The organism is Nocardia sp. NPDC047038, assembly GCF_040644075.1.
GTDB classification, from domain to species: domain Bacteria; phylum Actinomycetota; class Actinomycetes; order Mycobacteriales; family Mycobacteriaceae; genus Nocardia; species Nocardia sichangensis.
Window position 1 is genome coordinate 1438470 of the sequence record NZ_JBEYVQ010000001.1, and the last position, 57531, is coordinate 1496000.

Here is a 57531-nt window from a genome sequence, read left to right on the forward strand (position 1 = left end):
CCAGTTCTTCACTGCGGGACGTGCGGAATCTGTCGCGCAAGATGGTCGGCCATTTCATCGAGACCGTCGCGCACTGCCGGACGCTCCCCGGTGAGGCGCTCAACGGCGACATCACCAACATCACCCGCCTGTGCCTGGAACTGGCCGTCAGCATGCTCGACGGCAGTGACATCCCGGAGAAGACCCTCCTGCTGCGCAACGCCGCGGCGGGCTGGGCGCGAGAAGGCATTCCGATCGACACCATCCACCACGCCGTGCACGAGGGATTCAAGCTCGGCTTCGACCTGATCGTGGCGAACGCGACCGCCGCGGACTTCGACAGTCTCAAGGAGATCAGCCGCCGCCTGCTGGAGATCCTGGACACCATCACCTCGACCGTCTCGCGGGCCTACGTGACCGAGTTGCGCGCCGTGGTCGGCGAGCACCACACGGCCGCGCACACCCTCGCTTCGGCCTTGCTCGGCGGGCACCCCACCTTCACCATGGCCCGCGAATGCGGAATCCAGATCGCCGACTCGTATTCCGTTGTCGCCCTGGCGATTCCGCCGCACCCGGAGGAGCGCAACCCGCATCTCGACGGTGCGGTGGTCGCGCGGCGGAAGCTGCGCCGAGTGCAATCCGAACTCGCCACCCGCTGCGGTGAATCGGTGTTGTCGCTGCTCAGCGTCGACGGCGGCACCATCCTGCTACCCTCCGCGTCGCCGGAGGACAAGTCGCTGGACGAACTGGTGGACAGTCTCGGCCGCGCCGCGCAGGTGCCGATCGTCGCGACGGTGATCGCCGCGACCCCGGTCGAAGTGCCGACGGCCGCCGACCGCGCGCACGAGCTGCTGGACATGGTGCAACGGCTGCGCTGGACCCGCGGACTGTTCCGCTTCGACGATCTCGCGCTCGAATATCAGCTCACTCGGCCCGGACCCGGACTGGAAACCCTGCGCACACTGCTCGACCCACTCGACGAGCACCCCGAACTACTCGAGACGCTCAAACGTCATATCGGTACGAATCTCAATCGCCAGCGCACGGCGCGATCGCTGCACATCCACACCAACACCGTGGACTACCGGCTCAAGCGCATCGGTCAGCTCACCGGTTTCGACCCCGCCCAGGCATCCGGGGTGTGGTACCTGCGTGCGGCGTTGGTCGCCCGCAGCTACCGGGACTCCGAGGACGAATCGCCGGTCGGTGCGTGGGCGGGGGCGGTCTCCTCATAGGTTCGGCGCACCACTTCATCGTCGCCGAGCAGGGCATGGACCGTCTCGGGGGTCCAGCGCCGGTCGGCGCCGGGCCGAGTGGCGAGGTAACCCGCGGTCGCGCGGGCGGACCAGCCGTGTGCCGCGCGCAGGCCCGCGGCCAGATACCGCAGGTAGGCGGCGGCGGGCGGATTGCCCCGAACGTCGCGACAACGCCACGGGGCGGTGAAGGTGAGCACCGGGTACCCGGCGTGCGTTCCCGCGCAGACCAACGTTTCGTAGCGTCCCGGGCCGAGGGTCATTGTTCCCTGCGCGATCGCCTTGCTGAGATCCATGTCCGCCCCCGGGGCGCGATACATCTCTTGCGCCACGATGTCGGAGAACTGGGCGGTGGTGAGCAAGTGGGCGTGCACGGCCATCTCGCCCGGGCAGTCGGGGTCGTAGAAAGCGCGGCCGCCGGTCCAGGTCAACGATTCGGTGGCGAAATACAGCACGCCCCGGAGCAGGAGGGGCGTCGAGCGGATCGGGTCGGCGTTGTCGCGGCAGCCGGGCAGGGTGAGTGTTCCGCCTGCGGGCCTGCCACCGCGAAGATAGGTCCGCAGCCTGGCCAGACTCATATTCGAGCCGTACGCGGCGTACCAGACCGGATCCGTTCGCACGGGCGGCTCGGACCGACTCACGTCCGGTCGCGCGCTGGGCGCTGTCGCGCCGTCGGTATGCCAGGCCGTCATGGCACCCATTCTCGACTGTTCGCGACGTGGCGCCCACCTGACATTTCCGGCCGAAGGACGCGGTCGGCCGCCGGCGCATCGTCATTCCTTGCCCGTCGGCCGGGTGGGTGCCCGTGTGCGCGGACCGAGTGCTTCACCGGTTGCGCGCCACGCCGCCGTCCGTGGCGCACCGGACCAGCGCTTCCGCGGGCCCGGACGGAGGAGCTTGCCGACGCCAGATGACACGGAATTCCCGGGTGAGCACGACGGAGTCGGCCGTGGGCACCTCCACGAGGGTCGCGCTGTCCAGATCGGGCGCCGCGATCAACCGGCTCAGCACCGCGGGTGCGACTCCGGCCCGCGCAGACGCGACGATCGCCGCCGCCGAGCCCAGTTCGGCGGCCGGTCGGGCAGGCTGGCACTCCGCGCCCAGGATTTCCCACACCGTGTCGCGGGTGCCGGATCCAGGCTCGCGCCACAGCAGGGGAGTGGTCGCGAGTTCGCGCAATGTCACCGGCCGTCGGCGGTGTGCCCACCGGTGGCCGGGCGCGACCACGACAACCAGATCGTCGGCGCCGAGCACTCGGCTGCCGAGTCCGGGCGGCGGGTGCGGTCCCTCCACGAAACCGATGTCCGCCCTGGCGTTGCGGACCAGTTCCTCGACATGCCGGGTGTTGTCGACTTCGAGGGATACCGCCACCTCCGGATAGGACTCGCGGAAAGCGTCGAGCCACTGCGGAATGCGATGGTCGGCGATGGTCTTCGACGCGGCGATCCGCAGGTGTGGCACCTGAGCGGCGTGCAGCGCGGCCACACCCGCGCCGAAGGCCCGCGCCGCGTCGAGCACGGCTTGCGCGTGCTCCACGACCGAGCGCCCCGCGTCGGTGAGCGCCGACCCGGTGGGCCCGCGATCCAGCAACCGCAGCCGTAACCGTCGTTCCAGGGCGCTGATCCGCATACTCGCGGCGGGCTGACTGATGCCGTGCCTGCGCGCGGCCGCGCCGAGGCTGCCCGACTCCGCGACGGAGACCAGCAGGTCGAGCACCTCCAGATCAGGTGTTCCTGGCGGCAGCGTCATGGGCAGATTATGAGCCTGCTGCGATGGCGCGGCATTCCCCACCCCATCAGCGCGGCTTATGAGGTGCTGTCGTCCCGACGGCTACCCGGACAGATCGTTTGCCGCGATCGTTGTCGAAATGACGCATCTTCGCCGGGACGGGCCCGGCCTTCTGGTGGCAGCGGTGCTCGCCACCGCCGCGACTTTCCTGGGCGCGGTGTGGCCCGTCCTCGGCGTGCCCGTGCTCGCCCTGGCCGGTGGCGCGATGTTCGGTGTTTTCGCACGCCGCACCGGGGACGAGCGATTCACTCCCGGGCTGGCCTCGGCGCAGCAACGATTGCTCGGCGCCGCCATCGTCCTGCTCGGTCTCGGGTTGCCCGTCGGCGCGGTGGTCGGCGTGGGCCGCGGCACGATAGTCGTACTGATCGGCACATTGCTCGTCGGCGCCCTTGCCGCTCTGTTCGTCGGCAGGCTGCTGGCCCTGGACCGGGAGTCGGCCATCCTGGTGGCGGTGGGCACCACCATCTGCGGAGCCTCCGCCATCGCCGCCGCCACGGCGGTCATCAAGCCCGACCGCGAGCGGACCGCCTACGCACTCGGCACCATCTTCGTCTTCAATGTCGTCGCGGTGCTGGTATATCCGCCGCTGGGCCACCTGCTCGGCCTGTCCGAGCAGGCATTCGGATTGTGGGCGGGCACCGCCATCAACGACACGTCCTCGGTGCTCGCCGCCGGTGTGGCGTTCGGATCCGCCGCCGCGCACTTCGCCGTCATCGTCAAGCTGGTGCGCAGCCTGGCGATCATCCCGCTGTGCGTCGGATTGCACTTCGGAGGCCGGCGCGATTCCGGCGTCACGCCACTGTGGCGCACCATTCCGCTGTTCGTGGTGCTGTTCCTCGCCGCGTCGGCCCTCGCCGCCACCGGCGTGATCCGGCCCTCGTGGACGACCGCCCTGAGCCATGTGAGCGCCTGGCTGATCGCCGCCGTCCTGGCCGCCGTCGGCACCACCCTCACGCCGCAGCGCCTACGCACCGCAGGCCATCGCCCCCTGCTCTTCGGCGGCATCCTCTCCGTCATCCTCGGAATCTCCAGCCTCGCGCTGCAATTCGCCACCGGCTGGTGGTGAGCAACATACGAATTGCGGTGGTGGCTCGGCGGACACGGTTGCCGCCACCTACGCCCATACACGTAATCGCGAACCGTCCTGCGGTCGGATGTCGCCGCCGTCGCGCGGGCCTACCGTTGCCCTATGACGTGGAACGAGATGAGCCAGAGCAAATACGTGCGGCTGACCACCTTCAAGAAGGACGGGACGCCGGTCGGCACACCCGTGTGGGTGGCTCCGGATGGTGACCGGATCGTCGTGTGGACCAATCCCGAGACCTGGAAGGTCAAGCGGATCCGCCGCAATCCGGACGTCACGCTGCAGGTCTGCGACGGGCGCGGCCGACCGACGGCGGCGGAGGTCCTGCCGGGCAGCGCGCGCATTCTCGACGCGGACGGCACCCAGCGCGTGCGCGATGTGGTCGCGGACAAGTACGGGATCATCGGCAAGCTCGCCATTCGCGGGCACAAGCTGCTGCGCGGCGCGAACGCGTCCGTCGGGATCGCGATCGCTCCGAAGGCGACAGTCGATCCGGCCTAAGCGGATTCGGCGAGACCGGCCGAGCGCCAGATGTCCGCGAGATCGTCGAGCGGGATCGAGAGCGCCTGTGCCAATGCCACCACGGTGCCGAAAGCCGGCGAGGGCAACCGTCCGGTCTCGATCTTGCGCAGCGTCTCCGGTGAGATCCCGGCGGCGTGGGCGACGTCGGTGAGTTCGCGGTTCGCGCGGGCCGCGCGCAGGGCGGCGCCCAAGCGGCGACCCGACTCGATCTGCGCGGGGGTCAACGGGAGGCGGACCATGCGCTCAGGCTACGGACGGCAGTGCGAGGTCGCAAGACGGATTGGTATTAAAATACCGGCGCGGCTAGGGTGGTATTAAAATACCGGCGCACTGGAGGAATGATGGTCGAGTTGAAGAGCCCCGCGGAGATCGCGCGGATGCGAGTGGCGGGGCGCTTCGTCGCAGACGTGCTCGCCGAGTTGCGCGACCGGGCGCGGGTAGGGGTGAACCTGCTCGACCTGGAAGCCCACGTCCGAGAACGCATCCGCGCGCGCGGAGCCCAGTCCTGCTACTGGGACTACGCGCCCTCGTTCGGGCGAGGACCGTTTCGCAATACCGTCTGCCTGTCGGTGAACGACGCTGTGCTGCACGGACTTCCGTTCGACTATGCCTTGCGCGACGGCGACGTGCTGACCATGGACCTCGCGGTCGGCATCGAAGGCTGGGTCGCGGACGCGGCGACCACGGTCGTGGTCGGCTCGGCCGCGGAGGAGGACGTGCGGCTGGTGCGGGCGACCGAGGAGGCGCTGGCCGCGGCGATCACGGTCGCGGTGCCGGGCAACCGGATCGGCGACATCTCTGCCGCCATCGCCGAGGTGGCGCGTGCGTACGGCTATCCGGTGAACACCGAATTCGGCGGTCACGGCCTCGGCCGCACCATGCACGAGGACCCGCACGTGCCCAACGACGGCCGCCCGGGGCGCGGCTATCGATTGCGCCCCGGACTCACCATCGCGATCGAACCGTGGTTTGCGCGCACCACCGACCGCATCGTCACCGATCCGGATGGCTGGACCATCCGTTCGGCGGACGGCTCCCGCACCGCGCACTCCGAGCACACCATCGCGATCACGCCGGACGGGCCGCAGGTGCTGACCGCGGCGTGAGGGTCTAAGTCTCCGACAGCCAGGAAGACAGGTCGTCGGAGGCGCGTAACTCGTCGGCGATGAACGCGCGTTCCTCGGCGGACAGTTCCATCGCGCGCAACTCCGCCCGGAATCCATCGGCTCCGCCGGGGTCGCCGGTCGCGACGGCGAGTTCGGCGAGCGCCGCCAGTGCCCGCGCCACGTCGAGCCGGGGCGCTTCGCTGCGGAACCGGCCGAGACCGACCTCGAGCACGCGGAACGCGGCCTTGTCGTCGGTCTTGAAATCGCGCAGGATGCGGGCGTTGTCCAGCACTCTGGACAGCCCGTCCAGCTCCTTCGATCCGCCGTACTCCACCTTCGGGGGTTCGTCGCGCTGGATGTAGATCACCTGGTTGCCCGCTGGATCGATGACGGTGAACCGGGACTGCCCCGGCCGGAAGCGGGTGATCCGGGGCAGGCCCTTGGCCGGGATCTTGCCGTAGCGGCTGCGCAGCGCCGCGGAGAAGGCTCGATGCCTGCTCGCGACGTCGTCGACCATCACGAGGCAGCCTGCGCGTTCGGCGGGGATGTCGGCGTCCTTCGGCGCGGGCACGAAGTGCAGGGCGCAACCGTGGTCCTCCACCGCTCCGTAGACGTAGGGACGGGTCTGCTCATGGGTCACCGTGTAGCCCAGCGTCCGGTAGAAGTCGAGCGTGTCGGTCAGGTCGCCGGTCCAGAGTTGCGGTACCGCCGTGTCGGCCATGAAAACTCCCATTTACCTGCGGTAGTCAATTTTGACTAGGTGAGCGTAGCGTTGGTTTTCGCCGGAAGTCAAACTTGACTACCATGCGATCTCGGACCGGAAGGAGTTCGCGATGTCGGTGGTGCGCCTGCTCGTGCTGGGGGTGATGCGCCTGCGTCAGCCCGTGCACGGCTACGCGGTGCGTCAGGAGCTGCTGTCCTGGCGGGCCGAAACCTGGACAAACGTCAAGCCCGGCTCGATCTATCACGCTCTCAAGCAGCTCACCCGCGAGGGCAAGCTGAGCGCGTTCGGCACCCAGACCAGCGACCAGGGCCCTGGGCGCACGCTGTTCGAGCTGACCGAGGCGGGAGAGGCCGAGTTCCGCGGGCTCATGGACGAGGCGCTGGTCAGCATCGATATGGAGGAACTGGGCGCTGCCATCGCCTTCATGGACGCGCTGCCCAGGGCGCACGTCATCGCGAAATTGCGGGAACAGCGCCGCCGCAGCGAGGAAGTGCGCGCCGACCTGCTCGCCATGATCCCGGACTTCCCCGGGCGGTACGAAGCGCCGCACGCGACCGATCTGCTGGAGCTGTGGAGTGGCGTGTTCGAGAACCTGTCGAAGTGGACCGACGGAGTACTGGCGCGTCTGGAAGCGGGGGAGTACCGACTGCCGGAGTGAATGTCCGGCACGAACCCGGGCACCTTTCCCGCGTCGCTCACCGCACCGGGATGCGGGATACGCTGCCCGCATGACGAATTCGCTGGACGCCGTCGCCAAGGCCGACTACGTGCTGCTGACCACCTTCCGCAAGGACGGATCGCCCGTCGGCACCGCGGTGTGGGCGGTGTCCGAGAACGGCAAACTGTACGTCTGGACCGTGACCGACAGCTGGAAGGTCAAGCGCTTGCGCCGCAATCCGGCGGTCAGCGTGCAACCGTGCAGCGCGACCGGCAAGCCGCACGGCGCGGTGGTCGAAGGAACCGGACGGATCCTCGATGCCGAGGGCACGGAGCGGGTCCGCAAGCTGCTGCGGCGCAAGTACCGGCTCACCGGTCCCCTCGTCATCCTCGGCAGCAACCTGCGGCGCGGCAAGTCCGGAACCATCGGCATCGAGATCGACCTCGCGGCCTGACCCGCCGCGCTCAGGTCGCCTGGCTGACCGACGACATGTGGAAGTCCGGAATCCGCAGGGGCGGCATCGCGGTCCGGGTGAACCAGTCCTTCCATTCCCGCGGCAGCGTGAGCTCGGTGGCGCCCGCCTCGCTCACCCGCCGGAGCACATCCAGCGGGCTCTCGTTGAACCGGAAGTTGTTCACCGCGGCGGTGACCTCGCCGTTCTCGACGAGATACACCCCGTCCCTGGTAAGACCGGTGAGCAGCAGCGTCGCCGGATCGACCTCACGGATGTACCACAGGGTGGTCAGCAGCAAGCCGCGCTCGGTGCGCGCGATCATGTCGTCGATCGTGGCGTCGGAACCGCCGGTGAGCAGCAGGTTGTCGCCGGGAACCGTGGCGGGTGCGTCGAACTCGGCGGCGGTGGCGCGCGGATAGATCAGCGCGGAGATCACGCCGTCGCGCAGCCAGTCGACGCGCTCCGCGGTCAGACCGTTGTCGAACACCGACATCGATTCCGACGACGCGGTCGCCGCCACGAACGGCTGGTATTCCAGTCCGGGCGCGTGCGGATCGGAGTAGAGCGTGAGCGGGATATCGCTCAGTCGCTCGCCGACCCGGGTCCCGCCCGCTCGCGCGAACGCCGTGTGGCCTTCCTGCGCGCCCCTGCCCTCCATCGACCAGGCCAGGTAGATCATCAGGTCGGCCACGGTGGAGGGCGGCAGCAGCGTCTCGTAGCGGCCCGCGGGCAGCTCGACCTTGCGCTTGGCCCAGTCCAGGCGGCGGGAAAGGTCCGCGAGCAAGCCGGATACGTCGACGTCGGTGAAGTCCGCGGTACCCACCCCGACCCACGCGCTGGCCAGATCCGCGCCCTCGCCGCGTTTGCCGTTGATCTCCACCGAACCGGTGGGTTGCACGAAGCGGCGCCGGATGCCGGTCGAGGTGCCCAGCCAGGTGGTGTGCATCTGGTGATGTGCGAAGCCGTAGAGGCGGTCGGCGCTGTCGAATCCGGCGGACAGGCCCTCGGCCAGATCGGTGAACACCTCGATGCCGGTGCCGGTCGCCGGGGCGGCCCAGTCGTGGTCGACGGTGTCGGGCTCCAGCAGCGGCATCGCGTCGCGCGCGGGTTCGGCGCCGCGCGCGGCCTCCTCGCTGGCGCGCACGACGGCCTCGATGTCGTCGGGGTCGACGCTGGACGAGGCGATGGTGCCGACGCGTGCCAGCGTGGGCCCCTCGCGGAACACCGAGATCACCGCCCATTTGCGCGACACCGACGACCCGTTGGTGGTCATGGAGTTGCCCGCCCAGCGCAGTGACGCCTCGTGCTCGTCACGGACGATCACCATGGCCTCGTCGGCGCGCGACAGCGCCAGCGCGCGCTCCACGGTCACGCCGGCGGGGAACAGATCGTCGCTCACTGGCCTGCCTCCGTCCGGGTGTTGAGAATGTTGACGCCGCGCACCAGGACCGACGGGCAGCCGTGGCTGACCGCGGCGACCTGGCCCGGCTGCGCTTTCCCGCAGTTGAACGCGCCACCGAGCTGCCAGGTCGACGGCCCGCCGACCGCTTCCATCGCGCCCCAGAAGTCGGTGGTGGTGGCCTGGTAGGCGACATCGCGCACCTGGCCGTCGAGCTTGCCGCCGCGGATGCGGAAGAACCGCTGGCCGGTGAACTGGAAGTTGTAGCGCTGCATGTCGATCGACCAGGACCGGTCGCCGACGATGTAGAGGCCGTCGTCCACCCGGGAGATGAGTTCCTCGGTGCTGGTGTCGCGGTCGGGATCCGGTTGCAGTGACACGTTGGCCATGCGCTGGATCGGCACGTGATGCGCCGAATCCGCGTACGAGCAGCCGTTGGACCGCTCCAGGCCGAGGCGCGGCGCGAACACCCGGTCCAGTTGATAGCCGACCAGGATGCCGTCGCGGACCAGATCCCAGCGCTGCCCGGCGACGCCCTCGTCGTCGTAGCCGACCGTGGCCAGCCCGTGCGACTCGGTGCGGTCGCCGGTCACGTGCATGATCGGCGTGCCGTAACGCAGTGACCCGAGCTGGTCCGGAGTGGCGAAAGAGGTTCCCGCGTAAGCGGACTCGTAGCCGATGGCGCGGTCGTACTCGGTGGCGTGGCCGATGGATTCGTGGATGGTCAGCCACAGGTTGGTCGGATCGATGACGAGGTCGGTCGGCCCGGCCTGCACGCTGGGCGCCTTCACCTTCTCGGCCAGCCACTCCGGAATCCGGGCCAGTTCGCCGTCCCAGTCCCACATGCCGTCGGCCCCGGTGACGTACTCCCATCCGCGGCCGACCGGTGCGGCCAGCGTGCGCATGGTCTCGAACACACCTGCCGACGCGTCCACGGTGATCGCTTCGAGGCTCGGGTGCAGCCGCACCCGTTGCTGGACGATCGAGGAGCCCGCGGTGTCGGCGTAGAAGGTCTGCTCCTTGACCTGCAACACGCTCGCGGTGACGTGATCCACTCCGTCGGCGTGCGACAGGCGCTCCGAATAGTCCTGCAGCAGCGCGACCTTCTCGCCGGTCGGGACGGCGAACGGGTCGACATCGTAGGCCGACACCCAGCGCGCGTCGGCGTAACGCGGCTCGTCGGCCAGCTCGACGCGTTCGCGGTTGAGTGCCCGCAGCGTGGTCGCGACCGTGACGGCGGTGCGCGCCACTTCGGCGGCGGTACCGGGCGTGAGCGCGGCGTGCGACGCGAAACCCCATGTGCCGTCGACGATCACCCGCACGGCGAAGCCGAGTTCGGTGCTGTCGGTGACGGCCTCCACGCGCCCGTCACGCAACCGGATCGATTGGGTCACCAGGCGGTGCACCCGCAGGTCGGCGTGCTCGGCGCCGGCCGCCGTGGCCGCGGCCAGTGCGGCGTCGGCGAGCGCGGCCAGTGGCAGGCCGAGGAACTCGGCGTCCACGTCTCTGGAAGTCGCGATGCTCACCCGCACCAACCTAGTCGGTATCGCCGCGCGTGCGCGGTGATCACACGCCGTGCGGCAGCGCATCGTGTGCCGATTCGCGCGCGGTGCGTAGTGGCGCTGGGTGAACGGCGCGCGCGACACTCGGGCTTTACCGCGTGTTGCTCGCTGGATGCCGTACTGTGCCCGCGTGCCGCCATCCGCCCTCCGTGACCGTAAACGCGAACGTACCCGCCGAGCCATTCTGGAAGCCGCAGCCGAGCTGTTCGAGACGAGCGGCTACGAGGAGACCACGGTGGCCGACATCGCCGCGGCGGCGGACGTCGGCACACGCACGTTCTTCAACTATTTCGCGAGCAAGGAAGAGCTGCTCTTCCCGGAATCCGACGAGCGGGTGCGCGCCGCGGTGGCGGCCATCGCCAGCAGGCGTCCGGGCGAACGGCCGGTGGAGGTCGTGCTGCGCGGGCTGCGCGCGGCGGGTGACAACCCCGGCGAGCACCTCGTCGACGATCTCCATGCCCGGATCGGGGCGCTGCGCGCCCAGGTGTCGCGGACGGTGCCCGCGGTGAGCGGCCGCGCCGCGCACGCCCAGCTGGTCACCCAACGCGAGATCGCCAGGCAGTTGCACAAGGCGTTCCCCGCCGAGCTCGACGAGGTCGGCGCCGCCGCGTTGGTCGGCGCGGTCGTCGGTGCGGTGTCGGGTGCGTTGACGGTGCTGTTCCAGCGACCGGTGGCGGGAGTCGAGGACGGCGAGCGCCTGCAGCGCGAGATCCACGAGACCACCTCGCGGGTGCTGCAACCATGGCTGGCCACCCAGCACCCCCAACCGGTGGGCTGATCAGCCGAACTGCTGCCAGCCCAAGCGGATCACCATCCCGATCACCACCACCAGCAGCACGACGCGGACGAACTCGGCGCCCTTCCGCAGCGCCATGCGCGCGCCGACCACGGCACCGAGGACATTCGCGACGGCCATCCCCGCGCCGAGTGCCAAGAGGATGTGCCCGGTCGCCCCGAAGAAGAGCAGAGCGCCGAGGTTGGAGCCGCAGTTGATCACCTTCGCCATCGCGGCGGCCCGCACGAACTCGGTCCCGAGCAGGGTCGCGAAGGTGATGATCAAGAACGTTCCGGTGCCGGGCCCGAGCAAGCCGTCATAGAAGCCGATCAACCCGGCCGCCAACGCCACCGTGAGGACGACCTTCCGCCTGGTGGGTGGATGCGTGGCCAGGGTGACGCCGATCGACGGACGCAGCGTGACCACCACCGCGACACCGACCAGCACCACCATGACGATCGGAATGAACAGTTCCCGGTCGATCAGCGAGACCGCGGCCGCGCCCAGTGCCGCCGCCCCCGCGGCGATCACCGCCGCGGGCAGCAGCACCCGCCAGCGCATCGGCACCTTGCGAGCGAAGGTCAGCACCGAGGCGCTGGTCCCCGCGACCGCGGCGAGCTTGTTGGTGCCCAGCGCGGTCTGCGGCGCGATCCATGGGGCCACCACGAACAACGTCGGCAGCACGATCAGCCCGCCGCCACCCACCACCGCGTCCACCCAGCCCGCCGCCGTCGCCGCTGTCAACAAAACCGCCCAGTCTCCGATCTCCACCCGGTCAGACAACCAGACCTCGGAGCCGGACCCTGCCCGGTGCCGGGGACGGGCAGTCGTCGGCTGGGCCGGGTCGCCCGCGTGCCGAGGCCACCTACTCTGATCCGGTGCGTCGTTTCAGTCTGTGGCTCCGGGGCAAGCCCGTCGTGGCCGACTCGGTGCTGGCGGCGATCTTCGTGCTGCTCGAGATCATCGGGGTGGGAAACGCGCACAACAAGCTCGCCTACCTGGCCATCGGGGTGCTGCTTCCGCTGCCGCTCGCCCTGCGGCGGGTGTATCCCCGGGCCATGGCGGCGGCTACTTTGGCGTTGTCGCTGACCGAGACGCTGGTCGGCTTCCTGGTCCAGGACGACGCGGACCACATCGCGCAGCTGTCCCACGGCATCATGCTGTACACGCTGGTCGCTTACGTCGGCAGGCGGGACGGACTGTGGTACGGGCTCGGCCTGGTGGTGGATCTCGTGCTCTCGATCGTCGCGATCGGCAAGCCGTCCGGGTCCGACAGCGTGTTCACCGCCATGTTCTACGCCTTGTGCTGGACGCTCGCGGAGTTCATCGGCGCGCGGCACGCCTACGACGCCGAGGTGGCGGCCCGGCTCGCGGTCGCCGACTACGACAAGGAACGTCGCGCGCACGACGCCGTCGCGGCCGAACGCACCCGCATCGCGCGGGAACTGCACGACGTGGTCGCCCACGCGGTGAGTGTGATCATCGTGCAGGCCGACGGGGCGAAGTACGCGCTGCGCCGCGACCCGGACGCGGCCGAGCAAGCGCTCGCGACCATCGCGAGCACCGGCCGGGAGGCGCTGCGCGAACTGCGCAGAACCGTGGCCCTGCTGCGCACGGAGCACGCGCCCGACCAGTTGCCCCAGCACGGCACCGCGGGCATCGCCAAGGTCGTGGAGATGATGCGCGGCACCGGCCTGGCCGTCGAGCTGGAATTGACCGGCGAACTCGACGACATCGCGCCGGAGGTCAGTCTCGGCGTGCACCGCATCGTGCAGGAATCGCTGACCAACACGCTGCGGCATGCCGGTCCGCATCCGAAGGCGTGGGTGCGGGTGCGCCGCACCGATGCCGACGTGCTGATCGACGTCACGGACACCGGTGGGGCGTCGCCGACGGAACCGGACGTGCGCATCCAGGGCAGCGGTCTCGGCTTGGTGGGGATGCGTGAACGCGTCGCCGTGCTCGGCGGCAGCCTGGACGCGGGCCGCCACGCGGACGGAGCCTGGCGGGTGCACGCCAGCATCCCGTTGCGTTCCGACCCGGCGGACTGAACGAGCCGCCAGCCGCTTGTTGCGTGAAAAGTAATGAGCAGCAGTGCAATTCGGCCCATGTCGACCGGTAGGCGAGACCGGCGCCGCAGCTGCCGCCCGGCGCGGCGAAGCGGCCACGTTACATTGGGGAACGTGCCGATCACCGTGCTCGTCGTCGATGACCAGGAACTCATGCGGATGGGATTGAAGATGGTGCTCGGCGCGCACCCGGACATCGAAGTGATCGGCGAGGCCGCCAACGGCGCGGCCGCGGTCACCACAGCGGCGGAACTGCGTCCCGACGTGGTGCTGATGGACGTGCGGATGCCCGTGGTGGACGGGGTCGTCGCCACGACCCGCATCGTGGAGGCCGGGCACGGCAGCCGGGTGCTCGTCATGACGACCTTCGATCTCGACGAGCACGCGCTCGGCGCGCTGCGGGCGGGGGCGAGCGGATTCCTGTTGAAGGACACCCCGCCGGAGGATCTCGTCTCGGCCATCCGCAGCGTCGCCGCCGGTGACGCCGTGGTGTCGCCGAAGGTCACCAAACGTCTGCTTGACCGGCTCATCGCCGAGAACCCGGCGCGCACCCGCGACCCGGGCGTGCTCGATGTGCTCACCGCCCGCGAACGTGAAGTGCTCGAGCAGATCGCGGCGGGCCGCTCCAACGCGGAGATCGCCGAGCAGTTGTACCTCTCGGAGGCCACGGTCAAGACACACGTGGGCCGGGTGCTGACCAAACTCGGTCTGCGCGATCGGGTTCAGGCAGTCGTGCTCGCCTACGAGACGGGGCTGGTGCGGCCGGGCGGATGATGGCGCGGGCTCTCAGCGACCTATCAGGCGAATCAGGGAGAAAAAACCGGGCGCGATACGTTGACCGGGGTAGATCGTCCGAAAGGATCGCCATGCCCGCCTTGTTGTTCGTGCTGTACGTCGTCGTGGAAATCGCCGCGCTGGTCACGGTCGGTCAGCTGATCGGCGCGTTGCCGACCATTCTGCTGCTGATCGCCGGATCGGGAGCGGGCATGCTGCTGGTCGGTTCGCAGGGGCGGCGGGTGTTCGAGCAGTTCCGCCGGGCCGCGCGCGGGGAAGTGGCGCCAGGGACCGCCGTGGCGGACGGCGCCCTGGTCGCGGCGGGCGGTGTGCTGATGTTCGTACCCGGCCTGGTCACCTCGCTGTTCGGTCTGCTCCTGCTGCTGCCGCCCACGCGGTTGCTGGCGCGTCCAGTGCTGGCGGCCTTCGCCGCACGGCGCTTCGGCAAGCTGGTCGCGACCGGGCCTTACCGTGGGGTGGTCGTCGACGGTGGTGACGTGGTGGACGGCGTCGTCGTGGGGCAGTGGTACGACGACGGTCAGGGCAACGCGCGCCGCGCGATCCCCTCGTCCTGAGTGAACTCGCCGCACCCGGTTCCGTGTCGCCCCGCGAAGGGCTATCGTGACGCGATGACCACCGAGCAACTCACCGTGACGGTGAGCGAAGAGCTGGCCGCCGCGGTGAAACGAGCGGCCGCCGCTGCGGGACAGTCGATTTCCGGATTCACGGCCGCGGCGCTGCGGCTGGAGCTGATCGCCGTGGAGGCGGGCTGCCTGCCCGCGGCGGCCGGGAGAACCGGCGGCACGCCGCCGGAATACGCGGAGGTGATGGCGGTGCTCGCGCAACCGGAGGATCTGGACCGCCACTCCGTGCTGAACGCCTGACCGAAACCGCCGAATCGGGCATGGGGCAGACTGGTGCCTCGTGAGTACCCAGTTGCTGATCGGCGGCCGTTTCTACAGTGCCAGTTCACCCGACGCCACGGCGATGGCGGTGAGCGACGGAACCGTCGTCTGGCTGGGCGCCGAGCAACCCGGACGGGCGCTGCATCCGGATGCCGAGATCGTCGACCTCCACGGCGCCTTCGTCGCGCCCGCGTTCGTCGATCCGCATGTGCACGTCACCGCGCTGGGCCTGAAGCTGACCGGGCTCGACCTGTCGGCCGCCCGGTCGCTCGAACACTGCCTGCGGCTGCTGCGGGAGTTCGCCGAGGCGCACCCCGACGGCGCGATACTGGGTGACGGCTGGGACGAGACCACCTGGCCGGAGGGACGGCCGCCCACCGTCGAGGAGCTCGACGCGGCGGCGGGTGCGGGCAGGCAGGTCTATCTCTCGCGCGTGGACGCGCACTCCGCGGTGGCGTCCTCGGCGTTGCTGAACGCGCTGCCCGGGCTGGCGGCGACCGACGGATTCACCCGAGGCGAGCCCGTGCGTGCCGCCGCCCACCACTTGGTGCGCGCCGCCGCGCTCGCCGGATTGACTCGGGCACAACGGGATCGAGCGCGCGCCGCAGCACTGGACCATGCCGCCGCGCGCGGTGTCGTCGCGGTCCACGAATGCGCGGGGCCGGAGATCGCGGGCCGTGATGACGTCCGCGAACTGCTCGAATTCGAGCACGGCGTCCAGGTGCGGGCCTACTGGGGCGAGGCGGTGCGCAGCGCCGAGCAGGCTCGCGCCCTGATCGACGAACTCGGCGTGCACGCACTCGGCGGCGACCTGTTCGTCGACGGCTCCTTCGGATCGCGCACCGCGTGGCTGCGCGCGCCCTACTCCGACGAATCCGGCTGCGGCCGAAGCTATCTCGATGTCGAGGCGATCGCGAATCACGTCCGCGCCTGCACCGTCGCCGGCATCCAGGCCGGATTCCACGTGATCGGCGACGCCGCCATGGATGCCGTGGTCGCCGGTCTCGAACGGGTGGTCGCCGAACTCGGCGGTCCCGCCGTCGCGGCGCTGGGGCATCGCGTCGAACACGCCGAGCTCGTCGATGCCGAGCACATCTCCCGCCTGGCCCGCTGGGGCGTGATCGCCAGTGTGCAGCCGGGATTCGACGCCGCGTGGGGCGGAACCGACGGCATGTACGCGGCGCGGCTCGGCGCGGAGCGCGCCGCGGCGCTGAACCCGTTCGCCGCCATGGCCTCCGCGGGCGTGGCCCTGGCGATCGGTTCCGACGCCCCGGTCACCGCGCTCGATCCGTGGGCGGCGGTGCGTGCCGCCGCCGGGCACCGCACGCCCGGCCACGCCCTGTCCCCGCGGGCCGCCTTCGCCGCGGCAACGCGCGGCGCGTGGCGCGCGGGCGGAGTTCGCGACGGGGTGGCGGGCACACTGGTCCCCGGGGCGCCCGCCTCCTATGCGATCTGGGATGCCGGCGAACTGGTTGTCAGCGCGGCCGCCGACTCGGTGCAGCGCTGGTCCACCGACCCGCGGTCGCGCGTCCCTGGGTTGCCCGCGCTGGAGCCGGGCGCGCCGCTGCCCACGTGCCTGCGCACCGTGCACCGGGGAGTGACGATCTATGCGAAGTGAGCGCGCGATGGTGGAGTCCGCGACGGCTCCCGGCCGTCTCGTGCCCGGCGTTCGGGTGCGCGGGGCGGCTCGTGAGCGGCTCGGCTCGGGCCGGGCGAACAACACCCCTTGCCGAGTGCACTCTGTTCGTCCACGGTGGTCCGATGTGGCACTGCGTGCCAGTACTCCATCTTCTCCGTTTGCCGGACGCTCTCCGGTGAACCGCGGCGCCACCGCGGATCGGTGCGTGAACCAGCCGCATAACCGAGCGTGGCGGCTCGCGATTTCGCACGCACCGGCTGGAACGCTCCGGTCTGTTCGACGGAGCGTGAGCGGAGAACCGATATCGCGTGCGCGGCGGCTAACGATTCAGTGGGGCCCGGCGATGAAAAGATGGACGCCCGATGACTGGCATATCCACCGTTTTCCGGGCCTCGCCTCCGGTCGGTCGGCCGTGTGGTGTGAATACGCCCCCGGGCGAGTCGATCGGTTGGGCGAGTCGCGTGCGCGCACTCGAAGCATGGCGGACTTGATATTCCGTGTGATAAACATCACGTCCATTGCTGGGTCGAGGTTTGTCGAGCGGCGTGGGCAGGACTCGGACCGATGGACGGCTCGGTTGTCGACCGCCGACTGGCGAGGGCCCGCGCGATGGCGGACGGTGGCCGAGTGATGGTGCGAGAGCGAATTCTCGCGTCGGTGCGGCAGGCGTCCGCGGTGGCGCGCAATCATCCGGTGGCGACGCGGTCGGTGGCGGCGGTCGTCGCGGGCTTGTTGCTGTTCGGCAGCTTCCCGCCCAGGCCGTGGTGGTTTCTCGCCCCTTTGGGCGTGGCGGTGCTCACGCTCACCGTACGCGGCGAGGGCCGCCTGCGGGCGGGCTTCGGCTACGGATTTCTGGCCGGGCTGGCGTTTTTCGTCCCGCTGCTGCCGTGGACCGGCATCTACGTCGGACCGCTGCCGTGGCTGGCGCTGTCCACCGCCTGCGCGGTCTACCTCGGCGTCTTCGGCGTGCTCGGGCGGTTGGTCGGCGCGTTGCCCGGCTGGCCGCTGTGGGTGGCACTGGCCTGGGCCGCGGCGGAGTGGGGCAGGTCCAGCTTCCCGTTCGGTGGTTTTCCCTGGGGCCGTTTGGCCTTCGGTCAGGCCGACGGCTGGTTCCCGTCACTGGCGGCGATCGGCGGCGCCCCGCTGGTCGGGTTCGCCGTCGCGCTCACCGGAACCGGGCTGGCCGCGTTGGGCTCCGTGTTGTGGTCGGTGTGTACCACGGATGACGGGCGCGAAACCGTGGTCTCCGAGAACGGTGCGCCCGAGTCGACCGCCGTGAGCGGACCCGTCCCGGCGACCCGACTGGGATACGCCGCTGTGGCTTTCGCCGTCTTGATCATGCCGCTCAGTGGCCTGCTGCTCCGGTCGGCTCTGCCAGATCCGGAGGCGGGCGACCGAACGGTCACGGTCGCGGCGATCCAGGGCAGCGTGCCCCGCCTCGGACTGGACTTCAACGAACAGCGGCGGGCCGTGCTGGACAATCACGTCCGGCGCACCGAAGAACTGGCCGACGAGGTGGCGGCGGGCCGCGCGCCGCGCCCGGATGTGGTGATCTGGCCGGAGAACTCCTCCGACATCGATCCTTTGCGCAACGCCGACGCCGCCGCCCTGATCACCGCCGCGTCCGAGCGCATCGGCGCACCCATTCTGGTCGGCGCCGTGCTGATCAACCCGGACCGGACGACGACCAACTCGGTGATGGTGTGGAACGGCGCGGCGGGTCCGGGAGACCGGCACGACAAGAAGATCATCCAGCCTTTCGGCGAGTATCTGCCGATGCGGAGTTTCTTCCGGCATTTCTCCGAATACGCCGATCGGGCGGGGTATTTCGTACCGGGAAATGGTGACGGAGTTGTGCACGCGGCGGGTATCGACATCGGCGTGGCGACGTGCTACGAGGTCGCTTTCGATCGCTCGTTCGAGGACGCGATGCGCGCGGGCGCCCAACTGCTCACCGTGCCGACGAACAACGCGACCTTCGGCGACAGCGAGATGACCTATCAGCAGCTGGCCATGTCCCGCGTTCGCGCCGTCGAACACGGCAGAGCGCTGGTCGTCGCGGCCACGTCGGGTGTCAGCGCCATCATCGCCGCCGACGGCAGTGTGCGGCAGGAATCGGCGTTGTTCGTGCCCGCGGCTCTGGTCTCCGAGCTTCCGTTGCGCAACGACACCACTCTCGCAACACGAATCGGGCCCGCGCCGGAGCGAGTTTTCGTTATCCTGACGGCTGCCGCCGCGCTGGCCGCGGCCCTCCGGCGGCGATCTGCTACCCGCGTGGACGAGCGAAGCGGCCGTCGAGCCGTCGACGACCGATAGATCCTGTCGAACCAGCTTTTACCGAACACTCGGTTTGTTCTTGCCCCTACCGCCCCGAAAACGAAGGTGCGTAGTAAAGTTGCGCGCCGTTCGCCAGACAACTGAAGCGATCTGCGGAGTAGCATCGAACAGTCTGGTCAGGGCCCGTTTTGCTTCGGTTCGACCTAGTTGAGTCGCAATGTTTGCGGAAATGTAACCAACCAAAGTGGCCTTCTGCCAAGGACGTTGGATGTGAAACAAATCCAAAACGTCGGCAATCCGGCTGATGCGACGCTCCGAATCATAGGGCGTGGATTACGTCCTACGGCTGGCGCGCGTGCGCTTGCTGGGGCGGTGCTCGGGGAGTTGCGTCAACAGCGGCAGAACGGAGTGATTGATGAGTTCATTGGCCACGGATCGCGTCGACCAATGTTCATCCGGCGAATTCTCGGCCCAACCGTTTGCTCTGTCACCCGCGCAGACAGCTCTCTGGTACGCGCAGCGGATTCGCCCCGACGTACCGCTCACGATCTCTCAGTACGTCGAGATCCACGGTGACTTGGACGAGGGGCGGCTGCTGTACGCGATCGAGCGTTTCGGCGCCGAGACCCAGGTGGGTCAACTGCGCCTGATGGAAGTAGATGGCACTCCGTATCAGATCGTGGACCCGGTGCACCGGCCCGGCTGGGTCCGCATCGATCTGCGCGCGGAGGCCGACCCGTACGCCGCGGCGCTGCGCTGGATGCACGAGCACACGAGTTCGCCGATCGATCTGGAACGCGACCCGCTGACCTCCAACGCGGTTCTGCGGATCGGAGACTCCCACTACATCTGGTATTCGTTCGCTCACCACATCGTCATCGACGGCTACGGTGCGATGAACGCGCTCACCCGTACCGCGGAGATCTACACCGCGCTGGAGAACCGGACCGAGCCGGTCGCGTCGCGTGCGACGCCGCTGGCCGAGATCTACGCCGACGAGGCGCGCTACCACGATTCCAGCCGTTTCCAGAGCGACCGCGAATACTGGCTCGGGCAGCTGTCGGGCGTGGGGGAGCCGGTGAGCCTCGGCGGCGCCCGGCTCGGCGCCGCCACCCACGACGCGGGCCGCAGGCTGGCCACCGCAGTGCTCGACGACGAGCAGCATGCCGCGATCGACGCGGCGACCAGCGCGTGGAACACCACCGACTCGGCGGTGTTCGTCGCGGCGCTGGCCACCTACGTGCGTTCGGTGACGGGCAACGCCGACGTGGTGCTGAGCCTGCCGGTCTCGGCGCGCACCACGGTGTCGCTGCGCCGCTCGGCGGGCGTGATCTCCAACGTCGTGCCGATCCGGCTGCGTTTCGACGAGGCGACCACGATCGGCGACCTGGTCAAGGCGGCCGAGCTGCAGATCACCGGCGCCTTGCGGCATCAGCGCTACCGGCACGACGACATCCGGCGCGACAGCGGCTACTCCCGCGACGCGCGCGGATTCTTCGGCCCGATGGTCAATCTGATGCTGTTCCACGACGAGCTGCGTTTCGGCAGCCTGGTCGGCTCCATGCACGTGCTGGCCACCGGCCCGGTGGAAGACCTCTCGGTCAACGTCTACAACGGCGCGGGTGGCCGCCTGCACATCGACTTCGAAGCCAATCCCCGCCTCTACGGCGAGGCCGAAGTCGGCGTGCACCACGCACGCTATCTGGACTTTCTCGGCCGCTTCCTGGCCGCCGGTCCCACGGTGCCTGCCGAGTCGCTCGGCGCGATCACCCACGCCGAGCGCGAACAGGTCCTGCACGAGTGGAACGCCACCGCCGCGCCCCGGCAGGAGGGCACCCTCGCGAGCCTCTTCGCCGAACGCGTCGGGTCCGATCCGGACGCCACCGCACTCGAGTTCGGCGACGAGTCGCTGACCTACGCCGAACTCGACTGCCGCGCCAACCGCCTGGCCAGGCTCCTGATCGCGCGCGGCGCCGGGCCCGATACGACGGTCGCCCTGTGCCTGCGCCGCAGCCTCGACCTGGTGGTCGGCATGTACGCGATCGTGAAAGCGGGCGCGGCGTACCTGCCGCTGGACACCGAGCACCCGGCCGAGCGGATCGCGCAGATCGTGCGTCAGGCCGAGCCGTTGTGCGTGCTCACCGCCAGCCGGGACGACGTGGAGCTGCCCGCGACGGTCACCCGGCTGGACATCGACACCGCGCGGCTCTCCGGATTCGACGACGCGCCGGTCACCGACGCCGACCGCACGGGCGCGCTGCGCCCCGACCACCTCGCCTACGTCATCTTCACCTCCGGATCGACCGGAAAGCCCAAAGGCGTCGGCGTGACCCATGCCGCCATCGTCAACCGGCTGCGCTGGATGCAGCACGAGTATCCGCTCGGCCGCGACGACGCGGTGCTGCAGAAGACCCCGGCCACCTTCGACGTCTCGGTGTGGGAGTTCTTCTGGCCCTTGCAGGTCGGCGCGCGCTTGGTGATCGCCGCCCCCGACGGGCACCGCGACCCGACGTACCTCGCCCGGGTCATCGCCGAAAAAGGCATCACCACAGCGCATTTCGTGCCGTCCATGCTATCGGTTTTCGTCACCGAGGCGGATCTACGCGGCTGCGCCTGCCTGCACCGGGTGTTCTGCAGTGGTGAGGCGCTGCCCGCCGCCGCCGTGCGGGAGTTCTACGCGGCGCTGCCCGCCGCCGAACTGCACAACCTGTACGGTCCGACCGAGGCCGCCGTGGACGTCACCTACTGGGCGTGCCCACCCGATGCCGCCGCCGTGCCGATCGGCTCGCCGGTGTGGAACACCCAGACCTACGTGCTGGACGACCGCTTGCAGCCCGTTCCGCCCGGCGTGGTCGGCGAACTGTATCTCGCCGGAGTCCAGCTGGCCCGCGGCTACCTGAGACAGCCGCGGCTGACCGCCGATCGATTCGTTGCCGACCCCTTCACTCCCGGCGCGCGGATGTACCGCACCGGTGACCTGGCACGCTGGCAGATCGGCCGCTCCGGTGCCGAGCCGGGCGTGCTGGAATACCTGGGCCGCAGCGACTTCCAGGTCAAAATCCGTGGCCTGCGCATCGAGCTCGGCGAGGTCGAGGCCGCACTGCTCGAGGACACGAAGGTGGCTCGCTCGGTATGCGTGGCGCACACCGGACGCGCGGGCGACGAGTTGGTCGCCTACGTGGTCGCGGCGAAGCAGGACGACGACGATGCCCCGCTGGACACGGCCGCGCTGTTGACCGCACTGCGGCGCACGCTGCCCAGCTACATGGTGCCGTCCGCGCTGATGGAACTCGACGAGCTGCCGCTGAGCGCCAACGGCAAGATCGATCGGAAGGCGCTGCCCGTGCCCACGCCGGGCACGCGGTCGATCCGGCCGATCGCCGAACCCCGCACCGAGGTCGAGCGGGTGCTCGCGGGCATCTTCGCCGAGGTGCTCGACACCGAGGTCGGCATCGAGGACAACTTCTTCGATCTCGGCGGCAACTCGCTCATCGCCGCGCGGGCGGTATCCAGGATCAACGCCGCCCTCGGCACCGCGCTGACCATCCGTGACCTGTTCGAGTCGGCGACGATCGAGGCGCTCACCCGGCGATTCGCCACGCAGACCACCGACGTCGCCTCGCCGCGGCTGACGCCCGCCGAACGACCGGAGCGGATCCCGCTGTCGCAGGCGCAGCAGCGGCTGTGGATCCTGAACCGGTTCTCCGAACACGCCGCCGCGTACAACATGCCGCTCGCGGTGGAGGTGGAAGGCCCACTGGACGTGGCCGCGTTGCGCGCGGGCCTGGTGGACGTCATCGAACGGCACGAGAGCCTGCGCACCACCTTCCCGGAGTCGCCGGAGGGGCCCTACCAACTGATCCACTCGGCCGAGGCGATCCCGCTGACGCTCGACCCGATCGATGTCACAGCGGCCGACGTGGCAGACCTGGCGACCGAGTATGCCGGGTACGGCTTCGATCTGCGCAGCCAAGCCCCGATCCGGGTGGCGCTCTACCGCACCGGCCCGCAGCGCCACGTCTTCCTCGTCGTGCTGCATCACATCTGCGGTGACGGTTGGTCCATCGCACCGCTGGCCAAGGACCTGATGACGGCGGTGGCCGCGCGCGCGAACGGCGTGGAACCGGAGTGGACGCAGTTGCCGGTGCAGTACGCCGACTTCGCCCTCTGGCAGCGCGAGCTGCTCGGCGACGAGTCCGATCCGGCCAGCGCGCTCAGCCGTCAGCTCACGCACTGGCGCACGGCGCTGGCCGGGCTCCCCGAGCAACTCGATCTGCCGCTGGACCGCCCGCGCCCACTGCGCAGGTCGACCGTGGGCGGCCGGGTCGAGTTCACCATTCCGGCCGAGATCCGCCGCGCGGCGGTCGAACTCGCGGCCGGCCGGGGCGTGAGCATGTTCATGGTGCTGCACGCGGCGCTGGCGACCCTGCTGTCGCGGCTGTGCGCGAGCGGTGACATCGCGATCGGCACCCCGATCGCGGGTCGTTCCGATCCGGCGCTCGACGACCTGGTCGGCATGTTCGTCAACACCCTCGTCCTGCGCACCGCGGTCGACCCGGCGGCCGGGTTCGACCGGATGCTCGACGTGGTGCGCGAGACCGACCTCAACGCCTTCGCCAACGCCGACGTACCGTTCGAGCGGCTGGTCGAGGTGGTCAACCCGGAGCGTTCTCCGTCGCGGCATCCGCTGTTCCAGGTGATGCTGTCCTACGACCACGCGCCGGATCTGCGGATCGAGCTGCCCGGGGTCCGCGCCGCGGTGCTGCCGATCGCCTCGGACGTCGCCAAGTTCGACTTGCAGTTGGTCGTCCACGACGACTCCGGCGACGGACCGCTGTCGGCCGAATTCGGCTATACGACGGACGTTTTCGACCACTCCACTGTGCAGTCGTTCGCCCGCAGGTTCATCGCCGTGCTGGCGGGCGGCGTGGCCGCTCCCGAGCTGCCGGTCGGCGACCTGCCGATCCTCGACCGCAGGGAGTCCGAGAATCTGGTGCCCATCGGGGGCGCGCCCGCGGAGCCGTCGATCACGCTGGCCACCTTGCTGTCCGGCACCGCGCGCAGGCTGCCGGACGCGGTGGCGGTTCGTTATCTCGGCGCCGACACCACCTACCGCGAACTCGACGAGCGATCGAACACGCTGGCGCGCGTGCTCATCGAGCACGGGGCCGGTCCCGAGACGGTCGTCGCGATCGCGCTGCCGCGCGGGCTCGACGCGATCACCGCGGTGTGGTCCGTCGCCAAAACCGGTGCGGCCTATGTGCCGATCGACCCGAGTTACCCCGGCGAGCGGATCGCGCACATGATCGGTGACTCCGGGGCGACGCTCGGCATCACCGACCCCGAATGCCTCGACGCCATGCCCGCCCTGCCCGCGACGCGGGGCAGGCACCGCAAGACCCAGGTCGACTGGCTGGTCCTCGGCTCGGGTGAACTGACCGCCGAGCTGGCGGGCCACTCGGCGGATCCGATCACCGACGACGAGCGGCACCACCCGATGCGGGTGAGCCACCCGGCCTATCTCATCTACACCTCCGGGTCCACCGGCACGCCGAAGGCGGTCGTCGTGACCCACGCCGGTATCGCCTCCCTCGCCGGCGAGCAGAACTACCTGTTCGGCATCTCGGACGCGGCGCGCACGCTGCACTTCTCCTCGCCCAGTTTCGACGCCTCGGTGCTGGAGCTGCTGCTCGGCTTCGCCGCGGGCGCGACAATGGTGATCGCCCCGCCGGGCATGTACGGCGGCGCCGAGCTGGCCGCGCTGCTGCGCGAGGAGCGGGTCACCCACGCCTTCGTCACACCGGCCGCGCTGGCCACCGTGCCGAGCGAGGGCCTCGACGAGCTGGAGACGGTCATCGTCGGCGGTGACGCCTGCTCGGAGGAGCTCGTCGAGACCTGGACCGCCGGGCATCGCATGCACAACATGTACGGTCCGTCGGAGGCCACTGTCGCGGCGACCGCGAGCGGGCCCATGCGGCCGGGCCGGCCGGTGCCGCTCGGTGCGCCGGTGCGTGGCATGCGTCTGTTCGTGCTGGACAGTCGCCTGCATCCGGTGCCGCCGGGCACGCCGGGCGAGCTGTACGTGTCGGGTCCCGGCGTCGCCCGCGGCTACCACGGCCGTTTCGGCCTGACCGCGCAGCGATTCGTGCCCAACCCGCACGGCAGGCGTGGGGAGCGGATGTACCGCACCGGCGACCTGGTCGTCATGGAGCGGTCCGGACAGCTGCGGTTCCTCGGGCGCGCCGACGATCAGATCAAGATCCGCGGCTTCCGTATCGAACTGCGCGAGATCGACAACGTGCTGCGCCTGCATCCCGGCATCCGGTTCGCGCTCACCGTGGTGCACACCGACGAGCAGGGTCAGGTACGGCTGGCGTCGTATGTGACGGCCGATCGGCCGGTCGAGGCGCGGGCCGTGCTGGAGACCGCGCGGCAGCGGCTGCCCGGCTACATGGTGCCCGCGTCGGTGGCGGTGCTGGACGAGATCCCGGTGACGCCCGCGGGCAAGCTGAACCGAAAGGCGTTGCCGCAGCCCGTGTTCGAGGCCGCGGCGACGTCCCGTCCGCCGAGCACCGCACTGGAGTTGGGCGTGGCGGGCGTGTTCGGCGGGGTGCTCGGTCGCCCGGTGACCGGAGCCGAGGACAGCTTCTTCGATCTCGGCGGCAACTCGCTGCTGGCCACCCGGCTCGCCGCCGCGCTGCACGCGGAGTTCGGTGTGGAGCTGCCGGTGCGGTCGATCTTCGAGGCGCCGACGGTCGCGGGAGTCGCCGAGCAACTGGACCGAGCGCCCCGGACGCAGCGGCAGGCGCTGGCGGTGCAGACGCCGCGTCCGGGACGCATTCCATTGTCGCTGCCGCAGCAGCGTTTGTGGTTCATCAACCGATTCGCGCCCGAATCGAGTGCGTACAACATCGCTTTCGTGATCCGCGTGGCCGGCGATCTGGACGTGCCCGCGCTACGCGAAGCGGTTACCGACGTGGTGGGGCGGCACGAAGTGCTGCGCACCGTCTTCCCCGAGGACGCCGACGGCGCGCAGCAGGTGGTGCTGCCGGTCGAGCGGGCGGTGCCCGAGGTGGTGGTCACCGACATCGATGACTCCGGCGCGAAGGCCGCGCTGGAAGCTTTGGCGCACAGCGGTTTCGATCTCACCAGGCAGCCGCCGCTGCGTCTGTCGCTGTTGCGCACCTCCCCGGAGCGTTACCTGCTCGGCGTCGTGCTGCACCATATCGCCGCCGACGGCTGGTCGCTCGGTCCGCTGACCAAGGACTTGGCCGCCGCCTACGCGGCGCGGCACGAGGGTGCGGCGCCGTCGTGGACGCCGCTTCCGGTGCAGTACGCCGACTTCGGGCTCTGGCAGCGTGCCTGCCTCGGCTCGGAAGGCGATCCGGACAGCGTCGCGGCGACCCAACTGGAGTACTGGCGCACCGCGCTGGCCGACATTCCCGACCAGTTGCCGCTGCCTTATGACCGGCCGCGGCCGGAGGAGCCGACGCAGCATGCTGGAACGGTGCGTTTCACGGTGCCGGAGCAGGTGCGGCGCGGGCTCGCCGCGCTGGCTCGCGATCGAGGTGTCAGCAAGTTCATGGTGCTGCGTTCGGCGTTCGCGGTGCTGTTGCGCTGTGTCACCGGCGGTCGGGACATCGTGATCGGCACCCCGGTGGCGGGGCGTACCGACACCAAGCTCGACGAACTGGTCGGCATGTTCGTGAACACGTTGGTGCTGCGCTCCGACGTCGACCCGGACCGCAGCTTCACCGACCTGCTGCGCGCCGACCGGGATACCGAGCTGGCCGCGCTGGCGCACGCCGACATCCCGTTCGAGCGCATCGTGGACGAACTCGGCGCCGAGGCCCGCGCCACGGGCCGTCATCCGCTGTTCCAGGTGGCGCTGAGTGTGCAGGACGGTCCGGTGCCCGCGCTGGAACTGCCCGGCCTCGCGTTGCGCGCGGAGCCGTTGGACATCGCGCTGGCGAAGTTCGACCTGGAGCTGCGGGTCGCGAACGACACCGGCGCACCGGGATCCACCGCGGACGAGACCGACAGCGTCTACGAGTTCGTCTACGCCGCAGAACTTTTCGACGCGACGACGATCGAGACGTTGGCGGACCGATTCCTGCGTGTGCTCACCGCCGTCACCGCCGACCCGCGCGTGCCGATCCGCGACGTCGACGCGCGTACCGACCACGAGCGCCGCACACTCGCCCCGGCGCGGGGCGGGCAGGCGGCCGAGCCGTGCACGCTGGCCGCGTACTTCACCGCCACCGCGCAGCGGTTCCCGCACAACACGGCGCTGTGCGCGGGGACGACCTCACTGACCTATGCCGAGCTCGACCGGCGCTCCAACCGCTTGGCGCGGGCACTCATCGCGCGCGGACTCGGCCCGGGAACGCGGGTGGCGCTGGGGCTCATCCGCTCGATCGATTCGGTGGTGGCGCTGCTGGCGGCGACGAAGGCAGGCGCGACGTTCGTCCCGGTCGACCCCAAGTACCCCGCCGAGCGCATCCGGCACATGCTCGCCGACTCCGGTTGCGCGACCGGCGTCACGATCACCGCGCACGCGGAGCAGTTGCGCGCGGGCGCCCCCGCCGGGCGGGAGATCGAGTGGTTGTTACTGGATCGTCCCGAATTCGCCGCGGAACTCGACGGCCACGACGACGCGCCGATCCACGACCACGAACGCTCGCGCGCCAACCAGGTGGCGGACCTGGCCTACCTGGTCTACACCTCCGGATCGACCGGAACGCCCAAGGGCGTCGCGGTGACCCACGGCGGTCTGTCCAACCTGGCCGACGAGATTCGCGACCGTATCGGCGTCGACGAGCGTTCCCGCACACTGCACTTCGCGACGCCGAGTTTCGACGCGGCGATCCTGGATCTGCTCATCGCGCTGGGCGCGGGCGCGGCGATGGTGATCTGCCCGGCCGACATCTACGGCGGTGACGAGCTGGCCGCGCTGCTGGAGCGCGAGCGCGTCTCCCACGGCTTCATGACCCCGGCCGCGCTCGCCACCATCGACCACGAACGCTGGCCGCTGCCGCACCTGCGTGCGCTCATGGTCGGCGGCGAGGCGGTTGCGCCGGATCTGGTGGCGCGCTGGGCGCCGGGACGTGTGCTGTGCGATGTGTACGGACCGACCGAGACCACCGTGGTCATCACGATCTCCCGCCCGATCCGCTTCGGCGATCCGATCACGATCGGCAGCCTGGTGCGCGGAGCCAGGGCGTTGGTGCTCGATGAGCGACTGCGCCCGGTGCCGGTCGGTGTTCCCGGCGAGCTGTACCTCGCGGGGCACGGCCTCGCGCGCGGGTACTTCGACCGGTTCGGGCTCACCGCAACGCGTTTCGTGGCCGACCCGTGCGGGCCCGCGGGCGCCAGAATGTACCGGACCGGTGACGTGGTGCGCTGGAACGCCGCCGGCGAGCTGGTCTACCTCGGGCGCAGCGACCACCAGGTGAAGCTGCGCGGGTTCCGGGTCGAACTCGGCGAGATCACCACCGTGCTCGGCGAACACCCGTCGGTGCGGTTCGCGCACACCGAGGTGCGCCGCATCGCCGGCGCCGACCGGATCGTCGCGTTCGTACAGCCCGCCGACCGGGCGGCCGGGGTGGACACCGAGGAGGTGCGCGCCTTCGTCGCGGGCAGGCTGCCCACGCACATGGTGCCCTCCGGGCTCACCGTGCTGGACGCCATTCCGCTGACTCCGGTCGGCAAGCTGGACGTCAGCGCACTGCCCGAACCGCAGTTGCTCGGGGATTCGCCCGGCCGTGCGCCGCGGACCGACACGGAGCGCTTGGTGGCCGCGGTGATGGGTGAGTTGATCGGGGCCGACGGCGTGCGTGCCGAGGACAGCTTCTTCGACATCGGCGGCAACTCCTTGCTGGCGACCCAGCTCGTCGCGCGGCTGGCCGCGGCGACGAACGTACGGCTCGCCGTGCGCACCGTGTTCGCCACGCCGACGGTCGCCGGGCTCGCCGAGCTGCTGGACACGGGCGCGGCGTCCGATGCGGACCGCCCGGCGCTGGTGCGCCGGGAGCGCCCCGAGCGCATCCCGCTGTCGGCCGCTCAGCGGCGGCTGTGGTTCCTCAACCGGTTCAACGCCGGGTCGGGCGCCGGGCAGTCGTCGGGCGCCTACAACGTCCCGCTCGTCCTTCGGATGACCGGTGCCCTCGATGTCGGCGCGCTGGTCTCCGCACTGCACGCGGTGCAAGCCAGACACGAAACCCTGCGCACGGTGTTCCCGGAGACCGACGGCGCACCCACGCAGGTCGTACTCGACCCGGCCGAGGCGGCCATCTCGCTGTCGCGGATGACGGTGCGCCCGGACGAGGTCGAGACCGCCGTGCGTCGTTTCGCCGCACCGGGATTCGATCTGGCCACCACCGTTCCGATCCGCGCGGCGTTGATCTCGGTGCAGACCGGCGAGCCCGCGGAGCACGTGCTCGTCGTCGTGGTGCATCACATCGCGATGGACGGCTGGTCGCTCGAACCGATGGCCGCCGACGTCGCCGTCGCCTACCGCGCCGCCTGCGGTGGCGGCGCGGCGGAGTGGGCGGAGCCCGAGGTCCAATACGCCGACTACACCCTGTGGCAGCAGGAGGTGCTCGGCAGCGAGGACGACCCGGACTCGGCGGTGACCAGGCAGCTGGAGTACTGGCGGCGCACCCTGGACGGCATCCCGGAGTTGCTGACCGTGCCCGCCGACCGGCCGCGTCCGCCCGCCCCGTCCTATCGGGGCGGCACCGTGGAGTGCGCGGTGGACCCGGTCACGCACCGCGAGTTGCAGATGATCGCCGGTAGCAACAACGTCAGCCTCTTCATGGTCCTGCACGCCGCGCTCGCGGTGCTGCTGCACCGGATGACCGCCACCGACGACATCACCGTCGGCACCCCGATCGCGGGTCGCGGTCATCCCGCGCTGGACCGGCTGGTCGGCATGTTCGTCAACACGCTGGTGCTGCGCACGCGGATCGACCCGGGCACCCGGTTCACCGACCTGCTGCACGCCGTGCGCGAAACCGACCTGGACGCCTTCGCCCACGCGGACCTGCCGTTCGAACGTCTGGTGGAGGTGCTCAACCCGGCCAGGTCCCAGGCGCACCATCCGATGTTCCAGGTGATGCTCTCGGTCCGCAACGAGCCGGTCGGCGGCTTGGACCTGCCGGGGCTGCGCATCGAGGCGGCCGACATCGACACCGGGGTAGCGAAGTTCGATCTTCAATTCACCCTGACCGAAACGCAGACCCCGCAACGTGATCCGGCCGGCATCACGGTGGCGGTGAACTACGCGAGTGACCTGTTCGACGAGCCGACCGCGCAGCGGCTGGGCAAGCGCCTGGCCCGCTTGCTGGCCGCGATCGCCGCGAACCCGACCACCGCGGTGGGCGATCTGGAGGTGCTCGATCCCGCCGAGTGGTCGGGGCTGGCTCCGGTGCGCGGGGCCAAACCGGACCGGCCGATCACCTTCCCCGAAGTGTTCGAGCTGGCGGCGAGCGTCGACCGGGCCGGCATCGCCCTGGTGGCCGACGGCACCGAGGTGACCTACGACGCCCTGGATCGCTGGACCAACCGGCTGGCGCGCGTACTCATCGCCCGTGGCGTCGGCCCGGAAACACTGGTGGCACTCGGCATCCCGCGATCGATCGAGTCGGTGGCGACGGTGCTCGCGGTGGCCAAGGCCGGAGCGGCGTTCGTGCCGGTCGACCCGCTGTACCCGCGGCAGCGCATCGCGCACATGTTGTCGGATTCCGGTGCGTCATTGGGGATCACGCTGGCGGGCTACCGCGGCGAGCTGCCCGAGGGCGCGGAGTGGATCGTGCTCGACGACCCGGCGTTCCGCCGCCTGGTGCTCGCCGCGCCGGACGCGCCGATCGCCGACGCGGAGCGCCTCGCCCCGCTGCGAATCGACAATCCCGCGTACGTGATCTACACGTCCGGCTCCACCGGCACGCCGAAGGGCGTGATGGTTACGCACGGTGGATTGTCGAACTTCGCCGCCGAGACCGCCCACCGGTTCGACGTCCAGCCGGGGTGCCGGGTGCTGCATTTCGCCACGCCGAGCTTCGACGCCGCGATGCTCGATCTGCTGCTGTCCCTCGGCGGCGCGGCGACCCTGGTGATCACGCCCAGCGGCGTGGTCGGCGGCGACGAACTGCGGCAGGTCTTCGCCGCGGAGGGAATCACCCACGCGTTCATCACCACCTCGGCGCTCGGCACGGTCGACCCGCATGGCCTCGCGGAGTTGCAGCACGTGCTGGTCGGCGGTGAGGCGCTGCCGCCGGACCTGGTGACCCGGTGGGCGCCGGGCCGCAATCTGTACAACGTCTACGGCCCGACCGAGACCACCATCGTCACGGTGATGTCGCAGCCGATGACGCCCGGCGAGCCGATCACCATCGGCGGACCCATTCGCGGCGTCAACGCGGCGGTCCTGGACGCGCGGCTGCATCCGGCTCCGCTGGGGGTGACCGGCGAGCTGCACCTGTCCGGAGACGCGCTGGCCCGCGGTTACCTGAACCGTCCTGGTCTGACCGCGCAGCGGTTCGTCGCCAACCCGTTCGGCAAGCCGGGGGAGCGGATGTACCGCACCGGCGACCTGGTGCGCTGGTGGGCCGGGTCGCGCGAGCACGGGTCGTCGGCGGACGCCGCGCCGGAGATCCAGTACGTCGGCCGTACCGACCATCAGGTCAAGATCCGCGGCTTCCGTATCGAACTCGGCGAGATCGACGCCGCGCTCGCGCGCCACGGCGGGGTGGCGTTCTCCACCACCATCGGGCATCGCACCCCGGCAGGCGCGACAGCGCTGGTGTCGTACGTGAAGGCGCGCGACGGAGTGTCGCTCACCGCGGCCGAGCTGACCGGGCATGTGGCCGGACTGGTACCGAATTACATGGTGCCGCAATCGATCATGCTGCTCGACGAGGTTCCGCTGAGCCCGGTGGGCAAGCTGGATCGGGCGAAGCTGCCGGAACCGGTGTTCACCACGGGTGAGGGCTATCGGGCTCCGTCCACCCCGACGGAGGAGGCGCTGTGCGCGGCCTTCGCCGAGGTGCTCGGTGTCGAGTCGGTGGGCGCGGACGACGGTTTCTTCGAACTCGGCGGCAACTCGCTGCTGGCCACGAAAGTCGTCGCGCGCGTGCGGGAGACGGGCATCGACCTGCCGGTGCAGTTGATGTTCGGCGACGCGACGCCCGCCGCCATCGCGGCGCGGCTGGACGACGCGGGCGCGACCTCGGGCGCCGCGGTGGCGGCGATGCTGGCGCCGGTGCTGCCGATCCGGCCGGGTACCGCGGCGAGCCGGGCGCCGCTGTTCTGTGTGCATCCGGCGATCGGTCTGGCTTGGTGCTACTCGGGATTGCTCGCGCACCTGCCGGGGGACCGGCCGGTGTACGGGTTGCAGGCGCCGCACGCCGCCGGGCAGGACGGCTACGCGTCGATCGACGAGGCCGCGAGCCACTACGTGGCCGCGATCAAGGAGATCCAGCCCGAGGGGCCCTACCACCTGCTCGGCTGGTCGCTCGGCGGATTGATCGCACAGGAGATGGCCGTGCAGTTGCAAGAGGCGGGCGACGAAGTCGCGCTGCTGTCGATGATGGACAGCTACCGCCTGTCCGACGAACTGCTCGACCAGGCGACGCCGAGCGTCGCCGAGATCGTCGGGGAGTTCGGCAGCGACGAACTCGGCGCGGAGATCGATCCCGGCATGAGTCTGCGGGAGGCGGCCGAACTGCTGCGCGCCCGGTCCGGACCGTTCGCGGCGCTGACCGTCGAGCATTTGGAGCGGCTCTACGCGGGCTACGACAACGGCACCGTGCTCGCACACAGCTTCCGGCCCCGACCGTTCGACGGCGACCTGCTGTTCTTCAGCGCGGGCGACGACCCGATCAACCGGGCCGATCCCGACCGGCGCGCCGACGCCTGGGAGCCGTACGTCACCGGCGCCGTCCACGACCACGAGCTGCGCTGCGCGCACTCCGCGATGACCACCCCGGAGGCACTGGCGGTGATCGGGCCGGTGCTGCGGAGGTGGCTGGAGACGAAGGAGACGCACAGGTGAGTTTCGCGGTGGAAGTGACCGGCCTGGTGAAGAACTACGGCCGGGTCCGCGTACTGGACGAGATCGACCTACGAATTCCCACGGGCACCGTGATGGGCCTGCTCGGCCCCAACGGCGCGGGCAAGACGACGACCGTGCGGATCGTCACCACGCTGCTGAAGCCGTCCGCCGGGTCGGTGCGCGTGGCGGGCGTCGATGTACTGCGCGACCCCGCGGCGGCGCGCAAACGGATCGGCCTGTCCGGTCAGTACGCCGCCGTCGACGCCAATCTGTCCGGCTACGAGAACCTGCGCATGGTGGCCAGGTTGTACGGGATGTCGCCGCGGCAGGCGACCGCCAGGGCCACCGAACTGCTCGGCGCCCTCGGGCTCGACTACGCCGCGCACCGCAGAGCGGGAACCTACTCCGGCGGCATGGCCCGGCGGCTGGACCTCGCGGGCGCGCTGGTCGCCCGGCCCACCGTGGTGGTGCTGGACGAGCCGACCACCGGTCTGGACCCGCGCGGCAGACTGGACATGTGGGGGGTGATCGGCGACCTGGTCGACGACGGCACCACGGTGCTGCTGACCACGCAGTATCTGGAAGAGGCCGACCTGCTGGCCGACCGCATCACCGTCATCGATCACGGGCAGGTCATCGCGCGCGGCTCGGCCGACGAACTGAAGACCTCGATCGGCGGCGACCGGCTCACCGTCACCTTGGCCGCCGGACAGGCCGCCGCGCCCGCGCTGGCCGTGCTGGCACAGGTCGGCGTCGGCGAGCCCGGCCACGAGGCGGGCACCGACGAGGTATCGGTGGTGGTCGGCGACGGTTCGCGCACGATGGTGGAGGCGCTGCGCAGGCTGGATGACGCGGGCGTCTGCGTGGTCGACGCCAACGTGCACCGGCCGAGCCTCGATGACGTATTCCTTTCCCTCACCGGCAAACCGAGCGGAGCGACCGTCACGGAACCGGAGACCGACGACGTACAAGAGGAGATCATGTCGTGAGCACGGCAATCGTTGGGGAGGCCGCCGCGAAGGCGGAACAGGAGCCGAAAAAGGCCATGACGCAACCGAATTCCGCCCCGCGGCTGCGGTTGTTCCGGGACAGCGCGATCGTCGCGCACCGCAATCTGCTCACCATTCTGCGCGTGCCGACGCTGCTGGTGACGGCCACGATCCAACCGCTGATGTTCGTGTTCTTGTTCGCCTACATCTTCGGCGCCTCGCTGGGCGGCGGCCAATACCGCGAATTCCTGCTCGCGGGCATCTTCACCCAGACGGTGGCGTTCAACGCCGCGTTCACCACGGTCGGCCTGGCGGGGGACCTGCAGAAGGGCATCATCGACCGGATGCGCGCACTGCCGATGTCGCGGCTGGCCGTGCTGATGGGCCGCACGCTGTCGGACCTGGTGGTCAACATCCTGAGTTTGGCGGTGATGGTCGGGTGCGGGTACATCGTGGGCTGGCGCATCCACGGCAGCGTCTCCGACGCCGTGCTGGCGTTCGCGGTGATCCTGCTGTTCGCCTTCGCGATGTCCTGGGTCGGCGCGCTGACGGGCCTGATGTCGCCGACCGTCGAAGTGGCACAGAGCGCCGGACTGATCTGGCTGTTCCCGCTGACGTTCATCTCCTCGGCGTTCATCTCGGCCGAGACGCTGCCGGGTCCGCTGCGCACGATCGCCGAGTGGAATCCGATCACCGCGGTCTCGGCGGCGGGACGAAAGCTGTTCGACAACGACTCGCCGCCCACCTTCGTCCCGCCCAGCGGCTGGGCCGCCGACCACAGCGTCGAATACGCGGCAGCCTGCTCGGTGGCGATCCTCGTGGTGGCCGTGCCGCTGGCGCTGCTGCGCTACCGCAAGGTGGCCAGTCACTGACCCGCACGACCACGCGCACAGCGAACGGCCGCCGCATCCGGACGATGCGGCGGCCGTTTCCGTATTCGCGAACCGTCAGGCGCGGCGGCGGGTCTTGAGCAGCTCCAAGCGCTCCTTGAGCAACTCCTCGAGCTCCTCCTTGCTGCGGCGTTCCAGCAGCATGTCCCAGTGCGTGCGCGGCGGCTTGACCTTCTTGGTCTCCTGGCTGGTGCCTTCGACCAGCACGCCCTCCTGGCCGTTGCGGCACAGCCAGGTCGGCGGGATCTCGGCGTCGTCGGCGAAGGGAACGTCGAATTCCTCGCCGTTGTCGGTCCGGTACCGGGCGATCCGACGCGGAGCCAGGTCGTGGTCGCGATCGGTCTCGTAGCTCACCGCTCCGAGCCGACTGCCTCGGAGTACGCGATCTGCCATGGTGTGCCTCTCCCTGTGTGCTCGAGTCTTCGTGCGCTGCGACCGTGTCCGCGCGAGTGCGCGGGGCACCCGCCGGACCTGATGTACAACGATCGGGCCTGCGCCGATAGTTCCCGACGCGGCCGCGGTGAACCGTTCCATTGTAGTGCCCGCGGCGCACAGGACTCGTCGCGCCCGATGGCGGGTGATTCGCCGGGGGTCGCTGATTGGACCGCGGATAGCGAGCTATTAGTGTTCTGCGTCATGTCGCGCCGCTTGTCCTGCCAGTGGTGTGGGCGGGAGATCGTGGAATCGGAGGCCGGCCGCCGTCGCCGGTACTGCCGCCAGTCCTGTCGCCAACGCGCCTACGAACACCGCAACAGTCTGAAGGGAACGGGGATTCCCGACGACGCGGTGGTACTCAGTGCCCAGGAGGCCGCCGACTTGGCCGATCGCTGGTTCGCTGCCCGCTGCGCCGCCGAGGACGTCGCCACCGCCATCGCGGAGGGGGCGACGCCCGATGAGCTGGCCGTGCTCGGCAAGACGCTGGTCGCGCTCACCCGTGACGCGGAACGTCTGCGCTGACCGGGTCCGCCGGGTCCGGGTGTGCGGCGCGGTCGCGGTGGCGTAGATACGCCGCGGCGAGCAGCGCGACGACGGTCGCGGCGAGTCCGCAGCCCGCCGACCAGGTGGCGGTGTCCGGGTGGACCAGCGACTGGCCGCGCATCGCCTGCCAGAAGACCAGCGCCAGCAGGCCGGCGTAGCCCGCCGCGAGCACACCCACGACGGCCGCGCGGGCGCGTTCGGGGCGCAGCCAGCGGTACCGGGGAGCGAGCCAGGCGAGCGCGACGGCCACCAGCAGCAGCACCTGGATGCCGTGCAGCCCGACGAAGTGCGGGACGCGCAGGTCACCGCCGACCGTGCTCCAGTGCGTGATCGGCATGCCGCGCATGGCGTCGCGCGCGGCGAGATCGCCCGCGCCGGACAGCACCGTGTGCCCGGCGGCCAATTCGACGATTCGTCCGTCACTGTCGCGGACGAGTTGCTTGCCGGTGAAGCCCATCAGGTAGCCCAGCGCCATGCCCGCCACGGCCAGTGCCAGTCCGGCGTGGACAGCGCGTGCGGTCGGGCGGTCCACCAAACGCTGCCAGGACAAGATCAGCACGATGAGCAGGTTGGCCAGGAACAGGCCGGGCACGCCGGAGGCGAAGACCATCTGCCCGATCGAGTTCACCGGGTCGTCCTCGGTATTGAAGTGGCTGAACGTGCCGCGTGCGGCCTGCAGCACGATGAATCCCACATCGATGAATCCGGTCACCGCGAACACCGAGCCCAGCCACCAGGTGACCCGGCTGCCCTTGTGCGGCAACGACAGCAGCCACGCCAGGGTGAGGCTGTAGAGCGCGAACGCCAGGCCGAATTTCATCGGCTTGAGCCAGACCGATTCGCCGAGCAGCGTGCGGTCGTCGATCGGCATCGCCGCGAGGGAGAACAGGACGAGCGCGGTCATCGCGGCGACCGTGCCCAGCAGTGGCCGATGCAGTCGCCCGCGCGTCGCCGTCTTCGCGCTCGCCCGCGACCCGTCTTCGGGCGCGGTGGCGAAATATGTTGTGGACATGGACCGAACGTAGAAATCACGGACGCCGGAGGGCGTCCCGCCGCGGCGCTATTCGCGCCTAGTACCCGGGTATCGGGCGACACGATCGGTCGGTACCGCAGACGCACATGCTGCCGCATAGCTCGTGCCCCGGCTCGCTGTCACAGCTCGTCCGGTCGGCTCACACGATGTGATCCCGCGGCGAGATCGCGGGCCGTCGTGCCCGCGTGCCCGGCCCGCCTGGAGAGACGAAGCGGGCCGCGAACGCGTCGTTGCGTTCGCGGCCCCTCGCGGGCGACGGCGCTGTCGCCGGGTCCGTTCGCGAGATCAGTCCTCCTGCGCATACCCGACGTCGATGCCGCGTCCGGCCAGCCAGGGCCGCGGATCGATCGGCGTGCCGTCGGGCAGACGGACCTCGTAGTGCAGATGCGGGCCGGTGGAGTAGCCACGATTGCCGACCGTCGCGATGACGTCGCCCGCGCGGACCTGCTGGCCGACGGTGGCGAGGATGTCGTTCACGTGGCCGTAGACGCCGATCGTGCCGTCGTCCTGCTGCACGCGCACCCACAGGCCGAAGCCCGAAGCGGGACCGGCCTCGATCACCACGCCGTCGGTGACCGCGGCGATCGGAGCTCCGAGCGGGTCACCGAAATCCAGGCCCGCGTGCATCGCGCCCCAGCGCGTGCCGAAATTCGAGGTGAGCACGCCCGCTGCGGGCCGGACGGTCATGGGGCGCGCGAAGTTCTGCGCGATGCGGTTCACGTCCGAGGGCGCGGGCATCGGGGCGGCCTGCGGCGCCGGACCGGTCGGCGGGGTGAAGACGGCGAATCGAGCCATGCCCTCGGCCGGGCGGATCTCGCCCGAGGCGATCTTCCCCGCGACGAGACGGGCGGACGCGTCGGTGTCCTCGTCCTGCTGCGCCGCGGCGATGATGCCGAAGGAGGCGGTGACGACCGCGGAGGCGGCGACGACGCGGGCGGCGGCGCGATCACGGCGCAACCGCGTCGCGGCGCGACGGATCGGTAACGGAAAGGTCACGGGCATGCGTCGAACGTACGGCAGCCGTCTCGGGTATCCGCAATCCTGTGGCAACCGTCACCGCCGAGCAAAAACCCAGCTCGCCGGTCACAGAAAGGTGACGAAAGGCGCCGGATTCCCATGCGAGCTGGGAAGACGATGCCGTGTCGATAGTTGACCGGAGAAAAGCTGGGTGCGCAGACTGTGTGAGTGGCGACTAATGGAGTTCGTGCCATCACGGCGCTGGCGGACCCGACCCGCCGCGCGATCTTCGAGGCCCTGCCGCAGGCCGCGCGCTCGGTCGGCGAACTCGCTCGAGAACTCGGAGTGACCAGCTCGGCGGTCTCACAGCATCTGCGTGTGCTGCGCGAGGCGCGGTTGGTGATGATGCGGCCGGACGGCAACCGCAGGCTGTATTCCCTCGACCCGCGCGGTCTCGCCGACGCCCGCGACTACCTCGAGCAGTTCTGGCCGAGTGCGATCGCCGCCTATTCCGCGGCCCTCGAAACCGCCGCGACGGCGAACGCTTGACCGCGGCGGTGCGACCGCACCGAACGCCTGTCATCCCACGCGTCGATACGCCGTCTTACGGCGGTCGGTACCCGTGCCGGGCCAATTGCGCTTGCTCAGCTGCTTGTCGACGGCGTTGATCACCTCGGTGACGCCGATCTGCAACAGACCGGGGTCGGGGGTGTCGGCGTCCGGATCGCCGACGTGGCCGGTCCACAGCACGGCGTGCCTGCCGAGCAGGTGCGCGGGCGGACCCGCCCACCGCGGCGGCGTCGGGCCGAACAACAGGACGGTGCGGGTGCCGAACGCCGTGGCCAGATGCGCCACGCCGGTGTCTCCGCAGATCACCAGGGCCGCCTCGGCGACGGTGGCGGCCAGATCGATGAGGTTCTGCTGCCCGGCGAGCACCCGGCCCACGGGCAGGCCTGCCCGCGCGGCGATGCCCAGCGCGAGTTGGCGTTCGTATTCGTCCCCGGTGAGAACCACCTCTCGCCCGAGGGCGAGCAGGTGCCGGACGACGGCGGCGAACCGGTCCGCCGGCCAGCGGCGAGCCGGTGCGCCCGCGCCGACGTGCACGACCACGCAGTCGCGGCGGCTGGTCGTCGACACCGGCGGAACCAGTCCGAGGTTGCGGCGATCCGCGCCGATGCCGTCGTACTCCAGCAGGTGACACCAGCGGTCCACCTGGTGCATGTCCGGTTCCCACTCCGGGCCGGACAACTCGGGGAACGCGGGATTGCGGAAGGTGAGTATGCGCTCGGCCCGGGTCTTGGACAGCGTGACGATACTTTCGGCGCTCGAGCCGTGCAGGTTGACCGCCAACTCGGGGGGAGGCGCGTCCCAGCGGAAGCCGCTCGGATCGGCGGTCGGCATCAAGGCGTCGACCGAGGCGATCAGGTCGACGATCGGTTTGAGTCGCAGCGGTGCCGCCAAAACGATGCGATCGTGCGGTTTGGCCCGGCGCAGCGCACGTAGAGCCGGGACCGCGGTGAGTAGATCACCCAGCCCACGCGCCTGCAACACGAGCAGAACCGCCACCCTCTTCTCCTAGCCACCCGAGTCTCACCGAACCCCGACCCACCCGTTCAGCCCAGGGGCGCCAAGGAAGAGTCACTAAGGGATAACTACCCGGACGTCCGAACAGCGAAACGTGAACACCGCGCAACGTTGTCGCGTCTACCGGAAAACCGCGAGGAATCCCACTCAGCAAATGTCCAGAGAACTCATGTGGAGCGGCTATAGCATCAGTGAATGACGACAAACAGCGTGGTAGAGGGTCCACTGCAGTCTCTTGCCCGCCGTGCGTGGCAAACCATCCTGCTGACCGGCGTTTTCGCGGTGATCCTCGGCATCCTGATCCTGGTCTGGCCCGACATCACTCTGGCGGCGGCGGGCATCGTCTTCGGCATCTACCTGGTGGTCACCGGCTTCCTGCAGCTGGTCGCCGCCTTCGGCGCACCGGCGAGCACCGGCCTGCGGGTGCTGGCGTTCATCATCGGCGTGCTGTCCATCGTGATCGGCGTGTTCTGCTTCCGCGACGAACTGGCCTCGTTGCTGCTGCTCGGGTTGTGGATCGGCATCGGCTGGCTGTTTCGCGGGATCGCGCTGCTGGTGGCCGGCATCTCCGAACCGGAGATGCCGGGACGCTGGTGGCAGGTCCTCTTCGGGGTCGTCACCGCGGCGGCCGGTGTCGTGCTGATCGTCTGGCCGGTGCGGTCGGTGGCCACGCTGGCCGTCCTGGCCGGAGTGTGGCTGATCATCGTCGGCCTCATGGAGATCATCGTGGCGTTCGGGGTGCGCCGGGAGGTCAAGGCCCTTCGCGCCGAGGGCGCTGTCGCCTGATCACGAGCCCGCTCGGCGGGGCGCCACCGGTGCCCGGCCGGGCGGTGCCGTGTTCGCGTGCGCCTGACCAGCGCGGTTCCGTCCTGCTGGAACTCGTGACAGAATCACAGGCGCATTTTCACCAGAAGTCGGCTTCGGGGTTGGTCGACATCGAAAAGAACTGGAGGCACGAATGATTCGTACTGCTGGGTTTGTCGGTGCGCTGGCCCTGGCGGGGGCCGCGGCCATGCTGTCGGCGGGGACGGCGCAGGCCGCGGTCGGCACGCTGGGGATCAACGGCGAACTGCACGCGGATCCGGTGGGCTGCCTGAACACCGACGGACTTTTCTACACCACGTTCCAGATCACCGTCGTCAACAGCACCGATCGTGCCGTCACGCTGTACTCCGGAAGGGACTGCACCGGTTCCGTGGTCGGCGAGCTGCCCGTGGAGAAGATCGGGTATCTGCCCAAGGGCGGCAGCGTCTCCGTCAGCTGAGCCGCTCGTCGCAATGGCGGCCGAGGCGTGGCGTCACCCATCGCACGAACTTCGTCGGTGTGGTGCGACCGCCTCGGCCGTTTCCGTGATCGCCTGCCGCGCCCCGGATCACCCGCCGACGTCGGTGGGAATTCGTTGCGAGGGCGACACGGTGTCGCGTGCCCACACCGCGTGGAGGCGCGCGTAGCGCCCGCCGCGTTCGAGCAGTTCGGTGTGGGTGCCGTCCTCGGTGATCCGGCCCTCGTGGAAGAGCAGCACCCGATCGGCGGTCTCGGCCGTGTGCATCCGATGCGCGATCGTGAGGGTGGTGCGGCCGCGGGTGAGGCGCGCCAGCGCGTGTTGCACCCGCACGTCGGTGCCTGCGTCGACGCCGCTGGTGGCCTCGTCGAGGACGAGCAGATCCGGATCGACCAGTGCGGTCCTGGCCAAGGCCACGAGCTGGCGTTCACCCGCCGACAAGGCCTCGCCGCGCTGGCCGACCGGAGTCTCCAGTCCCTGCGGCAGAGTCCGCACCCAGTCCCGCAACCCGAGCCGGGCCAGTACGTCGAGCACGGCGTCGCGGGAATCGCCCGCGCGACCGAGCGCGATGTTCTCGCCGACGGTGCGATCGAAGAGGAAGGCGTCCTGCGGGACGATCGCGACCCGCCGGGTGAGTGCTTCGTCGGCGATCTCGGTGAGGTCGACACCCCACAGGGTGAGCGTGCCGCTGGTCGGCAGCAGCTGCCGGGTCACGAGTTTCGCGAAAGTGCTCTTGCCGGAGCCGGTCTCGCCGACGACGGCGACGTGCTCGCCGGGCGCGATACGCACGTCCAGGCCGCGTAACGCGGGCCGGTCGGGGGAGTAGTGGAAGCCGACGCCGCGCAGTTCCACGATGGCCGGGCCGGATGGCAGCGTTGTGCGCCGAGCCGCCGTGGATTCCTCGGGGATGTCCAGGATTTCGACCACGCGCCGCAGGCCGGCCTCGGCATTGCGGGCGTCGGCGAGGCTGCTGACGGCGAACTGCATGGGTCGGACGAAGAAGGTCACCAGGAACAGGAAGGCGACGATGTCGCCCGCGCTGAGCCCGAGTTCCGGTCCCAGCACGCCCATTCCGGCCGCGGTGCCCGCCACCACGACCGAGGTGGTGATGAGCCCGCTGGCGACCTCGCCGATGGAGACGTTGAATCCCATCGGCCACAGGGTGCGCCGCTGGGCGTCGAGAACGGCGTCGATCTGCGCGTCGGCGCGGGCGCGCATCCGTTCCTCGATGCCGTAACCGCGGATGGTGTCGATGCCGACGAGCACTTCCAGCAGGCCGCCGTAGAGTTCGCCGATGCTTCGGCGCACGGCATCGAAGCGGCGCGCCACCCACTGCTGCAACGTGTGGCCCGCGACCGGGACGCCGATGCCGATCAATAGCACGAGCAGCGCGAGCGGCCACGAGTAGACCAGCATCACCACGAGCGCCAGCAGCATCTGAGAGATGTTCTGCACCAGTGTGATTCCGCCGGACTGGGCGTACAGCGTGACCACGTCGACGTCGTTGGTGACGCGCGCGACGAGAGCGCCTGCGGAATCCGCGCGGGGATCGGCGGGGGAAAGGCGCAGGATGCGGGCGAAGGCGGCCACCCGCAGATCCAGCAGTGCCTGCTCGACGGTGCGGATGACCCGGTGGTTCATCAACGCGGAAGCGAGCATCGCCAGCAGTACCGCGAGTACTCCGGCGAACACGGCGCCGGTCACGACGCGTGCGCGGGTGGCCTGGTCGATCGCACCGAGCAGCGCGTGGTCGAGGGCGTATTGGATGGTGACGGGGATGACGATCCGACCGGAGGCCGCGACGACGGCCAGTAGCAAGATCACCGCGAGAGTGCGGCGGGACAGCACGGTGTCGCGGCGCACCCGGCGCAGTAGACCGGTGGTTCGGTAGTCGGGTCCCGTCGGCTCGGTTGGACTCGTGTTCACCACGCCGGCTCCATGGTGTCGGTCTGATCGGACGCGTGGTATGCGCCGAGCAGCGCGCGATACGCCGGTTCGGTAGCGAGAAGGTCCTCGTGCCGTCCCTGCGCGACGATGCGTCCACCGGCGAGGAAAACCACGGTGTCGGCGAGACCGACCGTCGCGGCGCGATGCCCGACCAGCACCACCGTGGTGCGGCGGTCGTCGCCCGCGTACTCGGCGCGCAGCGCCTCCACCACGGTCCGCTCCACCAGGGGGTCCAGCGCGGAGGTGGCGTCGTCGAGCAGGAGCAGGCCGGGGCGGCGGAAGACGGCGCGCGCCAGCGCCAACCGCTGACGTTGACCACCGGAGAGTTGCACGGTGTCGCTGAGGTAGGTGTCCAGGCCGTCGGGAAGGCGGCCGACGAACCCCGCGGCGTCGGCGATGCGCAGCGCGCGTTCGATCTCTTCGTCTGTGGCCGCGGCGCCGAGGGTGATGTTGGCGCGAGCGGTGTCGGCGAACAAGAAGGCGTTCTGGGTGACCAGCGCGGTCCGGCGGCGCACCGCGTCCGGCGCGAGGAGCCGGGTGTCGACCCCGGTGAGCGCGACGGCGCCCCGGTCGGCCTCGAGCAGATGCGCCAGCAGGGCGAGCAGCGTGCTCTTGCCCGCGCCGGTCGCGCCGACCACCGCCAGCACGGCGCCGGGACGTACCCGTACGGTCAGGTCGCGCACCGCGCGGGTGTCGCCGGTGTAGCCGTAACCGGCTCCGGCGAGCTGCACGGCGACGCCGCGATCGTGCGCACCGAGTGGGAGCTGCCCGTGCGCCGGGCGGTCGGCGGCGGTGAGTACGTGGTCGACTCGGGTCTGCCCCGCCACGCCCAGCGGTAGCACGCCGAGGAAGCGGGCGATGACGTTGAGCGGAATCGCGGTGGTGATGAGCAGGTAGATCACCTCCACCAGGGCGCCGACGCCGAGCAGCCCGGCGTCGACCCGTGCCACGCCGACGGCCAGGATGGCCAGCGCCGCCAGGGGCGGCATCAGCTCGATCGCGGGGTCGAAGACGGCGCTCGCGTTGCCCATGTGCCGGTTCGCCGCGCGGGAGGCGTCGGCGGCCGCCGCGAAACGATCGATCTCCCGATCGCCGATGCCGAGGGTGCGCACCACCTGCCGTCCGGCGATGGCCTCGTGCGCGAGCCCGCTGACCAGTGCTCGCTGCTGCTGAGCCGCCCGGGCCCGCGGTGCGAGCACCCGTTGGTAGAGCAGATTCGCGGCCAGCACCAGCGGGATGAGCACCAGCGCGATCAGAGCGAGCCAGAGGTCGGCGAGCGCGATGTCGACCATGACCAACAGCAGCATGGCGGTCATACCGACCGCGAAAGGGTAGTGCTGCATGGGATCCCAGGCCGTCTCCACGTCGGAGATCGCGCGGGAGACCAGTTGCCCGGCCGGCCTGCGGCGATGCCAGGCGATGCCGAGCCGCAGGTATTGCGCGACCACGGCTTTGCGGGTCTGGGCCTCGTTGCGGTATTGCACCGTGCCGGTCGCCACACCGCGCAGGATGATCGTCGCGATGCGCAGCAGCGAGACCGCCAGCACGAAGGCCGCACCGGTCGCGGCGGCGCCCGCCAGGAAACGGCCCTCGGCGAAGCTCGCGACCACCACGTGCTCCGTACTCCATCCGACGGCTCTCGCGGCGAGCACCATGCAGCACGCGTTCACCAGGCCGGAGCCGATCGCGACCGCGGCGGCGCCCGGTGCCCGCCCGCACCCGCGCAGCATGATCGCCAGCCCGCTGCGCAGGGTGCGGGGGTCCTGCCCGGCCTCGCTGTCGGCGGCCGCGGCGAGCAGTGCGCCTCTCCCGTAGCTCATGACCCCGGACACCGGAATGTCCGGGCTGATCCGTTCGCCACCACGCCTCCAACCGCCTGCTTGCCCTGGACAACCGTGCCTCGGATCGTGAATCGGCAGCAATGGACTCGATCAGCGTGATCGGAAATTGCGGGGACGACGATGCTTCCCGGCAAAAGTTCGGCGGTGGTGCGGACAATCTTGCCGCCGGTGCGATCCCGATCCGGGGGAAGGCTACGACCGCGCCTTCGTGCGAACAGAATGCGCCCGAGAGATTCCGAGTATGCCGCTGATGACGGAAGGTGCTAGAGCGAGCAATGCGGCCGCAAACGCGCCTCCGGCGACAGCGGCCGGCGCATCGTCGCTACCGCGCCCGTGCACTCGTCCGGGTATCCCTCTTGCGGGCCGGACGTCGCGTTCACCGTGTGCGCGGCCACTCGCCTTGGTTCGGCACGGTGGACTCCGAGGGCACCGACACGGGAACCGGCGTAGCGGCGGCCGAGCGGCGACGCCCCCGCGGATCCCATGCCATCGCCGACGCCGCTCCTCCCAGCAGAACGACCACGATCATCGTCACAACACACCAGACCAACACGGTCCTTGCCTCCCTGGCATCACCATCCGGTTGACAGACTGCGTCGGCTTACCAAGGCGGACAGTTGTTTTCGAGTCGCCGACAGTATTCACCGACCGGATGGCGCGCGCGAGTCCGCGGTGCGGCGCCGATGCCTCCGCAATCGTGTCCGAAAGCCGCGACCTATCCCGCGGCGAACGGAATAAGCAGCGCGAACGCCGATGCTTTCGCCGCCGTGGCTTTCGGTGCGCCGATCGGAGGAGATGCGAATCACGAAAGTGCCTCTGTCGCGCGGTATGTGGGTGGCGTCTCAGCACGACCATGTCTCGCTCGTTCGTCGCGATGAGCGGTGCGCGGACTCGGCCGCTCGCTGCGGGGCGATGTCGTCCCGCCGGGCTGGGCTGTCGTTGTTTGCCTCGTTGTCGCCCGGGTAGCACGGTGGGGACGGAGGTCCACCCACACCGAAAGGGCTGGTTCGGCGATGTCCAATTCCACACCGGGCGCGACAACGGATCGGCGGTCTCCTCTTCAGGTCGCCGCCATGGCGGTGGGAGCCGCGTTCCTCCTGGTCGGGATCCTGGGGTTCATTCCGGGGATCACGACCGATTACGGCGAACTCGATTGGGCGGGACATCACTCGCAGGCCCAGTTGCTCGGTCTGTTCAGCGTGTCGGTGCTGCACAACGCGGTCCATCTGGCTTTCGGCCTCGCCGGAGTGCTGGCCGCCCGCACGGCTCCGTCGGCGCGCGCGTTCCTCCTCGGCGGCGGTGCCCTCTATCTCGTGCTGTGGCTGTACGGACTCGTCGTGAACCCCGGCAGCGACGCGAACTTCGTGCCGCTCGATACGGCCGACAATTGGCTGCATTTCGTGCTCGGCGCGGGCATGATCACCCTCGGTGCGGTCTTGGCTCGGCGGCCCGTGACCCAGGCGCCCGGCGCGGGCAGGCAGACCGGAATTCTGGAATAGCCGACGCATCGGCCGCGTCGTCCATGGGAATGGACCGCCGGTTCGAAGGCTGTGTCCCGACACCACCCCGTGTCCGGTCTGTTACCGAAAAGTGTTGTGTTTCAACGAATCCCATCGCCAGGCGGCGCAACCGGCGCAGCTCGGCCTGCGGCGGTACGCTCGGTGCGGGCGATGCCGGAAAGTCGCTTTGTCGAACGCCTCACATGTTGACATCGACTGCTGTTGACAACATATGATGTCAATAACTTGCTCAGCCTGCAATTCGATGCGCCGACACCGCGCGAGTCGCAGGAGTGCAGGCGCTTCGACTACTTCGGCAACGCGGCAAGGGAGTACCGATGAGGGCCAAACCACCCGCACTGGGATATCTCCGCAAGGACGTCTCGGGTGTGTCCCAGGATTGGGACGAAGCGCAGATGCGGAGTCTGGCAAAACGCCTGGGTTACGAGTTGTGTAAGACGGTGACCTTCGGCGCCGGCACCGACGCACCGATGGATCGCCTCGTCGACGTCGTCCGCACCTTCGGCGTCGACGCCGTGATCGCACCGGGTCTGCACCACTTCGGCAATGCGGTGCCGGGCGAACTCGTCGAGGTTTGCGACCTGATCACCGTGACGCCCCAGCAGACGTACTCCCGTTCGGCGCTGTCGCGAATCTGGGCATGAATCGTCGAGCGCCGGTCGCCGCCGCATGTGCTGTACTGGCGGGGTGATCGAATCCGGTGCGGTGACCGACGTGGTCGACGCTGTGGTCGAGCAGTCGTTGCTCGGCGGCCCACGACGGTACACGCGCGCCCAGGTGGCCGAGCTTTCCGGAGTGTCTGTCGAACGTGCCAAGAAGCTGTGGGTTGCGCTCGGCTTCCCCGCCACGGCGAGTGACGACGACGTGGTGTTCACCGATGCCGACATCGCCGCGGTGCGCCACTTCACCGCGATGGACCCGGTCGCGGGGGCGAGCGAGCAGAGTCAGATCGCCGCCGCCCGCAGTGTCGGTCAGGCGATGGCGCGACTGGCCGAGTGGCAGGCGGATCTGATCGCCCGTGAGATCGGCAGCCGCATCGCCGCCGAAGGCGGGCAGTCGATGTCCGAATCGAACCGCCAGGCCACTGCCCGGACCATCGCGGTGCTCACCGATCTGCAGCAGTACGCGTGGCAACGACATCTCGCCGCGGCGCTGAGCCGCTCACTCGAATCCGATGGCGCTACACGCCAACTGCTCGTCGGCTTCGCCGATATGGTCGGCTACACCCGGCTCTCCCGTCACCTCGACCTCGACGAGTTGACGGATCTGCTGGAGACATTCGAGACCACCACCACCGAAGCGGTCACCGCCCACGGCGGCTGGGTGATCAAGAACGTGGGCGACGAGGTGATGTTCGCCGCCGAGAATGCCCGCGACGGTGCGCGAATCGCCCTGGCGATGCACGCGGCGGTCGCCCGAGCGGCGCAAACCGTCCCGGAAATGCCCCAGATCCGGGTGGGCCTGGCGTACGGGCCCGTCCTCACCCGCTTCGGCGACCTCTACGGCACGGTGGTCAACGTCGCCGCTCGGCTCACCGGCGTGGCCCGCCCTGGGACCGTCCTCCTCGACGACGGCGCCGCCGCGGCTCTGGATGACGACGACCGATTCCTCTTGCGCCATCTGCGCAGCGTGCGGGTCAAGGGATTCTCACGGTTGCGTTCCCACGTGTTGCGAGAGCGGCAGCGCAAACAAAGCTGACCGGCTGCCAGTCGTGCCCCGTGGCGTGGAGCTTCGATGAAAAGAACTGTCGCCGCACTCGCGCTCTCGGGGTCGCCGGGATTCCGGTGCCGGCCTTCGTGGCGGTCGCCGGTTCGGGCCCGGCTCAGGCGACGCCGCGGGATTGCGTCGTCGAGCGGGATCTGTTCAGCGCTTCGGCGGTCTGCCAACCCGACGAGCTCGAGGGAGCCGAATACGTCTTGCCGTGGAATGCGTAGGCATCTACAACTCGGGGCCGTTCCCGCTGTACGCGGTCGGTTCCTACGTCCAGCTCAGTTATCCCTTCACGCCGAACGGGCAGCATACGACGACAGGGTGCATGAACTGGGGTCCCGGTCTCGTCGGGGTGGTCGGCAACGCCGTCGTGGAGATCTATCACCGTTGAGAGATCGCGAGCCAGGTCGACGAGTCGGCCGAATGAGCAAGCGGTCGGCCGGGTCGGTGCGGATAGGCTGGCGTCATGTCGGAGACGGTGTCATCCAAGGGTTTCTCGGTCGCGCTGGTGCTGGGCGGGGGTGGTCCGGTCGGTCTGACTTGGTTGGCGGGACTGGCCACGGGGCTGCGGGACAACGGGATCGACTTGACGCTGGCCGACCGGTTCGTGGGGACCTCCGCCGGCTCGGTGGTCGGTGCGGTCCTGGCCGACGGTGGCGATCCGGCGCGCTTGTTGCGGCCGCCGTCCACGTCGGCGGCGCCGGTGCGGGCGGATCCGGCGCGAATCGCGGAGATATTCGCCGTGCTGCGCGCCCCCGGCCAGGATCCGGCCCAGGCGCGCCGCCGGGCGGGGGAGCTGGCGCTGGCCGCGCAGGCCGGTGATCCGGACGAGCACATCTCGCGCATCGGCGGGCTGGCCGGTGTGGCGCAGTGGCCGGCGCGCGATCTCGTCGTGACCGCGATCGACATCACCACCGGTGAATTGCGGGCATGGACCAAGGACGGCGCGGCGTCGTTGCCCGAAGCGCTGGCGTCCAGCACGGCGGTGCCCGGTGTCTTCCCGCCGGTCCCGATCGACGGCCGCCACTACTTCGACGGCGGGTTGCGCTCGCCGGTCAACGCGGACCTGGCCGCGGGCGCGGATGTCGTGGTGATCCTCGAACCCTTGGCGCACATGTTCCCGCGCATCCCCAGCGATCGCGAGTTGGGCTCGGCGACAGAGGTTTCCATTGTCCCCGACGAGGAAGGCGTCGCCGCGTTCGGAATCGACGTGTTCGACTCGGCGGCGCTTGCTCCCGCGTATGCGGCGGGCGTGCGCCAGTCTGCCGATGCCGCGCTGCTGCTGAAGGACGTCTGGCCCGAAGGCTGACCGAGCCGTGGCGACCGTCGGCCGGTCGGCCGGGCGTGTCCCGTCGCTACACGTCCGGCGCCGCTGTGGTCGTCGGCCTCATCCCGCACTACGTCCCGGTCTCGTCCGTCGCGTACCCGAGGATGCCCTCGATCTCCAAGTGGTCGTGGAAACCGAATTCACCCCATTCCCGGTCGTTTCCGCTCTTGCGATAGCCGCCGAAGGGCGCATGGAAGTCGAAGGCGTCGTCGATGGTTCGCCCGCGGAGCACCGGAGGCGGCCGGCCCGGCGATACGCCTCGGCGTGACGAGCGCCGGAGCGTAACGCCGGTCGGCCGCTCCGAGGCGCACCGCGAGGGCAGATCAGTCGTCCGGAGTCTCGGTGAAGCGCTGGAGGTACAGCGGCTCGCCGAGTTTCTCCACCAGATCGAGTTCGGTTTCCAGGTAGTCGACGTGCTGTTCTTCGTCTTCCAGGATCTGCTCGAAGATACGAGCGGAGGTGACGTCGCCGCGTGAACGCATCAACTCGATGCCACGGCGCAGCCGTTCGACCGCCTCCATCTCGATCTGCAGATCGGCCCGCAGCTGCTCGGGCACGCTCTGCCCGATGCGCAGCGGGTTGAGCTTCTGGTAGTTCGGCAGGCCCTCCAGGAAGAGGATCCGGTCGGTGAGGATCTCGGCATGTTTCATCTCATCGATGGACTCGTGCCGGGTGTGCCGGGCCAGCTTGGTAAAGCCCCAGTTCTCCTGCATCTTGGCGTGCAGGAAGTACTGGTTGATCGCCGTGAGTTCGGCCGTCAGCTGCTCGTTGAGCAGCGCAACGATGTCCTTGTCGCCGTCCATAGCAGCGATCGTGGCACAAAATGCGCGCAGCTGCGGACAGACCGCCTGGTGTGTCGGCTCAGGCGGCCGAGGGTTGCGCTCCGGTGGATGCCCGCGCGCGGCCGATCACCTCGGCCAACCGCGCCGTGCAGCTGCCGCAACCGGGCTTCCATCCGCAGGCGTTCTTCACCTGGCGGATGCTGTCGGCGCCCGCCGAAACGCAGGTGTGCACGTCACCTTCGGACACCGCGTTACAGATGCAGACATACATGAAGCCTCACAACCAGGTCACTTTATCGCTGAGGTTAGCCTCGACTAACGAGGTAAGCCTCCCCTAATGTATAGCAGCTCGGAGCGGCGGTGTGAAGTCCGGTGCCGACGCGAGTCGCGGCGCATCGGATAGGGGCGCTAGCCGGCCAGCCGCTTCGCGGCCAGCTGCCGCAACTCGCTGGACTTGATCTCGGCGCTGCCGGTGAGCGCGATGTCCTCCACCCGGATCGCCCGGCGGACGTTGGCCAAACGCGGCGCCGACTAAGCAATGGTGCGCAAATTATTGGACGCCGCGCTGACGGTGATCAGCGCGGCCGGTACCACCGGACGTCCACGGGTAACGGACGTCGTGGCCGCCGCCGGGCTGTCCAACGGACGCGTTCTATCGGCACATCCCGTCCAAGGGCGCGCTGGTGGCCGCCCTGCTGGAGGACGGAGCGGAGCGGTTGACCGGCTGTGTGGCCCACTCGATGGCCAAGGAAGGCGACCCGCGTGCGCGCGTCGGGCGCTGGGTCGCGGCGATCCTGGCGCAGGCCGAAGAGCGGACCGCGGCCGCGACACTGGCCGTGCTCTGGACCGCCGCTGGGCCGGGCCTGGGGTTGACGGCCGGACCTGATGTGGTGGACACCGCGCCTGCCGGGCCACTGCGCGACACGCTCGCGGAGTTGGTAAGCGCTGCAACGGATTCCGACGCGACGCTCACGCGATCACCGGCACGCTCGCCGAGCGGTTGCGCCGACGCGGCGAGCCCGCTCCCGGCGACGTCGAGCGCATCACGGCCTTCTGCCTGCGCGCTCTGACTCCGCCGGGTCCGGGATGAATCCGCGCCTGTCGACGTAGGTGAGGGTGGGCGGTTCGTTCTGGTCGACAAACCATCCAGGGCTGAGACCCGGAATGCGCGGGAAGAGGGCGCCGGGCCCGGCTCAGACGGTGATCTCGACGACGTCGCGGATCCGGAAGCGGTCACCGGAGGTGATCTCGACCGCCTGCCGGGCGACCACGATCGCGGCGTCGCGATCGAAGCGGTAGCCGACCTCGAGCGAATCGGGCACGACGCTCGAGCGCGCTCCGTCGCGCAGGCATTCGGCCCGCGCGCTGGTCGCCGCGTCCAGAGCCGCCATGGCGTCGAAATCGTCGCCCGATGGCGGGCGGGTCTCGTCGGCGCCCGCGATCGGGACTGTCGTGTCCGATATCGAGCAGAGCCGACCGGCCGGGTCGAGCGTCACGCTCAGTTGACCATCGCCGCCTGCCACCGCGGCGACGCCGTCGTAGACCTGGCGGTAGTGCAGGGTGTACTCGGCCACCGATGCCGCTACCTCATCACCGTCGCGGCTGCCACCGCCGTGGAAGGTGGCCGACATGCCGGCCAACGCCAGGTCGTGGCCGAGGTCGAGCTGCCGGACCGCGCGATCGGCGATAGCCCGAACCTCCTGTGGTGCGATGCTGTCGGCAGTGCGGTCCGGCTCGGCGTAGAACACGTGGTACGCGCCGTCCGGATGCATGACCAGTCGCGGCTCGAATTCGACCGGGGCAGAATATTCCTCGGCTGTGGGTGACGCAGGCTCGGCGAGCACGGCCCGCAGACCGAACCGTTCGGCGAGTTCGGCGGCGGTATCCGCGTCGGCGCGACGGCGCGACAAGCGCAGCGCCCGCGGCCGGCGAGGAACGTGAAGGCCGAGGTCGACCTCGATGGGGACTTGGCCAGCCCATCGCCACCAGTACCAATTGTCCGACACCGGCTCGCCGAAGAAGAGACGCTCGTTCCACAGCCGGTCCTGTGCCTCCCGGTCGGTGGCGCCACATGCCGCCGAGGACACCCGGTGATCGTTGTGGAAGATCGACAGCGCCGCGTCCTGCCAGGCCTGGCTGAACGACTTGCCGGTGTTCCACTCCTTGAAGAACCGCGTTCCCTGCTGATCGGTGTCGAAGGTGAGGCTGTCGAACCCGAACAGCATCCGTGCGCCCAGGTTCGGCGTATGCCAGGTGCGAAATGGGCTGTGCCCGTCGTGCATTCGCAACGACTCGCATCCGTGGAGGAACAAGTAGCGCAACCGCTGGTCACCGAAACTCATTCGATCCGACCACGCGTAGATGGTGTCGTCCCAGGTCCGGCCCATCGCGGTGAGGAACACGCCGTCGTCCATGGTCGTGCTGTGCGCGTAGTGATAGAAGACCTTCACCGAGTCCATGCCGAGACGACCCTGCCAGTTGTCGTACTCCTTGTCATAGCGCCATTCCCGGACGTCGTCGTCCTTGGCGTGGAAATTGATCGTGTTGAACTTCGCGACGTAGTCGAGGAAGCCGTTGACGCAGGCGTGCGGGTGACTCAGTGGGGCGTCCTGCGGGTAGACCTGAACCGACGCGCCGGCGTAGATGTTGTCTGACATGGCTGAATGGTCGCGGGCGTCGGCCATCGGAGCACGGGTAGCCGACTACTCGATTCGCGCGGGTCATCGGCCGTTTTCGACCTGGTTGAACGGAACGTCGCGATTACACCGAGTTCTCCGCGTACGTCGAGGACCGCAGGAGGAACCCGATATCCAGCGGTACCTGCGCGAGGACCGCAGCCGCATCCGGAACTTCATCGAGCACCCGACCACCTCCGAAGCGATTGTGACCTCTGCTACAGATCATGCCACTACCGGACATGCATGTCCGGTTATATTACTGTCCCGTAGCGGCCATGGTGTGCCGCGCGAGATCCGAGCTCGCGTCTGATCTTCGAGGGTGTGTGATGTCAGCAATTTCGCGCCGGTCACTGTTGACCGGAGCAGCCGCGGCGGGCGGTCTCGTGGTCGCCTCCCGCTACGCGAACACGACGAGTCCGATCGCCGCGCGGGTGAACAGCGTTCCGCTCACCCGCGAGGAGCATCGGGTGGTCGTCATCGGATCGGGGTTCGGCGGTGGCGTCACCGCCCTGCGCCTGGCCGAGGCCGGAGTTCGGGTCCTGGTGCTCGAACGTGGTCTGCGCTGGCAGACGGGCCCGAACGCGGAGACCTTCCCGCGCGCTTCGGCGCTGGACAAGCGGGTGCTCTGGTACAAGTCCAGCCCCGTATTGTTCGGCAAGCCGATGGTCTTCGAGCCGTACACCGGACTCGTCGAGGCGGTGCCCGGTACCAATATGACCGCGCTGTGCGCGGCGGGCGTGGGCGGGGGATCGCTGGTCTATCAAGGGATGTCCCTGCAACCGACGCGGGAGGTGTTCGATACCCACTTCCCCGAGGACTTGGACTGGGCGACGATGGATAGGGTGCACTATCCGCGGGTGGCACGCATGCTCGGCTTGGCCGTCGCCCCGGACGAGTTGATCGCCAGTCCCAACTACGCGGCCGCGCGGGCCTTCGCCGACCGTGTGCGCCGCGCCGGGCTTCCGCTGGCGAAGATCCCGATGCCCATCGACTGGAACTTCGCCCTGGCCGAACTGCGGGGCGAGATGAAGCCCTCCTACACCAACGGCGATGGCGCCATGGGGGTGAACAACGGCGGCAAGCATTCGGTCGACGTCACCTACATCGCCGCCGCCGAGGCGACCGGCCTGGTGACGGTCGAGCCGCTGCACCAGGTCACCGATGTCGAGCGTGCCGCCGACGGCAAGTGGATCGTCCACGTCGAGCGCCTGGACACCAGCGGCGCCGTACTGGAGAACAAGATCATCACCGCCGGTGCGCTGGTGCTGGCTGCCGGAAGCCTCAACACCACAAGACTGCTGGTGCGCGCCTCGGCGAAAGGCCTGATCCCCGATATGCCCGACGGACTCGGCCAAGGCTGGGGCACCAACGCCGACCGCATCTACCTGTGGACCGATCCGACCGCGAGTTTCGGTGCGGAGCAGGGGGGTCCAGTGGTCTACGGCAGCAAGAACTGGTCCGACCCGCACTCCGCTCACACCCTGATCCAGGCGTCCATCCCGCCCATGGGCGCCGATGCCAACAGCACCATGATGGTCGGGTACGGCGTTAGCGACGGTCGTGGGCACTTCGTCTACGACGCGGCCCGCGACGACGCGATTCTGCAGTGGCCGCAGGACGGTGACAGCTACATCCAGGACAACTACATCGGTCCCGCGGCCCACCGGATCGCCGGTCCGGCGGGCATTCTCACCGACACCAACCTGCTGTTCCCGTCGACCTGGCACCCCTTGGGTGGTGCGAGTATGGGAGCCGTCTGTGATCTGGAGGGCCGGGTGCACGGCCAGCGGGGCCTGTACGTGCTCGACGGTGCTCTTATGCCCGGGAACACCGCGGCGTGCAACCCGTCGATGACGATTGCCGCTGTTGCCGAGCGCGCTTTGGACACCTTGGTGGCCGATGACGTCGGCACGGTCATCTGACCGTTGCCGCCGGGCCCAGGGCCGTGGTCAAGCGTCGGGCAGCACCGGGCGCACCGCCGTGGCCTCGGGGCCGCGCTTGCGCATGGCGGCGGTGAACACCACTGGCTGACCCGCGTACAGCGCTTTGTATCCCGTGGTCTCGATGCTGGTGTACTCGACGAAAACCGGCGTGGGATCGTCTTCGGGCTGTAGAAACCCGAAGCCCTTCTCGATGTTGAACCAGACCACCGTGCCGCGGCGCCAGTATTCCGCCGCGGCACGGGGGCGGTAGGGCTGTTCGGTCACGAAAGTCAAGGATAGAGGCCGGATCACGCGGCGCTGCGGCGCACCGGATCGGAATGCATGATCCGCCGCCACCAAGCGTCCAGCGGACTGGGGTCGGGCCAGACGATCGCGGCGTCGGAGGAAATCCCGGCTCCGGCCTCGGTCGCGGTGAGCATGGGGTCGGGTGGATCGGTGGCTGCCATAATCGGATGCTCCATCAAGTACGCTCCGTTCGCACGAAACCGCGTGTGCGACAACATCTTCCATATTTCGGCGAGAGGCGGGCCCGGTATTCCGGGCCCGCCCGAAAAAGCGGGAATGACACTCTTCGCAGATTTGATTCCGACATCACTGGCTGCGACATCACCTCGCTTTCGGTTGTGCGGGAATCTGCGGTCTACGCGGCTTCTCAGACGTCGATCGCCTTGTGTCCGTTACCGCGGCCGATTTCGATCTTGCGTGGCTTGGCCTTCTCTGCCACGGGAATCGTGAGGCGGAGAACGCCGTCGGTGTAGTCGGCGCGAATCTTGTCGGTGTCGAGGTTCTCGCCCAGGAACAGTTGACGGCTGAATACGCCGCGAGAGCGTTCCGCGGCGATCATCTCCCGGCCCGAGTCCAGTTCGGGACGACGCGCGCGTACCGTCACCACATTGCGCTCGATGTCCAGGTCCAGGGATTCGGGATCGATACCGGGCAGGTCGAACTCCACGACGAACTCCTCGCCGGCGCGCCAGGCATCCATCGGCATCACCGCGGGGTGCGCCTTCGTGCCGAACACCTGCTGCGTCAGACGGTCCAGATCGCGGAACGGATCGGTGCGCATCAGCATGGTCGCCACCTCCAACTCACTCCATTCTCCATAGTAGGGACCAGATAACCTCTGTTGTCTGGCATAGATTTTTTGTACCACCAGAGAAAGTTGAGCGCAAGGCGCTAAACTAGGAAATCTGTCGGCCGAAGTGAAGTGAGGATGGATGGCGCAGGAGAGGGGCGACTCGGTGCATCTGCCGGATCCCGACCAAGCGGTGTACGGGATTTCGGTCGCTGCCGAACTGGCTGGAATCGGGGTGCAGACGCTCCGGCTCTACGAGCGTCACGGATTGCTGACCCCTGCGCGCAGCGACGGGGGCACCCGCCGCTACAGCGGCGACGATCTGGCCCGGCTGCGGCGAATCACCGACTTGGTCGCCACGGGAGCTAACCTGGCCGGCATCCGCCGCATCCTCGACTTGGAGGACGCGAACGCCGACCTGCACGCGGACAACGACCGGCTGCACGCGGACAACGACCGGTTGCAGGCCGACAACGTCCGTCTGCGAGACGCGCGGAACCATCCGCCCGGTGGCGCGTAGGTTCGGGACTATGCCGAAAAGGGTGTGCGCAGATCGACCACCGTGCCGGTATCGCCGGCGGTCACGGTGACCTCTGGAATGAGTGCGCGGATCAGTGGCATGCCCCGACCCCGCAGCGAATCGGCTTGCGGATCAGGTTGTTTCCATCGGCCGCTGTCGGAAATGGTCACCCGGAGTTCGTCGCCGTCGACCGACGCGCGCAAGCGGACCACGCCGCCGTCGCCTTCATGGCCGTGCTCGACGGCGTTGGTACACGCCTCACCGACGGCGAGCAGCACGTCGTAGGCCGGGGCCGCGGCCATGCCGCACTGGGTGAGCCAATCCTGCAAGGTATGCCGGACGGTAGCCAATTGCACCGCTTCGGCGGGGAAGTCCAGCTCCAGTGGCGTCACGGCGTTGGGTAGGGGAACCCGCTCGCCCGCGCTCACGAGCGCGTACCAGCCGCCGGGATCGCAGTGGGTCTGTCGCGGCCCGGTTTTCCCGTCGCCGTGCCTTGCCGATAGCGTCGATGCGCCGTCACCTCGTTACCTCCCTATCGGGGATCGGTGCGCTGTACTCGCCACGCCGAGCACGTGGACCGCCGTCGAGCTCGGCTGTCGTGTTCGCCGTGGATGTGCCGTTCTCCCCGAAGCTATACCCAGTTGATCATTCCCCAAGCAGGGCCGCGGTCCCGTCGGTCAGAACCACCGGCACGGGCACCGCGGCGAACGCCATCACAGCATTTGGCGCGGCAGCCGGACGACCTGGACGAAGAACTCGTCGATCTGTTTGATGGCGGCGACGAACTGGTCGAGGTCCACCGGCTTGGTGACGTACGCGTTCGCGTGCAGCCGGTAACTGCGCAGAATGTCCTCCTCGGCCGCGGAGGTGGTGAGCACGACCACCGGGATGTGCGACAGATCAGGGTCGGCTTTGATCTTCTCCAGCACCTGCCTGCCGTCGTACTTGGGCAGGTTCAGGTCGAGCAGGATCAGATCAGGCCGCGGAGCGTCGGCGTGCCGTCCCTGGCGATAGAGGAATTCGAGCGCCTCCTCGCCGTCCCTGGCGACGTGCAAGGTGTTGCCGATCTTGTTGTCCTCGAAGGCTTCTCGCGTCATCAGCTCGTCGCCCGGGTCGTCTTCCACGAGCAGGATGTCGATGGGCTGGCCGGGATCGGTCATGCGGTGGCTCCTTCAGGGGCGGGTACGTCGGCGGCGCGGACGGTGAGGTCGGCTTCGGCGGTGCGCAGGGTGAAGTAGAAGCGGGCGCCCGCGGTGTACTCGGTGTCGATCCAGATCCGGCCGCCGTGATACTCCACGATCTTCTTGCAGACAGCCAGCCCGATACCGGTTCCGCTGTACTCCTCACGATTGTGCAGCCGCTGGAAGATGACGAACACCTTCTCGGCGAATTCGGGCGCGATACCGATGCCGTTGTCCGAGATCGACAGCAGCCAGCCACTGCCGTTCTCGGCC

The 57531-nt window shown here is 69.4% G+C and carries 51 protein-coding genes (2 of these 51 running past the window's edge); 28 read left to right on the forward strand and 23 right to left on the reverse strand.

Features of this window, described 5'->3' with window-relative positions; translation table 11 throughout:
- Positions 1-1214, forward strand: partial view of a helix-turn-helix domain-containing protein gene (locus ABZ824_RS06930; RefSeq protein ID WP_355077629.1) — the 3' portion only. 52 nt of this gene lie to the left of the window's left edge; 1214 of the gene's 1266 nt are visible here — the last part of the coding sequence; its start codon lies beyond the left edge, outside the window; it ends in the stop codon at positions 1212-1214.
- Here the strand turns inward: ABZ824_RS06930 and ABZ824_RS06935 are convergent.
- On the reverse strand, positions 1154-1924 hold the full coding sequence (locus ABZ824_RS06935; protein ID WP_356962105.1) for a histone deacetylase: 771 nt from the start codon (positions 1922-1924) through the stop codon (positions 1154-1156). The two genes, ABZ824_RS06930 and ABZ824_RS06935, sit on opposite strands and share 61 nt — an antisense overlap.
- Positions 1925-2057: 133 nt before the next feature.
- On the reverse strand, positions 2058-2981 hold the full coding sequence (locus tag ABZ824_RS06940; RefSeq protein ID WP_356962106.1) for a LysR substrate-binding domain-containing protein: 924 nt from the start codon (positions 2979-2981) through the stop codon (positions 2058-2060).
- A 118-nt stretch (positions 2982-3099) separates the two neighbouring features.
- Between ABZ824_RS06940 and ABZ824_RS06945 the strand changes: the two genes are divergently transcribed.
- Positions 3100-4086, forward strand: a complete 987-nt coding sequence (locus ABZ824_RS06945; protein ID WP_356962107.1) for a putative sulfate exporter family transporter — start codon at positions 3100-3102, stop codon at positions 4084-4086.
- Positions 4087-4209: 123 nt separating this feature from the next.
- Entirely contained in the window at positions 4210-4605 is a 396-nt protein-coding gene (locus ABZ824_RS06950) for a PPOX class F420-dependent oxidoreductase (protein WP_356962108.1), read from the forward strand.
- On the opposite strand, the gene ABZ824_RS06955 is transcribed toward ABZ824_RS06950, so the two are convergent.
- Complete coding sequence (locus ABZ824_RS06955) at positions 4602-4865, reverse strand: helix-turn-helix transcriptional regulator (protein ID WP_356962109.1); 264 nt, start codon at positions 4863-4865, stop codon at positions 4602-4604. The genes ABZ824_RS06950 and ABZ824_RS06955 overlap by 4 nt on opposite strands.
- 102 nt (positions 4866-4967) lie before the next feature.
- Between ABZ824_RS06955 and map the strand changes: the two genes are divergently transcribed.
- The gene (gene map / locus ABZ824_RS06960) at positions 4968-5732 is read left to right on the forward strand and encodes a type I methionyl aminopeptidase (RefSeq protein ID WP_356962111.1); all 765 of its coding nucleotides are present in this window, start codon (positions 4968-4970) and stop codon (positions 5730-5732) included.
- 4 nt (positions 5733-5736) lie between these two features.
- Here map and ABZ824_RS06965 read toward each other — a convergent pair whose 3' ends face one another.
- Positions 5737-6453, reverse strand: a complete 717-nt coding sequence (locus ABZ824_RS06965; RefSeq protein ID WP_356962112.1) for a glyoxalase — start codon at positions 6451-6453, stop codon at positions 5737-5739.
- Positions 6454-6565: 112 nt separating this feature from the next.
- Here ABZ824_RS06965 and ABZ824_RS06970 point away from each other — a divergent pair, with 112 nt between their 5' ends.
- Positions 6566-7114 (forward strand): helix-turn-helix transcriptional regulator, encoded by a 549-nt coding sequence (locus ABZ824_RS06970; RefSeq protein ID WP_355077641.1) that lies wholly within the window; start codon positions 6566-6568, stop codon positions 7112-7114.
- Between the two features lie 70 nt (positions 7115-7184).
- Complete coding sequence (locus ABZ824_RS06975) at positions 7185-7568, forward strand: PPOX class F420-dependent oxidoreductase (protein WP_355077643.1); 384 nt, start codon at positions 7185-7187, stop codon at positions 7566-7568.
- Positions 7569-7578: 10 nt separating this feature from the next.
- Here the strand turns inward: ABZ824_RS06975 and ABZ824_RS06980 are convergent, their stop codons facing one another.
- Entirely contained in the window at positions 7579-8895 is a 1317-nt protein-coding gene (locus ABZ824_RS06980) for a metallopeptidase TldD-related protein (protein WP_356962484.1), read from the reverse strand.
- 68 nt (positions 8896-8963) lie between these two features.
- A complete protein-coding gene (locus tag ABZ824_RS06985) occupies positions 8964-10487 on the reverse strand; it encodes a TldD/PmbA family protein (RefSeq protein WP_355077696.1) in 1524 nt (507 codons plus the stop codon).
- 172 nt (positions 10488-10659) lie between these two features.
- On the opposite strand from ABZ824_RS06985, the gene ABZ824_RS06990 reads away from it, so the two are divergent.
- Positions 10660-11307, forward strand: a complete 648-nt coding sequence (locus ABZ824_RS06990; protein WP_356962114.1) for a TetR family transcriptional regulator — start codon at positions 10660-10662, stop codon at positions 11305-11307.
- On the opposite strand, the gene ABZ824_RS06995 is transcribed toward ABZ824_RS06990, so the two are convergent.
- On the reverse strand, positions 11308-12075 hold the full coding sequence (locus tag ABZ824_RS06995; protein WP_355077647.1) for a TSUP family transporter: 768 nt from the start codon (positions 12073-12075) through the stop codon (positions 11308-11310).
- A gap of 107 nt (positions 12076-12182) precedes the next feature.
- Here ABZ824_RS06995 and ABZ824_RS07000 point away from each other — a divergent pair, with 107 nt between their 5' ends.
- The 9 genes from ABZ824_RS07000 to ABZ824_RS07040 all read left to right on the forward strand — a co-directional run bounded on the left by ABZ824_RS07000 (position 12183) and on the right by ABZ824_RS07040 (position 34882).
- Positions 12183-13355 carry a histidine kinase gene (locus ABZ824_RS07000; protein WP_356962117.1) on the forward strand — a complete coding sequence of 391 codons (1173 nt, stop codon included), beginning with the start codon at positions 12183-12185 and terminating at the stop codon, positions 13353-13355.
- Between the two features lie 132 nt (positions 13356-13487).
- Positions 13488-14147: a response regulator transcription factor gene (locus tag ABZ824_RS07005; protein WP_039798341.1), complete on the forward strand. Its 660-nt coding sequence runs from the start codon at positions 13488-13490 to the stop codon at positions 14145-14147.
- A gap of 92 nt (positions 14148-14239) precedes the next feature.
- Positions 14240-14722, forward strand: coding sequence for an FxsA family protein (locus ABZ824_RS07010; protein WP_356962119.1), 483 nt, complete (start codon positions 14240-14242; stop codon positions 14720-14722).
- Positions 14723-14776: 54 nt separating this feature from the next.
- Entirely contained in the window at positions 14777-15031 is a 255-nt protein-coding gene (locus ABZ824_RS07015; protein WP_356962121.1) for a hypothetical protein, read from the forward strand.
- Between the two features lie 40 nt (positions 15032-15071).
- Positions 15072-16670 carry an amidohydrolase gene (locus ABZ824_RS07020; RefSeq protein WP_356962123.1) on the forward strand — a complete coding sequence of 533 codons (1599 nt, stop codon included), beginning with the start codon at positions 15072-15074 and terminating at the stop codon, positions 16668-16670.
- Positions 16671-17321: 651 nt separating this feature from the next.
- Entirely contained in the window at positions 17322-19007 is a 1686-nt protein-coding gene (gene lnt, locus ABZ824_RS07025) for an apolipoprotein N-acyltransferase (RefSeq protein WP_356962485.1), read from the forward strand.
- Between the two features lie 376 nt (positions 19008-19383).
- On the forward strand, positions 19384-33021 hold the full coding sequence (locus tag ABZ824_RS07030) for an amino acid adenylation domain-containing protein (protein ID WP_356962124.1): 13638 nt from the start codon (positions 19384-19386) through the stop codon (positions 33019-33021).
- The gene (locus tag ABZ824_RS07035) at positions 33018-34010 is read left to right on the forward strand and encodes an ATP-binding cassette domain-containing protein (protein ID WP_355077659.1); all 993 of its coding nucleotides are present in this window, start codon (positions 33018-33020) and stop codon (positions 34008-34010) included. Before ABZ824_RS07030 ends, ABZ824_RS07035 begins: the two co-directional genes overlap by 4 nt.
- A gap of 89 nt (positions 34011-34099) precedes the next feature.
- Complete coding sequence (locus ABZ824_RS07040) at positions 34100-34882, forward strand: ABC transporter permease (RefSeq protein WP_355077700.1); 783 nt, start codon at positions 34100-34102, stop codon at positions 34880-34882.
- A 75-nt stretch (positions 34883-34957) separates the two neighbouring features.
- Here ABZ824_RS07040 and ABZ824_RS07045 read toward each other — a convergent pair whose 3' ends face one another.
- A complete protein-coding gene (locus ABZ824_RS07045) occupies positions 34958-35293 on the reverse strand; it encodes an RNA polymerase-binding protein RbpA (RefSeq protein WP_355077661.1) in 336 nt (111 codons plus the stop codon).
- 243 nt (positions 35294-35536) lie between these two features.
- On the opposite strand from ABZ824_RS07045, the gene ABZ824_RS07050 reads away from it, so the two are divergent.
- Positions 35537-35857 carry a hypothetical protein gene (locus ABZ824_RS07050; protein ID WP_355077663.1) on the forward strand — a complete coding sequence of 107 codons (321 nt, stop codon included), beginning with the start codon at positions 35537-35539 and terminating at the stop codon, positions 35855-35857.
- On the opposite strand, the gene ABZ824_RS07055 is transcribed toward ABZ824_RS07050, so the two are convergent.
- Together ABZ824_RS07055 and ABZ824_RS07060 are read right to left on the reverse strand one after the other, a co-directional pair.
- On the reverse strand, positions 35829-36890 hold the full coding sequence (locus ABZ824_RS07055) for a hypothetical protein (protein ID WP_356962125.1): 1062 nt from the start codon (positions 36888-36890) through the stop codon (positions 35829-35831). The genes ABZ824_RS07050 and ABZ824_RS07055 overlap by 29 nt on opposite strands.
- 306 nt (positions 36891-37196) lie before the next feature.
- Positions 37197-37913 carry a M23 family metallopeptidase gene (locus ABZ824_RS07060; RefSeq protein ID WP_356962126.1) on the reverse strand — a complete coding sequence of 239 codons (717 nt, stop codon included), beginning with the start codon at positions 37911-37913 and terminating at the stop codon, positions 37197-37199.
- 183 nt (positions 37914-38096) lie between these two features.
- On the opposite strand from ABZ824_RS07060, the gene ABZ824_RS07065 reads away from it, so the two are divergent.
- Positions 38097-38417, forward strand: a complete 321-nt coding sequence (locus tag ABZ824_RS07065) for a metalloregulator ArsR/SmtB family transcription factor (RefSeq protein ID WP_356962127.1) — start codon at positions 38097-38099, stop codon at positions 38415-38417.
- Between the two features lie 30 nt (positions 38418-38447).
- Here the strand turns inward: ABZ824_RS07065 and ABZ824_RS07070 are convergent, their stop codons facing one another.
- Positions 38448-39434 (reverse strand): glycosyltransferase family 9 protein, encoded by a 987-nt coding sequence (locus tag ABZ824_RS07070; protein ID WP_356962128.1) that lies wholly within the window; start codon positions 39432-39434, stop codon positions 38448-38450.
- A 213-nt stretch (positions 39435-39647) separates the two neighbouring features.
- On the opposite strand from ABZ824_RS07070, the gene ABZ824_RS07075 reads away from it, so the two are divergent.
- Positions 39648-40238, forward strand: coding sequence for an HdeD family acid-resistance protein (locus ABZ824_RS07075; RefSeq protein WP_355077672.1), 591 nt, complete (start codon positions 39648-39650; stop codon positions 40236-40238).
- A 172-nt stretch (positions 40239-40410) separates the two neighbouring features.
- Positions 40411-40716 carry a hypothetical protein gene (locus ABZ824_RS07080; RefSeq protein WP_355077673.1) on the forward strand — a complete coding sequence of 102 codons (306 nt, stop codon included), beginning with the start codon at positions 40411-40413 and terminating at the stop codon, positions 40714-40716.
- A gap of 108 nt (positions 40717-40824) precedes the next feature.
- Here the strand turns inward: ABZ824_RS07080 and ABZ824_RS07085 are convergent, their stop codons facing one another.
- Entirely contained in the window at positions 40825-42660 is a 1836-nt protein-coding gene (locus tag ABZ824_RS07085) for an ABC transporter ATP-binding protein (RefSeq protein ID WP_356962130.1), read from the reverse strand.
- Positions 42657-44501, reverse strand: a complete 1845-nt coding sequence (locus tag ABZ824_RS07090) for an ABC transporter ATP-binding protein (protein WP_356962132.1) — start codon at positions 44499-44501, stop codon at positions 42657-42659. The genes ABZ824_RS07085 and ABZ824_RS07090 overlap by 4 nt, the downstream gene beginning before the upstream one ends.
- 1034 nt (positions 44502-45535) lie before the next feature.
- Here ABZ824_RS07090 and ABZ824_RS07095 point away from each other — a divergent pair.
- The 5 genes from ABZ824_RS07095 to ABZ824_RS07115 all read left to right on the forward strand — a co-directional run bounded on the left by ABZ824_RS07095 (position 45536) and on the right by ABZ824_RS07115 (position 49061).
- Positions 45536-46021, forward strand: coding sequence for a DUF4383 domain-containing protein (locus ABZ824_RS07095; protein WP_356962134.1), 486 nt, complete (start codon positions 45536-45538; stop codon positions 46019-46021).
- Between the two features lie 338 nt (positions 46022-46359).
- Entirely contained in the window at positions 46360-46686 is a 327-nt protein-coding gene (locus ABZ824_RS07100) for a hypothetical protein (RefSeq protein ID WP_356962136.1), read from the forward strand.
- A gap of 25 nt (positions 46687-46711) precedes the next feature.
- A complete protein-coding gene (locus ABZ824_RS07105) occupies positions 46712-47740 on the forward strand; it encodes an adenylate/guanylate cyclase domain-containing protein (protein ID WP_356962137.1) in 1029 nt (342 codons plus the stop codon).
- A gap of 223 nt (positions 47741-47963) precedes the next feature.
- Positions 47964-48143, forward strand: coding sequence for a hypothetical protein (locus ABZ824_RS07110; protein ID WP_356962139.1), 180 nt, complete (start codon positions 47964-47966; stop codon positions 48141-48143).
- A gap of 75 nt (positions 48144-48218) precedes the next feature.
- On the forward strand, positions 48219-49061 hold the full coding sequence (locus ABZ824_RS07115; RefSeq protein ID WP_356962140.1) for a patatin-like phospholipase family protein: 843 nt from the start codon (positions 48219-48221) through the stop codon (positions 49059-49061).
- Positions 49062-49149: 88 nt separating this feature from the next.
- Here the strand turns inward: ABZ824_RS07115 and ABZ824_RS07120 are convergent, their stop codons facing one another.
- From ABZ824_RS07120 to ABZ824_RS07130, 3 genes are all read right to left on the reverse strand, one after another.
- Entirely contained in the window at positions 49150-49311 is a 162-nt protein-coding gene (locus ABZ824_RS07120; protein ID WP_356962501.1) for a hypothetical protein, read from the reverse strand.
- 91 nt (positions 49312-49402) lie between these two features.
- Positions 49403-49882 carry a bacterioferritin gene (gene bfr / locus ABZ824_RS07125; RefSeq protein WP_039801806.1) on the reverse strand — a complete coding sequence of 160 codons (480 nt, stop codon included), beginning with the start codon at positions 49880-49882 and terminating at the stop codon, positions 49403-49405.
- A 58-nt stretch (positions 49883-49940) separates the two neighbouring features.
- Positions 49941-50132 (reverse strand): (2Fe-2S)-binding protein, encoded by a 192-nt coding sequence (locus tag ABZ824_RS07130; RefSeq protein WP_355080904.1) that lies wholly within the window; start codon positions 50130-50132, stop codon positions 49941-49943.
- Between the two features lie 412 nt (positions 50133-50544).
- Between ABZ824_RS07130 and ABZ824_RS07135 the strand changes: the two genes are divergently transcribed.
- The gene (locus tag ABZ824_RS07135) at positions 50545-50931 is read left to right on the forward strand and encodes a hypothetical protein (RefSeq protein WP_356962141.1); all 387 of its coding nucleotides are present in this window, start codon (positions 50545-50547) and stop codon (positions 50929-50931) included.
- 123 nt (positions 50932-51054) lie between these two features.
- Here the strand turns inward: ABZ824_RS07135 and ABZ824_RS07140 are convergent, their stop codons facing one another.
- Positions 51055-52518, reverse strand: a complete 1464-nt coding sequence (locus ABZ824_RS07140) for a DUF6345 domain-containing protein (protein WP_356962143.1) — start codon at positions 52516-52518, stop codon at positions 51055-51057.
- A gap of 347 nt (positions 52519-52865) precedes the next feature.
- Here ABZ824_RS07140 and ABZ824_RS07145 point away from each other — a divergent pair, with 347 nt between their 5' ends.
- Positions 52866-54461, forward strand: a complete 1596-nt coding sequence (locus ABZ824_RS07145) for a GMC oxidoreductase (protein WP_355080901.1) — start codon at positions 52866-52868, stop codon at positions 54459-54461.
- Between the two features lie 27 nt (positions 54462-54488).
- Here the strand turns inward: ABZ824_RS07145 and ABZ824_RS07150 are convergent, their stop codons facing one another.
- The 3 genes from ABZ824_RS07150 to ABZ824_RS07160 all read right to left on the reverse strand — a co-directional run bounded on the left by ABZ824_RS07150 (position 54489) and on the right by ABZ824_RS07160 (position 55554).
- Positions 54489-54746 (reverse strand): cold shock domain-containing protein, encoded by a 258-nt coding sequence (locus ABZ824_RS07150; RefSeq protein WP_356962144.1) that lies wholly within the window; start codon positions 54744-54746, stop codon positions 54489-54491.
- 23 nt (positions 54747-54769) lie between these two features.
- Complete coding sequence (locus ABZ824_RS07155) at positions 54770-54928, reverse strand: hypothetical protein (RefSeq protein WP_356962146.1); 159 nt, start codon at positions 54926-54928, stop codon at positions 54770-54772.
- Between the two features lie 206 nt (positions 54929-55134).
- A complete protein-coding gene (locus ABZ824_RS07160) occupies positions 55135-55554 on the reverse strand; it encodes an HSP20 family small heat-shock protein (RefSeq protein ID WP_355080895.1) in 420 nt (139 codons plus the stop codon).
- 145 nt (positions 55555-55699) lie between these two features.
- Here ABZ824_RS07160 and ABZ824_RS07165 point away from each other — a divergent pair, with 145 nt between their 5' ends.
- Complete coding sequence (locus ABZ824_RS07165; RefSeq protein WP_356962148.1) at positions 55700-56077, forward strand: MerR family transcriptional regulator; 378 nt, start codon at positions 55700-55702, stop codon at positions 56075-56077.
- 8 nt (positions 56078-56085) lie between these two features.
- On the opposite strand, the gene ABZ824_RS07170 is transcribed toward ABZ824_RS07165, so the two are convergent.
- From ABZ824_RS07170 to ABZ824_RS07180, 3 genes are all read right to left on the reverse strand, one after another.
- Positions 56086-56505: an ATP-binding protein gene (locus ABZ824_RS07170; RefSeq protein WP_356962150.1), complete on the reverse strand. Its 420-nt coding sequence runs from the start codon at positions 56503-56505 to the stop codon at positions 56086-56088.
- Positions 56506-56790: 285 nt separating this feature from the next.
- The gene (locus ABZ824_RS07175) at positions 56791-57237 is read right to left on the reverse strand and encodes a response regulator (RefSeq protein WP_355080889.1); all 447 of its coding nucleotides are present in this window, start codon (positions 57235-57237) and stop codon (positions 56791-56793) included.
- A protein-coding gene (locus ABZ824_RS07180; protein WP_356962152.1) for a CHASE3 domain-containing protein crosses the window boundary here: on the reverse strand, positions 57234-57531 show its final stretch. Its footprint extends 1322 nt past the window's final position; only the last 298 of its 1620 coding nucleotides appear in the window; the start codon falls outside the window, past its right edge — the gene reads right to left on this strand; the stop codon is at positions 57234-57236. The genes ABZ824_RS07175 and ABZ824_RS07180 overlap by 4 nt, the downstream gene beginning before the upstream one ends.

Excerpts from the sequence above, each read along its gene's own strand:
- ABZ824_RS06935 (WP_356962105.1), bottom strand. The coding sequence starts at position 1,924 with ATGACGGCCTGGCATACCGACGGCGCGACAGCGCCCAGCGCGCGACCG.
- ABZ824_RS06940 (WP_356962106.1), bottom strand. The coding sequence starts at position 2,981 with ATGACGCTGCCGCCAGGAACACCTGATCTGGAGGTGCTCGACCTGCTG.
- ABZ824_RS06945 (WP_356962107.1), top strand. The coding sequence starts at position 3,100 with ATGACGCATCTTCGCCGGGACGGGCCCGGCCTTCTGGTGGCAGCGGTG.
- ABZ824_RS06950 (WP_356962108.1), top strand. The coding sequence starts at position 4,210 with ATGACGTGGAACGAGATGAGCCAGAGCAAATACGTGCGGCTGACCACC.
- ABZ824_RS06955 (WP_356962109.1), bottom strand. The coding sequence starts at position 4,865 with ATGGTCCGCCTCCCGTTGACCCCCGCGCAGATCGAGTCGGGTCGCCGC.
- map (WP_356962111.1), top strand. The coding sequence starts at position 4,968 with ATGGTCGAGTTGAAGAGCCCCGCGGAGATCGCGCGGATGCGAGTGGCG.
- ABZ824_RS06965 (WP_356962112.1), bottom strand. The coding sequence starts at position 6,453 with ATGGCCGACACGGCGGTACCGCAACTCTGGACCGGCGACCTGACCGAC.
- ABZ824_RS06970 (WP_355077641.1), top strand. The coding sequence starts at position 6,566 with ATGTCGGTGGTGCGCCTGCTCGTGCTGGGGGTGATGCGCCTGCGTCAG.
- ABZ824_RS06975 (WP_355077643.1), top strand. The coding sequence starts at position 7,185 with ATGACGAATTCGCTGGACGCCGTCGCCAAGGCCGACTACGTGCTGCTG.
- ABZ824_RS06980 (WP_356962484.1), bottom strand. The coding sequence starts at position 8,895 with ATGGTGATCGTCCGTGACGAGCACGAGGCGTCACTGCGCTGGGCGGGC.
- ABZ824_RS07010 (WP_356962119.1), top strand. The coding sequence starts at position 14,240 with ATGCCCGCCTTGTTGTTCGTGCTGTACGTCGTCGTGGAAATCGCCGCG.
- ABZ824_RS07015 (WP_356962121.1), top strand. The coding sequence starts at position 14,777 with ATGACCACCGAGCAACTCACCGTGACGGTGAGCGAAGAGCTGGCCGCC.
- lnt (WP_356962485.1), top strand. The coding sequence starts at position 17,322 with ATGGTGCGAGAGCGAATTCTCGCGTCGGTGCGGCAGGCGTCCGCGGTG.
- ABZ824_RS07030 (WP_356962124.1), top strand. The coding sequence starts at position 19,384 with ATGAGTTCATTGGCCACGGATCGCGTCGACCAATGTTCATCCGGCGAA.
- ABZ824_RS07045 (WP_355077661.1), bottom strand. The coding sequence starts at position 35,293 with ATGGCAGATCGCGTACTCCGAGGCAGTCGGCTCGGAGCGGTGAGCTAC.
- ABZ824_RS07050 (WP_355077663.1), top strand. The coding sequence starts at position 35,537 with ATGTCGCGCCGCTTGTCCTGCCAGTGGTGTGGGCGGGAGATCGTGGAA.
- ABZ824_RS07055 (WP_356962125.1), bottom strand. The coding sequence starts at position 36,890 with ATGTCCACAACATATTTCGCCACCGCGCCCGAAGACGGGTCGCGGGCG.
- ABZ824_RS07060 (WP_356962126.1), bottom strand. The coding sequence starts at position 37,913 with ATGCCCGTGACCTTTCCGTTACCGATCCGTCGCGCCGCGACGCGGTTG.
- ABZ824_RS07075 (WP_355077672.1), top strand. The coding sequence starts at position 39,648 with ATGACGACAAACAGCGTGGTAGAGGGTCCACTGCAGTCTCTTGCCCGC.
- ABZ824_RS07080 (WP_355077673.1), top strand. The coding sequence starts at position 40,411 with ATGATTCGTACTGCTGGGTTTGTCGGTGCGCTGGCCCTGGCGGGGGCC.
- ABZ824_RS07090 (WP_356962132.1), bottom strand. The coding sequence starts at position 44,501 with ATGAGCTACGGGAGAGGCGCACTGCTCGCCGCGGCCGCCGACAGCGAG.
- ABZ824_RS07095 (WP_356962134.1), top strand. The coding sequence starts at position 45,536 with ATGTCCAATTCCACACCGGGCGCGACAACGGATCGGCGGTCTCCTCTT.
- ABZ824_RS07100 (WP_356962136.1), top strand. The coding sequence starts at position 46,360 with ATGAGGGCCAAACCACCCGCACTGGGATATCTCCGCAAGGACGTCTCG.
- ABZ824_RS07105 (WP_356962137.1), top strand. The coding sequence starts at position 46,712 with ATGTGCTGTACTGGCGGGGTGATCGAATCCGGTGCGGTGACCGACGTG.
- ABZ824_RS07115 (WP_356962140.1), top strand. The coding sequence starts at position 48,219 with ATGTCGGAGACGGTGTCATCCAAGGGTTTCTCGGTCGCGCTGGTGCTG.
- bfr (WP_039801806.1), bottom strand. The coding sequence starts at position 49,882 with ATGGACGGCGACAAGGACATCGTTGCGCTGCTCAACGAGCAGCTGACG.
- ABZ824_RS07130 (WP_355080904.1), bottom strand. The coding sequence starts at position 50,132 with ATGTATGTCTGCATCTGTAACGCGGTGTCCGAAGGTGACGTGCACACC.
- ABZ824_RS07140 (WP_356962143.1), bottom strand. The coding sequence starts at position 52,518 with ATGTCAGACAACATCTACGCCGGCGCGTCGGTTCAGGTCTACCCGCAG.
- ABZ824_RS07145 (WP_355080901.1), top strand. The coding sequence starts at position 52,866 with ATGTCAGCAATTTCGCGCCGGTCACTGTTGACCGGAGCAGCCGCGGCG.
- ABZ824_RS07155 (WP_356962146.1), bottom strand. The coding sequence starts at position 54,928 with ATGGCAGCCACCGATCCACCCGACCCCATGCTCACCGCGACCGAGGCC.
- ABZ824_RS07160 (WP_355080895.1), bottom strand. The coding sequence starts at position 55,554 with ATGCTGATGCGCACCGATCCGTTCCGCGATCTGGACCGTCTGACGCAG.
- ABZ824_RS07165 (WP_356962148.1), top strand. The coding sequence starts at position 55,700 with ATGGCGCAGGAGAGGGGCGACTCGGTGCATCTGCCGGATCCCGACCAA.
- ABZ824_RS07175 (WP_355080889.1), bottom strand. The coding sequence starts at position 57,237 with ATGACCGATCCCGGCCAGCCCATCGACATCCTGCTCGTGGAAGACGAC.